Here is a 57,002-nt window from a genome sequence, read left to right as displayed (position 1 = left end):
GTAGGCGGCGGTGCCGGGCGAGGGGCGGGTGCCGCTGACACTGCCGATCATGATGACCGAACCGCCGGCCGGCCGGTCGCACAGCACCTCGTACGCGGCGAGCGAGGCGGTCATCGGCGCGAGGAGGTTGAGTTCGACGACCCGGGCGTGCCGTTCGGCGGCGGTCTGTCCGAGGAGCCGGTACGGGGTGCCTCCGGCGTTGTTGACCAGGCAGTCCAGCCGGCCGTGCGCCGCCGCGACCCGGGGGAAGAAGGCCCGGACGGCGGCCGGGTCGCGCAGGTCGAGGGGGCGGAAGTGCGCCGTGCGGCCGGCCGCGGTGACGGGGGTGTCCGGCGGCCGGCGGGCGCAGACCACGACCTCCGCACCGGCCTGCAGGAACGCGCGGGCGATGCCGGCGCCGACGCCCCGGGTGCCGCCGGTGATGACGGCCACCCGTCCGGTCAGATCGAGGGTCAGGCTCATTCGGCACCCCTCCCGCAGCGCGCGATCCGCTGCTAGCTTCGCAACCTAACAAACGCTTGGTGGAAAGGTAGCTGATCGCCTCATGGGTGTCTCCACCTCCACGCCGGACAAGGGCATCGCCGTCATCACCGTCGACTTCCCTCCGGTCAACGCCCTTCCCGTACAGGGCTGGTACGACCTCGCCGACGCGGTGCGCGCGGCCGGCCACGACCCCGGCATCCGCTGTGTCGTCCTCACCGCCGCGGGCCGCGGCTTCAACGCGGGCGTCGACATCAAGGAGATGCAGCGGGACACCGCGGCAGGCGGCCATGGCGTCCTGATCGGCGCCAACCACGCCTGCGCCGAGGCCTTTTCGGCGGTCTATGCCTGCGAGGTGCCCGTGGTCGCGGCGGTGCACGGCTTCTGCCTGGGCGGCGGCATCGGTCTCGCCGGCAACGCGGATGCCATCGTGGCGAGCGACGACGCCACCTTCGGGCTGCCGGAGCTGGACCGCGGCGCGCTCGGCGCGGCCACCCACCTGGCCCGGCTGGTCCCCCAGCATCTGATGCGCGCGCTCTACTACACCTCGCGCACCGCCACCGCCGCCGAACTGCATGCGCACGGCTCGGTCTGGAAGGTCGTCCCGCGCACGGAACTGCCCGGCGCCGCCCGGGAATTGGCGCGGGAGATCGCGCAGAAGGACGGCAGTCTCCTCCGTCTCGCCAAGGCCGCCCTCAACGGCATCGACCCCGTCGACGTCCGGCGCAGTTACCGCTTCGAGCAGGGCTTCACCTTCGAGGCGAACCTCAGCGGGGTCGCCGACCGCGTCCGCGACACCTTCGGCACACCCCACGGCGCACCGGCCAAGGAGGGCTGAGCCATGACCGACAAGACCATGACGCCCGAGGAAGTCGTCTCCCGGCTGCACAGCGGGATGACCCTCGGCATCGGCGGCTGGGGGTCACGCCGTAAGCCGATGGCGCTGGTGCGCGCGCTGCTCCGCTCCGACGTCACCGATCTCACCGTGGTCTCGTACGGCGGGCCCGATGTCGGCCTGCTCGCCGCAGCGGGCCGGATCCGCAAGCTGGTCGCGGCGTTCGCGACCCTGGACTCGATCCCCCTCGAACCGCACTTCCGCGCGGCCCGTCAGCGCGGTGCCTTCGCACTTATGGAGATCGACGAGGCGATGTTCATGTGGGGCCTGCACGCCGCCGCCAACCGGCTGCCGTTCCTCCCCGTACGGGCCGGTCTCGGCTCCGACGTCCTGCGTGTCAACCCCGGTCTGCGGACGGTCACCTCACCGTACGAGGACGGCGAGACCCTCGTCGCCGTGCCGGCGCTGCGCATGGACGCCGCCCTGGTCCATCTGAACCGTGCCGACCGCCTCGGCAACGGCCAGTACCTGGGCCCCGACCCGTACTTCGACGATCTGTTCTGCGAGGCGGCGGACGAGGCGTACCTGTCCTGTGAGCGGCTCGTGGACGACTTCGCCACCGCCGTCCCGCAGACCCTGCTGGTGAACCGGCATTCGGTCACCGGGGTCGTGGAGGCACCCCAGGGCGCGCACTTCACCTCCTGTGTCCCGGACTACGGCCGTGACGAGGCCTTCCAGAAGCTGTATGCGACCACGCCCTGGCCGGAGTTCGCCGAGCGGTTCCTGGCCGGGGACGAGAAGACCTACCAGTCCGCGGTCCAGACCTGGCACGAGGAGCAGACGTGAGCCGGACCACCACCACGACCCGCGCCGAGTACTGCGTGATCGCCTGCGCCGACGCCTGGCGTGACAACGGCGAGGTGCTCGCCAGCCCGATGGGCCTGATCCCGTCGATCGGCGCCCGGCTCGCCAAGCGCACCTTCTCGCCCGATCTGCTGCTCACCGACGGCGAGGCGATGCTCGTGGGTCTCGACGGGGCGGCCGAGGGCTGGCTTCCGTACCGCCGGCACCTCACCATGGTCACCGGCGGCAGACGCCATGTGATGATGGGCGCGAGCCAGCTCGACCGCTTCGGCAACCAGAACATCTCCTGCATCGGCGACTGGCAGCAGCCCGCCCGCCAGCTCCTCGGGGTACGCGGCGCACCCGTCAACACCCTCAACAATCCGGTGAGTTACTGGGTGCCGAAGCATTCGCGGCGGGTCTTCGTCGAGAAGGTCGACATGATCAGCGGGGTCGGATACGACAGCGCGGCCGCCGCCGGCCCGTCCGCGACCCGCTACCACCGCATTCCGCGTGTGGTCTCGAACCTCGGCGTCCTCGACTTCGCGACCCCGGACCGGGCCATGCGGCTCGCCTCCGTCCATCCCGGTGTGACGGCCGGGGAGGTCCAGGCGGCCACCGGCTTCCCGCTCGCCCTGCCCGACGAGGTGCCGTACACCCGGGAGCCGACCGCCACGGAACTGCGGTTGATCCGTGCGGTCATCGACCCGGACGGGCTGCGCGACCGCGAGGTGCCGCCGGTATGACGGCCACGACCGGGATCGAGACCCCGCTGACCAGGCTCGTCGGGGTGCGCCATCCCCTGGTGCAGACCGGTATGGGATGGGTGGCCGGGCCCCGGCTGGTCTCGGCCGCGGCCAACGCGGGCGCCCTGGGCATCCTCGCCTCGGCGACCATGACCGTCGAGCAGCTGCGGGCGGCGGTCCACGAGGTCAAGTCCCGTACGGACGCGCCCTTCGGAGTCAATCTGCGGGCCGACGCGGGGGATGCGGCGGAGCGGGTGCGCCTCATCGTGGCGGAGGGCGTACGGGTCGCCTCGTTCGCCCTGGCCCCGTCCCGTGAGCTGATCGCCCGGCTCAAGGATGCGGGGGTCGTCGTCATCCCGTCCGTGGGGGCCCGCCGCCATGCCGAGAAGGTGGCGGCCTGGGGCGCGGACGCGGTCCTCGTGCAGGGCGGGGAGGGCGGCGGGCACACCGGGAACGTCGCCACGACCGTGCTGCTCCCGCAGGTCGTGGACGCGGTCGACATCCCGGTGATCGCCGCGGGCGGCTTCTTCGACGGCCGCGGTCTGGTCGCGGCGCTGGCCTACGGTGCGGCGGGGATCGCGATGGGCACCCGGTTTCTGCTGACGTCCGACAGCACCGTGCCGCCCGCCGTCCAGGCCCGCTATCTGGCGGCGGCCGTCAAGGACATCACCGTCACCACGAAGGTGGACGGTCTGCCGCACCGGATGCTGCGCAGCGAGCTGGTCGAGACGCTGGAGCGGTCCGGGCGCGGCACCACGCTGCTCCGGGCGGTGCGCCATGCCGCGTCGTTCAGGAAGCTGTCCGGTCTGAGCTGGGCCCAGATGGTGCGTGACGGCCTGGCGATGAGACACGGCAAGGACCTCTCCTGGAGCCAGGTCCTGCTCGCGGCCAACACACCGATGCTGCTGAAGGCGTCGATGGTCGAGGGGCGCACCGATCTCGGGGTGATGGCCTCCGGCCAGGTCGCCGGGGTGATCGAGGATCTGCCGTCGTGTGCGGAGCTCGTCGACCGGATCATGGCCGAGGCGCGCCGGACGCTGGCCGCGCTGCCGCGGGACCCACCGCTGAGCGGCCCGCTTCTGCCGGACCCACGGCGCTGAGCGGCCCGCTGCCGCCGGGTCCGGCCGGAGCTTCCGGCCGGGCCGCGGCAGGGCGGGTGAGGCCCTCGTGCCGTGCGACCGTCAGAGACGCTCGATGATCGTGACATTGGCCTGGCCGCCGCCCTCGCACATGGTCTGCAGCCCGAACCGGCCGCCGGTGCGCTCCAGTTCGTGCAGCAGTGTCGTCATCAGCCGGACGCCGGTCGCGCCGAGCGGGTGGCCGAGGGCGATGGCGCCGCCGTTGACATTGACCCGCTCCGGATCGGCACCGGTCTCCTTCAGCCAGGCCAGCACCACGGGGGCGAACGCCTCATTGATCTCGACCAGGTCGATGTCGCCGATCGACATACCCGCCTTCTTCAACGCGTACGCCGTCGCCGGAATCGGTGCGGACAGCATCCGGATGGGGTCCTCGCCGCGCACCGACAGATGGTGGATGCGGGCGCGCGGGGTGAGACCGTGCTCGGCCACCGCCCGCTCCGAGGCGAGGAGCATGGCGGCCGCGCCGTCGGAGACCTGCGAGGAGACCGCCGCGGTCAGCCGGCCGCCCTCGACGACCGGCGGCAGGGCGGCCATCTTCTCCGGCGAGGTGGTGCGCCGTGGCCCCTCGTCGGTGGTGACCTCCCCGTAGGGAACGATTTCGCGGTCGAAGCGGCCCTCGTCGATGGCGCGGACGGCCCGCCGGTGCGAACGGAGCGCGAACTCCTCCATGTCCTCGCGGGAGAGGTGCCACTTGGCGGCGATGAGTTCGGCACCGTGGAACTGGTTGACGGGCGCCGCGCCGTAGCGGGCCCGCCAGCCCTCGGAACCGGCGAACGGGCCGTCGGTCAGGCCCAGCGGGGCGGCGGCCTGGCGGCTGGCGAAGGCGATCGGGATCTGCGACATGTTCTGTACGCCGCCCGCGACCACCAGGTCCTGGGTGCCGGAGAGCACGCCCTGGGCCGCGAAGTGGACGGCCTGCTGGGAGGAGCCGCACTGGCGGTCAATGGTGACACCGGGCACCTCCTCGGGCAGTCCGGCGGCCAGCCAGCACGTCCGGGCGATGTCCCCGGCCTGCGGCCCCACCGTGTCCAGACAGCCGAAGACGACGTCCTCGACGGCGGCCGGATCGGCTCCCGTGCGTGCCATCAGCGCCGTCAGTACATGGGCGCCCAGGTCGGCGGGGTGGACGGCGGACAGACCGCCGCCCTTCTTGCCGACCGGGGTGCGGACCGCGTCAACGATGTAGGCCTCGGACATGGTGGTCTCCCTGGTCAGATTCTGCGGAGGTGCCGGTCGGTTCCGCAAGGCGATGCCGTCGGCAGATGCGGGCGGCGGACTCCCCGGGGCGGTTCGGTGCGCGCGCCCCGGCCGGTGCCGGGCAGCTGCGGCTCACGCATGCTGGGAGCTGACGGACACCGTTTCGCCGGTCATGTACGAGGCGTAGTCGCCGGCCAGGAAGACGATGACATTGGCGACCTCCCAGGGTTCGGCGTAGCGGCCGAACGCCTCGCGCTCGGTGAGCTCCGCGAGCAGCTCGGGGGTGGTCACCTTCACCAGATGCGGATGCAGGGCGAGGCTGGGCGAGACCGCGTTGACGCGGACGCCGTACTCGGCGGCCTCCATGGCGGCGCAGCGGGTCAGTGCCATCACCCCGGCCTTCGCCGCGGCGTAGTGGGCCTGGCCGCGCTGGGCGCGCCAGCCGACGACGGAGGCATTGTTGACGATCACTCCTCCGCTGCCGGTGGCCTTCATCCGGCGCAGCGCGGCCCGGGTGCAGCGGAAGGTCCCGTTCAGCGTCACGTCCAAAACCTTGCCCCACTGTTCGTCCGTCATCGCGACGAGATCGGCGGTGCCGCCGAGCCCGGCGTTGTTGACCACGATGTCGAGCCGGCCATGGCGCTCTTCCGCCAGCTCCAGCAGGGCGTTGACCTGGTCTTCGTCGGTGACATCGCAGGGCAGGGAAGCCACCGTGCCGGCGCCGAACTCCGCGGTGAGCGCCTCGGTGCTCTCCTTCAGACGGCGCGCATGGGCGTCACCGATGACGATGCGGGCGCCTTCCTCCAGGAACCGCCGGGCGGTGGCACCGCCGATGCCGGCTCCGGCGGCCGCGGTGATGACGGCGGTCCGGCCGTCGAGCAGATGGTGGCCGGGCACGTAAGGGGGCGGTGTCATACGCGAGCCTCCAGCGGATGGTCTCCAGGCCGGTCCAGGTCCGGGCGATCCGGTCGCGGAACAGCGAAGGCGCTCGCCTGTGGTGGGGCCTCATCTGTGGTGGGGCCTCGACGCTGCTCCTGGCGACACGTTAACCTACCAAACACTTGTTAGAGAAGGAGGCGATGGCGATGCCCGCTGCCCATGACGAGACGCCCCCGCGCGACGGGCACCTCCCCTGCCCCCAGGGGGCGGGCGCCTGATGGACCTCGAATTCACCGCCGCGGACGAGGAGTTCCGGGCCGAGGCACGCGCCTGGCTCGCCGGCCATGTACCCGCCACCCCGCTGCCGTCGCTGGAGACCGCGGAAGGATTCGCCGCGCACCGGGAGTGGGAGCACCGGCTCGCCGCGGACCGCTGGTCGGTCGTCACCTGGCCCGAGGAGTACGGCGGCCGGGGCGCCTCGCTCCTGCGGTGGCTGGTCTTCGAGGAGGAGTACTACGCCGCGGGCGCCCCCGGGCGGGTCAGCCAGAACGGCATCAGTCTGCTCGCCCCGACCCTCTTCGAGCACGGCACCGAGGAGCAACGCGCCCGCGTGCTCGGCCCCATGGCGCGCGGTGAGGTCATCTGGGCGCAGGCCTGGTCGGAGCCGGAGTCCGGGTCGGATCTGGCGTCGCTGCGCTCGGTCGCCGTACGGACCGACGGCGGATGGCTGCTGAGCGGGCAGAAGACCTGGTCGTCCCGGGCCGCTTTCGCCGACCGCGCCTTCGGGCTGTTCCGCAGCGATCCGGACGCCGCCCGGCCGCACCAGGGGCTCACCTATCTGATGTTCCCGCTGGACGCACCGGGTGTGACGGTACGCCCCATCGGCCGCCTCGACGGCAAGCCCGCCTTCGCCGAACTCTTCCTCGACGAGGTCTTCGTGCCCGACGCGGAGGTCATCGGCGAGCCGGGGCAGGGCTGGCGGATCGCGATGAGCACCGCCGGCAAGGAACGCGGGCTGACGCTGCGCAGTCCGGGCCGCTTCACCGCGGCCGCCGAGCGACTGACCGCACTGTGGCGCGAGACCCCCGAGGGGGCCGCTCCGGCCCTCGGCGACCGGGTGGCCGACGCATGGGTCGGCGCCCGCGCCTATCAGCTCTTCACCTACGCCCACGCCTCCCGGCTCGTCGCCGGTGAGGCGGGGGGCCTCGGCGCCGAGTCGAGCCTCAACAAGGTCTTCTGGTCCGAGCTGGACATCGCCCTGCACGAGACCGCCCTGGACCTGCTCGGCCCGTACGGGATGCTCGCCGATGACGCCGACGAGGCGCCCGCGCACGGGAGTTGGGCCGAGGGCTACACCTTCTCGCTCGCCGGGCCGATCTACGCCGGCACCAACGAGATCCAGCGCGACATCATCGCCGAGCGGCTGCTCGGCCTGCCGAAGGGACGCCGGTGATGCGGTTCCTCCTGACCGATGAGCAGCGGGAGTTCGCGCGGACGCTGGACGGCATGCTGGGGGCGTCCGGCACACCGGCCGTGGTGCGTGCCTGGGCGGCCGGGGAGCACAAGCCGGGCCGGGCGCTGTGGGCGCGGCTCGCGGAGGCGGGGGTGTTCGGGCTCGCCGTTCCGGAGCGGCACGGCGGGACGGGTCTGCTGCCGGTCGAACTGGCGCTTTCCTTCACTGAGTTGGGACGGCATGCCGTTCCGGGTCCCCTGGTGGAGACGGTGGCGGCGGCCGTGTTCCTGGAGCGTCTGGGATCAGACTCCCTGGCCGGGGAGTGGCTGCCGCGGATCGCCGCGGGCGAGGCCGTCCTCAGCCTGTGCGCCGGGGCGGGGCCGTACGCCCTGGACGCGGATGCCGCCGACGCCGTCCTCGTCGTACAGGGCGACACGGTGTGCCGGACGGACACCCACGGGCCGGTGCAGACCACCCTCGATCCGGCCCGGCGGGCGGCCCGCCCGCTCGGCGGCACGGTGGTGGCCCGGGGCCCCGCGGTGACCGCGGCCGCCGCGCACGCCGTCGAGGTCGCACGGCTGGCCACCGCCGCGCAGTCCCTCGGCCTCGGCCGCGCCCTGCTGGCGGCGACGGTGTCCTACGTCAAGCAGCGCACCCAGTTCCGGGTGGCCATCGGCTCGTTCCAGGCGGTCAAGCACCGGCTGGCGGACACCCTCATCGCGCTGGAGTTCGCCCAGCCGCTGGTGCATGCGGCGGCCCTGGCGGTGGCCGCGGGAGCCCCCTCGGCGGGCCGGGAGGTGGCGGCGGCGAAGGTCGCGGCGGGCGAGGCCGGCCATACCGCGGCGCGCACGGCACTCCAACTGCACGGCGCCCTCGGATACACGGAGGAACTGGACCTCTCGCTGTGGATCCGCAAGGCCCGCCCGCTCCGGGACGCCTGGGGCACCCCGGCCGACTGCCGGGCCCGGGTCCTCACGGGCTGACACCGCCCAGGAAGCGTCTGCCCTAGAAGCTGAAGGTCATAAAGGCCCCGTATCCACCGTCGGCCGCCTTGACGAAGAAGGGGACAAGGTCCTCGTAGGCGCGCTCGAGCCACTCCAGCTCGCCCTCGGCGTCGAAACTCCACATGTTGGGGTACACGCCCTCCTTCGTCATCTGCTCCGGGGCGTAGTGGGCCGCCAACTGCTCCCACGGGGTCGCCTGCAGTTGCCGGGCCACGCTCTCGATCTGCTCCGCAGACCATCCGAACAGGGAGCCGTCCTCCAGGATCGGGAACCCGTCCATCAGGAAGTCGAGCCGCACATCCGTCTCGTCGAGCAGGAACTGGAGGCCGGCCCATGCCTTGTCCGGGTCACCACAGGGACGGTCCGGCCTCGGGAAGTCATCGTCGGCGTAGAGCTCGAAGACGTATTCATTGGCCCAACTCGGATCCTTCTCCGCCCTGTCCAGCTCCTCCGTTGTCGCACTGATGAAGCCGATGCTCACGGCCATAAAGACAATCCCCCCTGGTCCACCGCTAGTTCGATCCGTTTCTCGAACGGTGACGGCGAGTGTTCCACAGGGCTCTGACAACGGCGCCGTCACCTCACTCGCCCCGCGGCGGCCCGCTCGGCGCACGCCCTACAGGCGCCGGCGGTCCCGCTCGTCCAGGTCGGCCAGCATGGCATCGGCCAGGTCCCGTTCGGAGGCGTAGTAGCGCTCCGACCACTTCAGGACGAGTGCGGGATAGGCCCAGGCCTCCTCGCCGCAGGCGTCCTCGACGTCCACCTCGGCGCGCTGCCGCATGGTCTCCGCGTACTCCCGGTGCCGGCCCAGCACCTCCCGCATCCGGTCGGTCTCCAGCAGATGGCCCAGCCACATCCGCAGCATCACGCCGTGTTTGAGGACGGGGGGCTCCACGGGCGCCTCGCGCGCCCAGTGACGGACCGCCGCCATCCCCGCGTCGGTGATCACATAGACCCGCTTGTCGCGGTTGCCGGTCTCCTGGGCGACCATCCGCGAGGTGAGGTAACCGACCTTCTCCAGACGCTTCAGCTCGCCGTAGATCTGGCTGAAGGAGGGGCTCCAGTAGAAGAGGCGCAGCGACCAGTCGGACCATTTCTTGAGGTCGTAGCCGGACAGCTCCTCACCGAAGGAGAGCAGCCCGAGCACCGCCCAACTGGTCGCCGGCAGCGCCGGTCGCTCGGCATCGCCGGTGTCCGCGGCGCCCGCCCTCATCTCCGTCACGTCGCGCATCCTACGGTCCGCGCCGGTCCCCCGCCCGGCCGCTCATCGCCAACTCCCGTCCTGCTCCTTGGCATTCCTGCTAGAGGTATGTCTGTTGGAAACACCTCCGGGAGGTGGGCTGGGCGCGGAGCGGGGCGTCGCCGGGCAGGAGACGTGTGAGTGGCGGGTGTCACTCGGCTCGGCGCCCCGGCAGAGGGCCTTCGAGGCGCGGCCGTTCGCGGAGTCCGGGGCTGCCCGGCGGCGGGTGCGGACCGGGACCCGCTGCCCAATAGTGGAAAGGTGAGCCCTCAGCAGGGAGCTTCTCCGGGGTCCGGGCCGCGGCGTTCGGCCGGCGGGCCCGTCAAGGCCAGGCTGCGCAGGCTGCGCTACCTGCTGGAGCACGGCAAACACGGACTGCAGGGGCACCGCACGGTGGTCGGCAACGCGGTCCGGGTGACGACCGCCTCCTGTGCCGCCTTCTATCTCTGCCGCTACGGGCTCGGCCTGACCGTCATGTCCGTCTACGCCACCTTCACCGTGGTGTCGCTCGGTGCGCTCGCCCGGATTCCCGGATCCGGGCGGCAGCGCGCCACGACCGTGCTCACCGCGATCCCCGCCGGGCTCGTGCTGGTCACGCTGGGCACGCTGCTCGCCGTCCAGACCTGGGCGGCCGTCGTCGGCATGCTCGTCATCGGCTTCGTGGTGGCGTACGCGGGCACCACCGGCCCGCGGATCGCCGGGGCGGCACCCGGGATGCAGCTGCTCTACATCCTGCCGTGTTTCCCGCCCTACGCCCCGGACTTCCTGGGCCAGCGGTTGTCCGGCTTCCTGCTGGGAGCGGTCCTGCTGGCACTGGCCCAGCGCTTCCTGATGCCCGAACCGGACACCCCGTCCTTCCGCCGGCTGCTGGCCGACGCCGCCGACGCGGCCGCGCGCCTGGCCGACCACCACGGCGGGCCCCCGCCCGTACAGGCGCTCGCCCAGGCGCACACTGCAGGGGAGGCGCTCCGTCCCACCTGTGTGCCGCCCGCCGACCGGCCCGCCTCCCCCACCCTGACGCACAAGGCCATGGCGCACGCCGCCGAAGCCGTCCGCACCCTGCTGGCCCGGCTGGACGACCTGCACACCGGGGCCGGGCCGCACCGGAAGTACCAGCCGGAGACGGTGGCGCTGCTCAAGGGCATCAGCGCCGCCGCCCGCGGGGCGGCGGACGCGCTGCGGCAGGGGAAGCGGCTGCGGCCCGGCGCGGGGCCGTCCGCCACGGCCCTCCAGGAAGAGCTGGCCCCGGTCCGCGCCCACCGGGCCGTGGACACCCTGGAACGGCTCGGTACCGACGAGCGGCTGGTCTATCTGCGCCGCCGGTCCCAGGTGGTGCAGGCCGCCGACTGCGCCGTCGTCCTCGTCCTGGCCACCCGGCTGATGCTCGGCGACCGTACCGTCGAACGGAACCCCGCCGGGCACACCTTCGCCTACGCGCGGGCCCGCTGGCCGGAGCTGTGGTGGCAGCGGCTGACCATGCACCTCACACCCCGCTCGGTGATCTTCCAGAACGCCTGCCGGTTCGCGCTCGGGCTGGCCGCGGCCCGGGCCACCGCCGGACTCCTCGACCTGCAGCACGGCTTCTGGGTCCTGCTCGCCACGCTCACCCTGACCCGTACGACCAGTCTGGAGACCTGGTCCGCGGTCCGGCAGGCGCTCACCGGCACGCTGGTCGGTGCGGTGCTGGCGGGCGGGATGCTGGCGCTGGTCCACGACCGGGACACGGTGTACGCCGTCGTGCTGCCGGTGGTCATGCTGGTGGCGTTCACCGCGGGGCCGTTGCGCGGGCTGGCCTGGGCGCAGGGCGGCTTCACCCTGGTCGTGGCCACGCTGTTCGCCCAGGTCTCCCCCGTCACCTGGCAGCTGGCCCCGGTCCGGCTGGTGGATGTGCTGGTCGGCAGCGTCATCGGGCTGGCCTGCGGGCTGGTGGCCTGGCCGCGGGGCGCGGGCAGCGAGGTGCGCAGAAGCATGGCGGGGCTGTGCTCGGCCATCGCCGACGCCATCGGGTACACCACCGCACGGGTCGTCGAACGCTCCGGCAGCACCGATACCTTCGCCCTCAACCGCGCCCTCGGCCTCGCGCAGGAGAGCCTGGCCCAGTACCAGTCCGAGCCACGGGAGGACTCCCCGCAGCCGGACTGGCCCGTGCTGCTGGTGGCCGGGAAGGACGCGCGGCGCGGAGAGCGGCTGCTGCCCGACCGCCCCGGCCGGATCGCCTCGCAGGACGTCGGCACCTGGCTGCGCCACGCCGCCGACCGCACGGCGGCCGACTACCGGTCCCTCGCCCGGCACCTCTGCACGGACCACGGTCCGCCTCAGGACCATCCGCAACCACTCGATATCCGCGCCCTGTTGGCGGTCACCCCGGCCATCTCACGCGACAGCCCCGACACGGAGGCCCGCGCGGTCTCCGCCGCGCTGCTCCTCGACTCGGTGATCTGGCTCGACGCCCTCACCGCCGATCTGACCCGTATCCACAAGGAGATGTGACGCCTCCGCCGCCCGCCCCGGGGACCACTTACGCCGCGGCTCTCCCGCGTCCGGTGCCGCGTGGGGCGCGGCGGGCCGGACGTATGGCGCGGGACGGGGCGTGCCCGGCTCCGGCTGCCCGGGTGCGGATGGAGTTGCGGGCCCTGATCCTGAAGCAGTGGAGTCGCGTACGACGTGTCGCGTCGCGTCTTCCGGGCACCCGGCAGGGCAGGAGCATCAGGCAACAGCACAAGGCACCCGACAAGGCAGCATGTCGCGGTACCGCCGTGACAGCGGAACGGACACACATGAGCAATGGATTCATGGGTCCGGAGGGTTACGGCCCGGACCCGTTCGGTGACTTCCTCGCGCGCTTCTTCGGTTCCGCGCGGTCCACGGGCGGTGAGCAGGGGCAGCCCATGCCCCGGCAGGCGGACATCGCGCGCATGATGAGCGCCACCGCCCGGGATCTGGTGACCTCCGCAGCCGCCTACGCCGCCGAGCACGGCAGTCCCGAGCTCGGCACCGAGCACCTCCTGCGGGCCGCCCTGGCGGCCGAACCGACCCGCAGCATGCTCCAGCACGCGGGGGCGGACCCCGATGCGCTGGCGGCCGAGATCGACCGCGCCGCCGGTTCGGGCCCGAAACAGGCCAGCGTCGCCGTGACGCCCGCGGTCAAGCGGGCTTTGCTGAGCGCGCACGAGCTGGCGCGGGACAACGGTGCCTCGTACATCGGCCCGGAGCATGTGCTCGACGCCCTGGCGGCCAATCCGGACTCGGCGGCGGGGCGCATTCTGAACCTCGCCCACTTCGAGCCGCAGGCCGCCCCGCAGGGCGGTCCCGGCGCCGCGCACCCGGGCACCGAGCACGGCGCCGCACCGAAGCACGACACCCCGACGCTCGACAAATACAGCCGCGATCTGACCGACCTGGGCCGCGCGGGCCGGATCGACCCGGTCATCGGCCGTGACGAGGAGATCGAGCAGACCATCGAGGTGCTCTCCCGCCGGGGGAAGAACAATCCGGTGCTGGTCGGCGACGCGGGGGTCGGAAAGACCGCGATCGTCGAGGGCCTGGCCCAGCGCCTCGCCGACGGGGACGTCCCCGACACCCTGGCAGGGCGTCGCGTCGTCGCGCTGGACCTGACGGCCGTCGTCGCCGGCACCCGCTACCGCGGCGACTTCGAGGAGCGGATGAACGCCATCATCGAGGAGGTCCGCGCGCACACCGACTCGCTGATCATCTTCATCGATGAGCTCCACACGGTCGTCGGGGCCGGCGGCGGCAGCGGGGACGGCGGTTCCCTGGAGGCGAGCAACATGCTCAAGCCCGCCCTCGCGCGCGGGGAGCTGCATGTCATCGGCGCCACCACCCTGGAGGAGTACCGGCGGCACATCGAGAAGGACGCCGCGCTCGCCCGTCGCTTCCAGCCCATCCTCGTGCCCGAACCGAGCGTCTCCGACACCGTGGAGATCCTGCGCGGACTGCAGGACCGCTACGAAGCGCATCACCAGGTGCGCTACACGAAGGAGGCGCTGCTGGCGGCGGTCGAGCTCTCGGACCGCTACATCGCCCACCGTTTCCTCCCCGACAAGGCGATCGACCTGATCGACCAGGCGGGCGCCCGGGTCCGGCTCCGTTCGGGCGCCAAGGCCACCGATGTACGCGATCTGGAACGCGAGGTGGAGCAGCTGGTCAGGGACAAGGACCAGGCGGTCGCCGCGGAGCAGTACGAACGGGCCACCGAGCTGCGGGACCGGATCGCCGACCTCGCCGCACGGATCGAGGCCGGCCAGGCCGAGCCGCCGAGCGACTGCCACATCGTGCAGGTCACCGCGGAGGACCTCGCGGAGATCGTGTCGCGGCAGACGGGCGTGCCCGTGAGCAGTCTGACCCAGGAGGAGAAGGAGCGGCTGCTCGGGCTGGAGGAGCGGCTGCACACCCGGGTGATCGGACAGGACGACGCGGTCACGGCCGTCTCCGACGCGATCCTGCGTTCGCGGGCCGGACTCTCCGACCCCGACCGCCCGATCGGCAGCTTCCTTTTCCTCGGCCCGACCGGTGTGGGCAAGACCGAACTGGCCCGCGCGCTGGCCGAGGCGCTGTTCGGCAGCGAGGAGCGCATGGTGCGGCTGGACATGAGTGAGTATCAGGAGCGGCACACCGTCAGCCGGCTGGTGGGTGCACCGCCGGGGTACGTCGGCCACGAGGATGCGGGCCAGCTGACCGAGGCGGTGCGCCACCACCCCTATTCGCTGCTGCTGCTCGACGAGGTGGAGAAGGCGCACCCCGATGTCTTCAACATGCTGCTGCAGGTCCTCGACGACGGGCATCTGACCGACTCCCAGGGCCGCACGGTCGACTTCAAGAACACCGTCATCGTGATGACCAGCAACCTCGGCTCCGATGCGCTCAGCGGCGGCCGGGGAGTGCTCGGTTTCGGCCCGGACATCTCGGGGGCGGAGGCCGGCGACGGCGCGCGGGAACGGGCGCTGAGCTCCTTGCGCGAACACTTCCGCCCGGAGTTCCTGAACCGGCTCGACGAGATCATCGTCTTCCGCCGGCTCACCGACGACCAGCTGCGTCAGATCACCGGGCTGCTGCTCGACGGGACCCGCCGCAGGCTGCATGCCCAGGACATCGCCGTGGACTTCTCCCCCGGTGCCGTGGACTGGCTCACCCACCGCGGCCACCAGCCCGAATACGGGGCCCGGCCGCTGCGGCGCACCATCCAGCGCGAGATCGACAACATGCTCTCGCGGCTGCTGCTCGACGGTGCGCTGTCGTCCGGTGACGAGGTGCGCGTAGAGGTGGAGAACAACGAGCTGGCGTTCCGTACCGGCAAGAGGGAACGGGAGTCCAGGTGAATGCGCTGGGCCCCCGTGAGACGTCGCAGGGGCGTCATGAGTCGCCGGAAGAGCGTGCCGACCGGCGGTGGAACGACCTGCTGCAGGAGGTGCGGGTCATACAGACCGGTGTGCAGATCCTCTTCGGGTTTCTGCTCACCGTCGTCTTCACCCCGCGCTTCGCCACGCTCGGACAGACCGACCGGACCATCTACGTGGTGACGGTCCTGCTGGGGGCGGCCACGACCGGCGCGCTGATCGGGACGGTGACCTTCCACCGGCTGGTCACCGGTCACCGGTTGAAGCCGGAGACGGTGCTCTGGGCCGGGCGCCTGTCCATGGTCGGGATCGTGCTCCTCCTGGCGACGGTCGCCTCCGCCCTGCTGCTGATCCTGCGCATCGCGATGGACGACTCCGCCGTCCCCTGGATCGTCAGCGGGCTCGTCGCCTGGTTCATGCTCTGCTGGTTCGCGCTGCCCACCTGGGTGCTGCACCGGTACTCGGCCAGGGAATGAGCGCCCGGTGCGGCCCCGATGGGGGCACGGTGGTCCAGGGGCGGAACCCGCCCGGCGGGAGGCCGAGAACGCCAATGCCGGGCCGGCGGGTAGTTCCTGACCACATGGCACCGTACGGAGGGCAGCCCGCCGGGTAATACGGCGGCCCGCGCCCCTGACGCACCCGCCAAGGGCGCGGGCCGGGACCCTGACCTGGGTTCCCGGCCCGCGCCCTTGGCGGCCGCTGTGCCGTCGGCGGTTACGCGGCGGCCGTACGCATACGGCGCGGGCGGTAGAGCAGCGCCGCCCCCGCGAACCCGGCGCTGACGATCGCCAGCCCCACCGCGAGCAGTTCGGGCCACATGCCGGTGTCGCCCAAGCCGCTGCCCAGCGGGGCGAAGACCCCGGCCCGGGACAGGGCGTGCAGCGCGATGATGATCATCGCCGCGGCGGCGCTCACCGTCCAGACCAGGGCGGTGTCGTGCATCGCCAGCCAGCCGGCCAGCAGCAGGTAGACGATGGCGATGGCCATCGAGAGCCCGGCGGCCGCCTGGGCGCCCTGCAGGTGCGAGGTGTTCACCGGCAGATGGCTCAGCCCGCACAGTGCGAGTGCCAGGGCCGCGGGCCAGCGCAGTACGGACCGCAGCACGCCGGGGACCGCGTAGCCCGGCTGGCGGGGCGCCTCGTCCGCGGGCGCCCAGCGCGGACCGCCCTGCGGCATGGCGCCGGCGGGCCGCTGGGCCCAGGGGGGACGGCTGGGCTGCTGGTGCATCGCGGACTCGTTGTGCGCGGTGTACATCGGCTGCCCGTCGCGGCCCAGAGGGCGGACATCGGGGTCGAGGACGTGCATGGACGCGGTGCGCTCCGGTTCGACGGGGTCAACGGGACCGCCTTGGCCGCCGGGACCGCCGTATCCGCCGGGGCCGGGCGGGAAGTGATCCATGAGGCCGTGGGCCTCGGCACCGCCGCCGTTCGTCCGGTCGAACAGCTCGATCAGCTGCGCCACCTCCTCCACGGACCGGTCGACGGCCACCGCGCACAGTGCGTCATGGCTCGATTCCGCGGTGTGCGGGGTGGCGCTGAGCATGTCGAAGAGCGCAGCGACCTCGCTCACCGGACGGGCAACGACCGCCATGCGCAGGGCTTCGTCGCCGGGGTTGGGAACGTCGCCACTGCGCTTGAGCCGTTCTACAAGAGCAGCGACTTCCTCCAAGGGCCGATGGGTGACTGCCTCCCACAGAAGTGTGCGGGCCGAGTTTTTCTCAGGGGTCATGGGCGGAAAGTGCTCGCCGGGTTCTGTCGAGGACAGTTCGGCGTCGCCCCCACAAAGAGCTGGTTCGGATGACATGGAGGGACTCCACTGAACGAGGGGAGCGTCAAACACCAGAAGCGCTGACACTCGGCGGACTTTGAGCGTGCTGTGCTTCAGCCAACGTCCCTACGGGCCGCCCTCGCCATTCAGGAAGGCCATCCGGTGGAGACACGCCGGTATACCCGGGCGTGCCGCGGCCGGCGGTCACGCTCCGGCCGGACCGGTCCGGTTCCGCACCCCCGGATAAAAGGGCGCGCGCGATGCCTTTTCCGCTCCGGGAATTACGCCCGGACACCCACCCGTACGGAGCGTGACGCCCGAGTGCCAAGGGCCGTCGACCCTGATTAGCTGGTAAATGCAGCTCTCCCCACACCGTTCAAGGACAGATCATGAGCGCATCAGGAGAATCACGCGCACGCATCCAGCAGATGCGGGACAAGGCCCAGGAACTGCAGGCGGCCGCGGAGCGGACCAGCGACCCGGAGGAGCGGAAGCGGCTTCAGGAGAAGGCGCGCAGGCTCCGGTCCCAGAGCGAGCAGGAAAGCGGTATGGCCAGCGGAGACATCTACCCTGCCGACTGAGGCCCCGGCAAACGGGATCTGGCCCCGTGGCCCGCCGGCGTCCGAAGGCGGCGCCGCGCCCCACCGTCTGAACGGTCCCGCCGCAGACGGAGCGGCGCCGAGGCGCGCGGCTGTTCGAGTGGCTTCGAGGTGGGCACCGATCGGCGCTCCGCACCACCGGGAAGCGCTAATCCCATGATCCCATCAGACTCCCCGCGGGCCGCCGGCGCGACGGCCGGGACCGCTTCCCGGCCGCCCTTGGTGGACCGTGCGGGCTATGACGAGCACTTCCTCGGGGTTCGGGTACCGCTGCCGCTGCCCAGCCGTCCCGAGGTGGAGACGGTGGTGCTGCCCTACACCCACTTCACCGTGGTGCTGCGCCCGGACCGGCGGATGGCGGTGGCCACCGCGGTCTGCATCGACGGTCAGCGCCTGCTGGAGAACGTGCCACGGGAGAGCAGCTGGCAGTTCGATCCGCGGCTGGACAGGGCCCACCAGACGGGCAATGACGTGTACCGCGACAACTCCCTGGACAGGGGACATCTGGTGCGCCGGCTCGACCCCGTGTGGGGTACGGCCGCGGAGGCGAACCAGGCCAATGAGGACACCTTTCACTACACCAATGCCGCCCCGCAGGCTGATGTCTTCAACCAGGGCAAGCAGCTGTGGCAGGGGCTGGAGAACTATCTGCTCGACCACGCCGCCGACTTCGACCGCAAGCTTGCCGTCCTCACCGGACCCGTACTGCACGACTCCGACCCGCCGTACCGGGGCGTACAAGTGCCGCTGCGCTTCTGGAAGGTGGCGGCCTTCCTCCAGGACGGCGCGCTGGCGGCGACGGCGTACGTCCTCGACCAGAGCCCCGATCTGACCCGGGACGCCGAGCGGGCCCTGGCCGGTGCACAGGCGGGCGCGCCGCCGCCGCTGGGTGCGTTCCGGACGTACCAGGTGCCGGTCAAGGATGTCGCCGAGCTGACCTCGCTGGACCTGGGGCCGCTGCCCGCCGTCGATCTGATGCCCGTCGTCCTCGCCCCGGCCGAGCGCTGGCAGCGGCTCGCGTCGTACGACGACATCATGCTGCAGCGCGGCTGAGGCCGGGAGGCGCGAGCAATGCAACCCAGGGTCGTCTATGTCCACGGAAACGGGAACAAGGTCCGCTCGGAGCTGCTCAAGTCCCAGTGGGACACCGCGCTGTTCGGCCGGGACATGGCCGGGGCGTCGCGGATGGCGTACTGGGCCCCGGTGCGGTATCCGGCTCCGCTCCCCGATTTCCGGCCGGATCCGCTGGACGGCCGGACGGAGCTGATCGAGGAGATGCCGGCCGCCGCGGACCGGGCCGGGGCGGAGCCGCCGGAGGACTTCGTGGCGCGGACGCTGGGTGAAGCGCGGCTCGAAGCCGGTGAGATCGCGCTGGAGGGGCGGGCCGGGGCCGATGAGAGCGCGCTGGTCGACTGGCTGCGGGACATGACGTATCTCGCGGACACGCTGGCACAGGCCGGGGAGGACGAGGAGCCCGGTGCGGAGCTGCCGCTGGAGGCGCTGCCGATGCCCCGGTCCGGCCGTATGGCGGTGTTCCGGCTGCTGGTCAAGCACGCCTTCAAGGACGTGCACGCCTATTTCTTCGGCGGGGCGGGGCCGGCGATGCGCGAGGTGGTCAAGGAGACGCTGGCGGGCGTGGACGGCGGCCCGCTGGTGGTGGTCGGCCACAGCCTGGGCACGATCATCGCCTACGAGGTGCTGATGGAGCAGGGCCGGGAGGTGGAGCTGCTGGTCACCGTCGGATCGCCGCTGGCGATCTCCGAGGTGCAGGACCATCTGGCGCGGCCGCCGGCGGTCCCGGCCGGGGTGGCGGCCTGGCGCAACGCCTCGGACCTGCGGGACCTGGTGGCTCTCGACCACACTCTGCGGCCCGAGTACGCCCCGCAGGAACGGGTCACCGATCTGCTGGTCACGAATGACAGCAGCAATCACCACGGCATCAGCGAATATCTCTCGCAGCACGAGGTCAGGACACCGGTTCAGCGGATCTTCGACGGTGGCGGGTAGGTGCGGCATGCCGTTGACGGAAACGGAGTGGGACCTGGTCACCACGTGGGTGCGCAACTATCTGCTCGACACCACCGATCCGCATACACAGCTCGCCCAGTACGGATTCCCGCCGGAATTCATCGGCGCGCTGCGGCTGACGCATCTCAGCACGGACAATGCCCGCACGCTCGTGCACCAGTCACGCACCGATATCCAGCGGCAGCTGCGACTCGTCGAGGCCGTCACCACGATCGACCGGCTGGCCGTGCTTCCGGACATCGTGAAGGCCCAGGAATTCCTGGCCCGGCTGCGGGAGGACTTCCGCGCCCACGCCGCACGGGACAATTTCCGCACCTGTGTCCTGAAGAACGGCACCGAGGCCTTCATCGGCCGCCAGGATCTGCGGGAGACCCTGCGCCGGTTCGTCGCGGACCCCCATACGTTCATTCTGCTGGTCGACGGCGAGCCGGGCAGCGGCAGGTCGTACACCTACAACTTCCTTCGCCATATCGGGCAGCACAGCGGATTCCGTCCGGTGCGCGTCACCCTGTCGCACACCGCGACCGCCGCCAAGGTCGTCCGTCGGCTGGCCGACTTCGTCGCCGATCCGCAGGAGGGCGCCGCACCGCTGAACCCCACGGAACTCAACGACCTGCTGCCGTCGATCGACGAGGCTGCGCACTGGGTGGCCGGCCGGGCCACCGCCGTCGAGGAGCGCTTCTGGCTGGTCCTCGACGAATGCGACAAGCTCGATCCCAGCTCCGATGTGTGGGACTTCATCGGACAGCTCGGCATGGCCATCTACGAGCACGCCGCCGTCCGCGGAGACCAGGCGCCCCGCCTGGTGCTCCTCGGGTACGGGCGCTCGATGCGTCAACTCCCCTACGACCTGCGGGGAAACCTGGCCTGGGACACCGCGCGGATCGCCGAACCCGACGATCTGCGCACCTTCTTCGACCAGGCCTTCCACGAGTCGCCACCGGAGGCCCTCGGTACGGGGCAGCTCCGGGAATCCGTCATCACCACGCTCGTGGACGCGGCCGTGCACGAGGTGCTCCAGGCCACCGAGGCGAACGGTGGGGACCGCGAGAGCTATATGCGGAAACTCTGCACGGCAGCGGAGGGGGCCATCCGTGTCTACCAGTCCCTCTGACCGCCCCCCGATGGACCCCTCCGCGGCACGGGAGTTGTTCGTCGCCCGCTTACGCGCGGAGCTGCACACGGGTGAGGAGCGGCCCCAGGAGGTCTCCGACGCCCGCCGGGCCTACCGGGAGGCGGCCTGTCTGCTGAGCCGTTTCGATCCACAGCGGCTCCGGCTGCCCGGTGAGGAGGCCCCGACCGGCGGCGCGGTCCTGGAACTGGTCGACGACTGCACGACCATGGGGATGCAGGACCAGGGCGGGTGGTCCCTCAAGTCCGATGTGCGGGACCGGACGCTGCGCGGGCTGGCGGGGCCCGGGGCCGCCCGGCGCGTCCTGGAGTGCCATCTCGACCAGCTTCCGGCCGAACCGGGTCCGGAACGCTTCTGTCTGGCCTATCTCTCCGGCCTCCCCCCGGCGACGGACGGGCTGACCACCGACGAACTGGCCGACGCCCTCCAGGCGGTGCTGTGGCTCTCGCGGGTACCGGGCACGACCGGGCTGCCGGACACCGCGGAGCTGCAGCTCACCCTGGAGCGGGCCAGGCTGCTCGATCCCCTGGAGCGCCTCGTACGGTGGCCGTTCCAGGGGCGCAGGCGTGAACTCGAGGAGCTACGGGACTATGTCCTCCTGCCCGGCGGCTCCCCGGCGGCCGGAGCACAGCCGGACGGTCATCCGCAGCGCCCGGCGCTGGTCCCCCCGCTGGTCGTGCACGGTCCCGGCGGGATGGGCAAGACCACCCTCCTCGCCAAGTTCGTGCTCGACAGCATCCACCACCCGGCCGGCTGCTTCCCCTTCGCCTATATCGACTTCGAGCGGCCCACCCTCTCGATCCAGGAACCGGTCACGCTGATCGCCGAGGCGGCCCGGCAGCTCGGCATCCAGTTCCCAACGCACCGCGCCGAGCTCGACGCGCTGGCACACGAGTGCCAGCAGGCGGCCCGCAGCCAGCGGGAGGGGCAGGAGCGGGTGAGCCAGCTGCATGAACTCGCCACCACACGGGCCGTGCTGGGGCGCCGCTCCTCGCAGGAGTTCCAGTCGCTGGCCGCCGGACGGGAGACCGATCTGATCCGCCGGCTCGCCGATGTCCTGCGGCGGGCGGTGGCGGACCGGAAGGACGGGGAGCACCCGGAGGACCCGCCGTTCGCGCTGGTCGTCGACTCGTTCGAGGAGGCGCAGTACCGCGGATCGCCGGTGGTGGGGCGGATGGTGGCGATCTATCTCTCGTTCCAGAGCATCTACCCGCGGATGCGGCTCATCGTCTCCGGGCGGGCGCCGGTCGAGCATCCGGCGAAGCCCGTCAAATCACTCGACATCGAACTCGGTGAACTCGATCCGGAGGCGGCCGTCAGCCTGCTGACGTCCTGCGGGGTCAAGGACCCCGAGGTGGCACGGGCGCTGGCGGACCGGGTCGGCGGCCATCCGCTCAGTCTGAAACTGGCCGCACGGGCCGCCACGCTTGCGGGACTGGATGCCGAAGGGACCTGCGAGCTGATCCGCAGCCTGCCCGAACGCCGCCATCAGGTCTTCCGCCGGGTCGACCAGTTGCTGGTCCAGGGGATCCTCTACGAGCGCATCCTCAGCCATATCGGCAACGAGGAGGTACGCCGGCTCGCCCACCCCGGGCTGGTGCTCCGGGTCATCACCCCGGAGATCATCCAGGAGGTGCTCGCCGGGCCCTGCGGGCTGCACGTGGCGACGCCGGACCAGGCCGGTGCGCTCTTCGAGGAGCTCAGCCGTCTGGACATGGTCGAGCCGGTCCGCCCGGACGCCGTGCGCTACCGCAGCGATGTCCGCGCCATCATGCTGCGGCTGCCGGGCGGCGACCGCACCGCCGTGATGCGCGCCGTCGAGCGGCGCGCGGTCGAGCACTACGCCGCGCGCGACGGCCTGGAGGCCCGGGCCGAGGAGATCTACCACCGGCTGCGGCTCGACGAGAACCCGCGCTCGGTGGAGGAACGGTGGCTGCCGGGCGTCGAGCGGTTCCTGGTCGGGGCGCAGCAGGACATGACGCCGAGGGCCGCGGGCCTGCTGACGGCCCGGCTCGGCGGCGGGACTCCCGATCAGATCGCGGCGGGCGCCGACCAGGAGGACTGGGAGCGGATCGCGGCCCGCGAGGTGGAGGACCTGCTCTCCCAGGGCTACGCCCAGGCGGCCTTCGAACGGCTCGGCAGACGGCAGCCCTGGACACCCTGCAGCCCCCTGCACGCCCTGCACGCCGAGGCCCTCAACCGGCTCGGGCGGCGGGAGGAGGCCCGCCGGGCCACGGCGGACGCCATCGACGCGACGGAGCGCGCGGGCTGCGGGGAGCGCCGGCTGGAGCTGCTGCTGCTCTCCGCCCGGCTCTCGGAGGAGGCCGGCGACCTGGCGAGTGCGGACCGGGCGCTGCGGGTGGCGGAGGATGTCGCGGTCGGTCTGGGGCAGGACCTCGAAGCGATGGGCGCGCTGCTGGCCCGCGCCCGGCTGACGGCGGGCGCCGACGGCGCCGACCCGGAGGCGGACCAGCAACTCGCCGAGCGGCTGCGGATGTTGCCCGATGCCGTGCTCGCCGACCAGCCGGTGCTGGTCCGCGCGGTCGCCTCGCAGATCTACGACCGGGCCCCCGGCGCGCTCGACCATGCGCTGGAGGTGGTGGGGCTGCCGGCCGACGACGAGACGCTGGACACCCTGGGAGCGGCGATGCGCCGCGCGACCAGCCGGCAACCGGCGCTGCTGGGCCGGGTGATGGGGATCCTGAACGAGGCCGCGGGACCGTCCCGGCAGCCGGCCGGCGGCGCGCCGACCGGTATCGCCGGGATCCTGCGGCTGGCCCGGGACCGCGGCACCCTTGGCACCCTCGCCCGGCGGCTGCTGGCCGTACCCGACAAGAGCGGGGAGATCGTCGCCGGGGTGGCCGCGGCCATGGGCGTGGGCACCGGGGCCCGTTCGGCGGCCCACGCGGCCTCCGGGCCGGAACGCGAGAACCGTACGCCGGAGGAAGGGAGCGGCCCCGCGGGGCCCGATGACCGATGACCGCCTATCTCTCACCCGACGAGATCCGCCAGGTGCTGGACGCCTCGGTGGAGACCGGACTGGCCGACCCCACCGTCCGGCCGCTGCTGCTCGACGGCATCATGCCCCGGTACCGCAGCACGCTGCCGCTCCATCCGGCGCCCGGACGGCAGGCGCACTCCGACCTGAACGAGATGAACCGGGTGGAGCGGCTGGTGGACGGCTCGGTGCCGCTGGAGATCTGGCTGCGCAACGCCGTCGCCGAGACCACCGAGGCCGGGCCGCTCACCGTGTTCCAGAAGGCCCTGGACGAGGTGGCACGGAAGGCGGGCGGTGAGCCGGATGTGCTGGCCGGGCTGCCCTCCCCCGCCGCGGAGCTCAAGGAACAGATCGTCCACCGCGACGACACGGTGCCGATCGGCTTCCTGCGCGGGGGTGAGCTGGCGGGCGGCGCGGTGGCCCGGCTCAAGGTGCCGCCGTACCAAGGGGGCGCTCCGCTGCAGCCGAACGGTTTCCCGCACTCCGGTACGGGGTGGCTGATCGCTCCGGACCTGCTGGTCACCAACCACCATGTGGTCAACGCCAGGACCGGGACCGGGGAGGGGCGGCCGGTGGCCGACGCCGAGGACCTGGGCCTCCAGGCCCGGCACACCCTCGCCCGGTTCGACTTCGACACCGATGAGGTGGAGACGGCGGAGGCCACCGTCAGCGAACTCGTCGCCGCGGACGCGGCGCTCGACTATGCGGTGCTGCGGCTGGCCGCCGAGCCGGCGCGGCCGGTGCTGAGGCTGGCGGCGGAACCGCTGAAGGTCGCCGGCGGCGACTATGTGGCCGTCAACATCATCCAGCACCCAGGGGGCCAGCCGAAGCGGGTCGCGCTGCGCAACAACCTCGTCTACGAGGCGGACGAGAACGATGTCCGCTACTTCACCGACACCCGCGGCGGGTCGTCGGGGTCGCCGGTGTTCACGGACGACTGGAAGGTGGTGGCGCTCCACCGGGGGACGCGACGGGTGGAGAACGTGCTGTTCCAGGGCAAGACGACGGCCTTCGTCAATGTCGGCACCCAGATGCGCAGCATCATGCGCCATCTGCAGACCAGCAGCCCCGGTGTCCATGCCGAGATCGAGACGGCACAACAGGCCGCCCAGCGCGGCTGAGGAGGCGAGATGCACAGTCGGCGCAGATCACCGGTGGCGGCCGGTCCCGAGCAGGTCTTCTCGGATCTGCGGGAGGTCGCGGCGCGGGTGAAGGACGGGCTGTCCTGGGAGATCCCCGAATCCCTGGAGGAACTGCCCGCCGAGGAGCTGCCCGCCGGGCAGATCGCGCAGTTCGCCCGGCAGGAGCGGACCCGGGTGCTGTCGGCGGGCGTCAGCGGTCTGGAGAAGCTCGCCGAGGGGCGCGCGGACGAGATCGACGACGACGAGTCCTTCGGCATGGAAGCCATCGTGCTGCTCGAAGGCCGCCCCGCCATCCTCGTCCAGAACCATGACTTCGCGCCGCAGCAGGGCGACTGGGCGGTGCTGGACGGCCACCGGGCGGCGATCCGTGCGTCGCTCTCCCGGGTGGGGCGGGTCGAGCTGTCCGGGCATCTGAGCCTGGACTGGCTGGGCACGGCGTTCCTGGTCGGCCCGGACGTGGTGATGACGAACCGTCATGTGGCGGCGGAGTTCGCCCGTGGTGACAGCACCGGCTGGACCTTTCAGCAGGGCATCGGCGCCCGGCTCGACATGGGCGAGGAGTACGGCGGCGAGGCGGTCGGCGGCCCCGCCTATGACGTCGTCGAGGTGCTGGGCATCCACGAGGACGTGGACCTGGCCCTGCTGCGGGTCGCGCCGCCGGCCGGTGGCGGGGCGCTGCCCGCTCCGCTGGCCGTGGCCGCGGACGCGCCCGCCGACCTGCCCGGACGCCCGGTGTACTGCGTCGGCTATCCCGCGTACGACGGCCGGCGCAACGAGCCGGAGTCGATGCGCCGGATCTTCATGGACATCTACAACGTCAAGCGGCTGCAGCCCGGCACCGCCACGGAGCTGGTGCCGGACCAAAACGTCATCAAGCACGACTGTTCCACGCTCGGCGGCAACAGCGGCTCACCCGTCATCGACCTCACCGACCACCGGGTCCTGGGCCTGCATTTCGGCGGCCGCTACGGCTTCGGCAACTTCGCCGTGCCGCTGTGGCAGCTGGTGGACGATCCGCTGCTGGGCCGGGCGGAGATCAACTTCGTCTGAGCCGCCGCGCGCCGTCCGCGGATCAGCCCGACTTCTTGACGAACTCGGTGGTGTAGGTCTTCTTCAGGTCCACCGTGGCGTTCTTGAGGTTGGGGTTGAAGGCCTTCAGGACGCGCTCGACGGTCGCGGGCCCGTCGGCCGGCATCACCCCGTCCTCGGTGAACATCGGCAGGGTGTCCTTGATCGCCTGGGCGTACAGCTCCTTGCCGCCCTGGGCGTAGTCGGCCGGCATCTTCGCGGCGATCTGCTCGGGGGTGTGCGTGGACATCCACTTGAGGGTCCTCACAAAGGCGTTGGCCAGCTTGCGCACGGTCCCCTTGTGGCTGTTCACCCAGTCGGTGTTCATGTAGAGGCTGGACGAGGGGTAGGGGCCGCCGAGCGCCTTCTGCGAGCCCTCGGGGGTGCGCATGTCGATGAGGACCTTGCCGAGGTTCTTGTCCACGATCTGCGCGACCGTCGGGTCCGTCGTCATCCCGCCCTGGATCGCGCCCTGTTGGAGGGCCGAGATGAAGGTCTGGCCGGCGCCGACCGCGACCGGTGTGAACTCGTTCGTCTGCACACCGTTCTTCACCGCGAGGTATTTGGTCAGGAAGTCGGTGGAGGAGCCGAGACCGGTGACGCCCAGCTTCTTGCCCTTGAAGTCCTTGGGTGAGGTGAGCTCACCCGCCGCCTTGGTCGAGACGACCTCGACCTCGCCGGGGGCGTGCGCGAGCTGTACCACCGATTCGACCTGCTTGCCCTTGACCTGCAGATCGAGGGTGTGGTCGTAGAAGCCGACGACGCCCTCGACATCGCCGGAGACCAGCGAGGTGGTGGCCTGCACACCGGCCGGTTCGGTGAGCAGGGTGACATGGACGCCTTCGTCCTCGAAGTAGCCGAGCTGCTGGGTGAGTCTCGCGGGAAGATAGATGACCTTGTCGAGGCCTCCCACCATGATCTTGATCTTGCCGTTCTTGTCGTCCATGGCGGTGGCCCCGGACTTTCCGCCACAGGCGGTGAGGGTGGCCAGGGCCAGAGTGGCGGCGGCCAGGGCGGCGGAGAACTTCAGTGCGGTGCGCATGGTCACGTCCTTCTGAGGTGGGAAAGGGGCGGTGGGACGGGCTCAGGGCCTGTCCGGTGGGTCAGGGTCGGACAGGCCCTCGGGGAGACCTAGCGGTCGCCGGCGGAGTCGGCGGGCTTCCAGCGGAAGAGCCGCCTTTCGAGGAAGGCCAGCAGCCCTTCGGCGAGCAGCGCGACCACCGCGAGGATCACCATGGCGGCGTACACCCCGGCCGCGTTGAAGGTGCCCTGGGATGCCGAGACCAGCAGGCCGAGGCCCTTGGTCGCACCGATGTACTCGCCGACGATCGCGCCGATCAGCGCGAAGCCGAAGCTGACGTGCAGGCTGGTGAAGATCCACGAGGTGGCGGAGGGGATCACCACCTGCAGGGTGACCTGGCGGTTGCTCGCGCCGAGGATCCGGGAGTTGGCGACCAGGTTGCGGTCGACCTCCCGTGCGCCCTGGAAGGCGTTGAAGAAGACCGGGAAGAAGACGAGGACGACCGCGGAGGCGACCTTGGAGGCCGGTCCGAGGCCGAACCAGATGAGGAAAATGGGGGCGAGGACGATCCGCGGCAGCGCGTTGAGCACCTTGATGTACGGGCCGAGCACATCGGCGAGAAAGCGGACACGGCCGAGCGCGATCCCCAGCACCACACCACCGAGGACGCCGATCACCCAGCCGAGCAGCGCCTCGTAGAGCGTGTACCAGATCTGCTCCCACAGCGAGCCCTGCGGGGTGCCGTGCAGCGCCCACTGGCTCATCTGGTCCCAGATCTTCGAGGGCATCGAGAAGTTGAACGGATCGATGACGGCGGCCCGCGCCAGCCACTCCCACAGTCCGAGCAGCCCGACGAGCAGCAGCACCCGGGTGCCGTGGACCAGGAGCCTGTGGTTGCGCGCGGCCCGCGCCCTGGCCCGGGAACGGTCCGTACGGGGCGCGCCTGCCGGGGACTTGACCGGCACGACGGTCTCAGGCGACATCCGCGGCACCCCTCTCGCGGGTGATCCGGACCTCTTCGCCGAGCGAGGACCAGATCTCCCGGTAGATCTCGATGAACCTCGGCTCCAGCCGGACCGATTCGACCTTGCGGGGGCGGGGCAGATCGATCTCGAAGACCTCCTTGACGGTCGCCGGACCGGCGGTCATGACCACGACCTTGTCGGCGAGGGCGATGGATTCCTCCAGGTCGTGGGTGACGAAGACGACCGAGGCGCCGGTCCCCGACCACAGCTCCAGGAGTTCGTCCGACATCAGCGCCCGGGTCTGCACGTCGAGGGCGGAGAACGGCTCGTCCATGAGCAGGAGTTCGGGGTCGTTGACGAAGGTCGCGGCGAGTGCGACCCGTTTGCGCTGCCCGCCGGAGAGCTGGTGCGGATAGCGGTCCTCGAAGGCGGCCAGTCCGACCCGGGCCAGCCAGTCCCGCGCCCGCTGCCTGGCCTCGGCCTTCGGTACGCCGCGGAAGCGGGGGCCGGCCATCACGTTCGACAGCACGGTGCGCCAGGGGAAGACCGCGTCCTGCTGGAAGACGAACCCGATCTTGTCCCCGATGCCGCGGACCGGCTCACCGGCCACCAGCACTTCGCCCTCCGTCGGCTCCTCCAGGCCGCTGACCAGCGTCAGCGTGGTGGACTTACCGCACCCGGTGGGGCCGACGACCGCGACGAACTCACCGCGTTCGACGACCAGGTCCAGATCCCGGACGGCGGTGTGCAGCGCCCCCGAGGGTGTCCGGAACGCCTTGCTGGTACCCCGCAGTTCGATCGCGGGGCTCGTGTGGCTGCTCATGGACCGGGAGGCTAGGAGTGATACCGGCCACAGCGGCAGCCTTGTGGGCGCAAGCCGCCTTTCTGCGCGCAAACCCTGTTGTGCTCATTTTGCTCACGCTAGAACCACTAAGGGGCTACCAGGGGGTACACAGGTGCTCACGCACGGCTTACGGTGCCGGCACCCCGAGATGAAAAGGAAGATTCGGTTCCGCCAAGGTGCGGAGGGCCGAAGACAAGGGAGAGCCCATGCGGATCCGCTGGCCCCGACGGGTCTTTGCGCAGGTACTGACCGCGCAAGTGGCCCTGACCACCGGGGTCATGGTGCTCGCCACCAGTCTGTTCCTCGCCCCGCTCAGCACCGAGCTGGACGATCAGGCGATGCGCCGGGCGCTGTCCATCGCCCAGACCACCGCCGCCGACCCTGACCTCGCCCGGAAGCTGGTCGCCACCGAGCCGGACGCGCACGGGCCGGTGCAGGCCGGTGCGGAGCGGATCCGTACCGCGACCGGGGCGCTGTACGTCGTCGTGATGGACACCCGCGGAGTGCGCTGGTCGCACACCCACCCCGCCGAGATCGGCCGGCATGTCTCCACCGACCCGGGCCGGGCTCTCGCCGGGCGGCAGGTGCGGCAGATCGACACCGGCACGCTGGGGCGTTCGGCCCGCGCCAAGGTGCCGCTGCGCGACGAGCGCGGCCGGATCGTCGGCGCGGTGTCGGTCGGGATCGCCTACGACAGCGTCCGGGGGCGGCTGCTCGGCACCATCCCCGGGCTGCTGCGGTACGCGGGCGCCGCGCTGGCCGTCGGGGTGCTGGCCGCGATCGTGCTCTCCCGCCGGCTGCGCCGCCGTACGCACGGGGTGGCGTTCACCGATATCTCCGCACTGCTCGACGAGCGGGAGGCGATGCTGCACGGCATCCGTGAGGGCGTGGTCGCCTTCGACCGGCGCGGCCGGATCCGGCTGGTCAACGACGAGGCCGCACGGCTGCTGGGCCTGGACGCACAGGCCGCCGGCCGGCCGCTGGACGAGGTACTGCCGCCGGGCCGGACAACGGATGTGCTGGCCGGGCGGGTGGCCGGCACCGATCTGCTGGCCGTCAGCGGCGGCCGGGTGCTGGTCGCCAACCGTATGCCGACCCAGGACGGCGGGGCGGTGGTGACGCTGCGGGACCGTACCGAGCTGGAGTTGCTCGGCCGTGAACTGGACAGCACCCAGGGGTTGTTGGACGCGTTGCGGGCCCAGGACCACGAGCATGCCAATCAGTTGCACACCCTGCGCGGGCTGCTGGAGCTCGGCCGGTACGAGAAGGCGGTGGAGTTCGTCACCGAAGTGGCCAGTACGCAGCGAGCGTCCGCGGAGGAGATCGCGGAGCGGGTGCCCGATCCCCTGCTGTCCGCGCTGCTCGTCGGCAAGGCGGCGATCGCGGCCGAACGCGGAGTGTCCCTGCGGGTGTCGCCCTCGACACTGCTGCCCGACACGGTGGTCGACCCGCGCGACCTGGTGACGGTGCTGGGAAACCTCATCGACAACGCACTGGACGCCGCCGCGGAGCGCCGCCGCGCCGAGCCGTTCGTCGAGGTGGAGCTGCGGGCCGAGCACAGCACGGCCGTACTGCGGGTCTCCGACACGGGTCCGGGGGTGCCACCGGAGCTACGGGACCGGATCTTCGCCGAGGGCTGGTCCACCAAGGCCGCCCGGCCCCTCCCCGGGGAGGGCCCCACCGGCCCGGTGGCCTTCCACCGCGGCCGGGGCATCGGCCTGGCGCTGGTGCGCCGGCTCGCCGAGCGCTACGGCGGGATGGCCAGGGTGACCGCCCGCGCGGGCGGCGGCGCGGTGTTCACCGTCGTCCTGCCCGAGGCACTCGCCCCGGAGGACGGCTCTCCCGGGCGCCGCCGCACGGCCGCCGGGGGAACCGCGGTGACGGGCGCGCCACGGCGTCCGGAGCGCCCGGAACGAACGGAGTCACGGAAGCGAAGACCCATGGGGAGCGGAGCGTCACAATGATCGATGTCCTGGTCGTGGAGGATGACTTCCACGTCGCCGAGATCAATGCCGCGTATGTCTCCCAGATATCCGGCTTCCGGGTCACCGGCCGCGCACACACCGCCGCCCAGGCCCTTGCCACGCTGGAGCGCACCCCTGTCGATCTGGTGCTGCTCGATCATTATCTGCCCGACGAGAACGGTCTGGCCCTGGTCCGGCGGCTGCGGCAGCTCGGTCACCGCACCGACGTGATCATGGTGACGGCGGCCCGTGATGTCGGCACGATCCAGGACGCGATGCGGTCCGGGGCGCTGCAGTATCTGGTCAAGCCGTTCGGTTTCTCCGGTCTGCGCACCAAGCTCGACGGCTATGCGGCGCTCCGCCGGACCGTCGAGGGGCTGGGCGGCCGCGGCGAGGCCGGCCAGGAACAGGTGGACCGCATCTTCGGCGCCTTCCGGACGGCCGAATCCCCGCACACGGAGCTCCCCAAGGGCCACTCCGCCGCGACCGTCGACCTGATCCGCCGTGTCCTGGACACGGCCGGGCACCCGCTGTCCGCCCACGAGGTCGCCGCATGCGCCGGTGTCAGCCGCTCCACGGCCCAGCGCTATCTGAAGCACCTCGAACGCAGCGGCCACATCACCCTGACCCTGAAGTACGGGGACACCGGGCGCCCCGAACACCGCTACCGATGGGCGGGCACCCACTGACCGGACCGCGGCCCTCACCGGCCGGCTCACCCGGGGCGTCCAAACCCCACACCCGCAGGCGGCGTTGGCCGCCACCACGCCATGGCAGCGGATTCCGACCGCCCCTAGGCTGCCGATCATGAATGCAACCACAACCAGCGGGACGGACCGCGCGCCCGACATCCTGGACGCCCTGCAGCTGGCCGCCGATCCGGAGCGGGCGACGGACTTCGCCGAGGCGGCCCACCGGATCCTGGCGGACCTGGTCAGCGGTGGTGCGCCGCTCGGCTGGGCCGACCCGCCCGGCCGGGCCGAGGTGGCGGAGCTGGTCGACCGGGTACTGCGGGCCGCACATATCGGGGACGGGGCGCTGCGGGCGGCATACACCGGCCGTCGGCTGGTCGGGCTGGGGTACTGGCTGCGCTATGCCCGGCCAACCAATCGGCAGCATGCGGATCTGGAGAAGATCGCGGTGGCCTCCGAGGCCCATGGCCAGGGCCTCGGCCGGTCGCTGACCAGCGCCCTGGTCGAGGACGCCCGGGGTGCCGGAATCGAGGTCCTCACCCTGGACGCCCGCGCCGACAACACCAGGGCGCTGACCCTCTACCGGTCGCTCGGCTTCCGTGAATACGGCCGGCTGCCCGATTTCGTGGCGATGGGCGGACGCCGCTACGACAAGGTCTTCTACATGCTGGACTTCCGCGGAAACGGTCGGCTCGGCGAGGATTCGCCGCACCCGCAGTAGCGGCTCCGGCACGGTAAGGCACGAAAGAGGCGGGGGAGGGCGCGGGGACGCTCCAGGTCCGGGACCGGGCCCGGACATCATCTGCGCCGTACCCCTTGACAGCTCCCCCGGCCGGGCTCGACGATCCCCGGGTGAACCTGTCAGACAGCCAGACAGCTGGCGATGTGCCCCGTCGGATCAGCGCGATGGAAGCGGTCCTGAACCATCTGCGCGGCGCCATCGAGCGGGGCGAGTACGCGGTCGGGGACAAACTCCCCTCCGAGGCCGAGCTCTGCCGGCGGCTGGAAGTGAGCAGACCCGTGCTCCGGGAGGCGCTGCGGGCGCTCCAGACGATGGGGCTGACGGTCTCGCGCACCGGCAAGGGCACCTTCGTCATCTCGGACGGCGCCGTGGCGGACCCGACCTTCGGCGACTACGCGGCGAGCGACCTGCTCGAGGTCCGTCGCCATGTGGAGATCCCGGTGGCCGGTTACGCGGCGGTGCGCCACACGACGGAGGACCTCGATCAGCTGAACCATCTGCTGGAGCGGATGGAGCAGGAGACCGACACCACCGCATGGGTGGCGATGGACAGCCTCTTCCATCTCGCCATCGCCCAGGCGGCCGGCAACCCGGTCTTCCGCAGGGTCATCGAGGAGATCCGCGATGCGCTGGCCCGCCAGTCGGCCTTCCTCAACGAGCTCGGCGGACGGCGCGAGCAGTCGAACCGGGAACACCGGGCGATCGTCGAGGCACTCGTCGACCGCTCCGAACACGACGCGGTGGAAGCCATGGCGCACCACCTCGCCCGCGTCGAGACGACGCTGACCACCATCGTGCGGCCGCAACACCGCACGGCCCCCTCCACGGAAGACGAGGATCACGCGTGAGCGAGCAATCCCTCCGGCAGGCGGAACGGCAGCAACAACAGGGAGCACCGCAGGACGCCGCGCGGCGGCAGCCGGGCGGACATGTGGACGCCGGTGACGCCGGCTACCAGAAGTCCCTCACGTCCCGGCACATCAACATGATCGCGATCGGCGGGGCCATCGGCACCGGGCTGTTCCTCGGCGCGGGCGGCCGGCTCGCCGATGCCGGGCCGTCGCTGGCCGTGGCGTACGCGCTGTGCGGTCTGTTCGCCTTCCTCGTGGTGCGGGCGCTGGGTGAGCTGGTGCTGCACCGGCCGTCCTCGGGTGCGTTCGTGTCCTACGCCCGGGAGTTCCTCGGCGAGAAGGGCGCGTTCGTCGCGGGCTGGATGTACTTCCTGAACTGGGCGACCACCGGAATCGCCGACATCACGGCGGTGGCGACCTACACGCACTTCTGGGGCATGTTCTCCGAGATCCCGCAGTGGGTGATCGCGCTGATCGCGCTCGCGGTCGTGCTGGCCGTGAACCTGATCTCCGTGAAGATCTTCGGCGAGCTGGAGTTCTGGTTCGCGATCGTCAAGGTCGGTGCGCTGGTCGTCTTCATGCTGATCGGCATCTTCCTGCTCGTCACCCAGCACCCGGTCGCCGGCCACTCCCCCGGCCCCTCGCTGATCTCCGACAACGGCGGCCTCTTCCCGACCGGGACCCTGGCGATGCTGCTGGTCATCCAGGGTGTGGTGTTCGCCTATGCGTCGGTGGAGCTGGTCGGTGTCACGGCGGGCGAGACCGCGGAGCCGGCGAAGGTCATGCCGAAGGCGATCAACTCCATCATGTGGCGGGTGGCCGTCTTCTACGTCGGCTCGGTGGTCCTGCTGGCGATGCTGCTGCCCTGGAGCGCGTACTCGGCCGGCGAGAGCCCCTTCGTCACCGTGCTGTCCAATGTCGGGGTGCCGGCCGCGGGCGGTGTGATGAACCTCGTCGTGCTCACCGCCGCGATGTCCAGCCTCAACTCCGGCCTCTACTCCACCGGGCGCATTCTGCGCTCGATGGCGATGTCCGGCTCCGCGCCGCGGTTCACGGGCGTGATGAGCCGCAGCCAGGTCCCGTACGGCGGCATTCTGCTCACCTCGGGGGTCTGCGTACTGGGCGTGGGCCTCAACTATGTCGTGCCGAGCGAGGCGTTCGAGATCGTGCTGAACTTCGCGGCGATCGGCATCCTCAGCACCTGGGCGATGATCATGCTCTGCCATCTGCTCTTCTGGCGGAAGGCCCGCGCCGGGGAGCTCACCCGCCCCAGCTACCGGCTCCCCGGCTCGCCGTGGACCGAGATCGTGACGCTGGCCTTCCTGGCCTTCGTCCTGGTGCTGATGTGGGCCGACGGCGGAGCCGGCCGCACCACTGTGCTGTCGCTGCCGGTGATCGTGGCCGCGCTGGTCGGGGGCTGGTTCCTGGTACGGGGCCGGGTCGGCACCCTCCGGGACGCCGCGGCGGCGCAGGCGCGCGGCGAGCACCCGGACACCGCACTCCCCACCCAGCGCACCGACACCCACCACAGCACCGAAAGCACCGAGAACTGATCATGACCCAGAGCACCACCCTGCCGCCGCACCGCACCGTGGGCGAACCGCCCGCGGTCCGCGAACCGGCCCATGTCCCCGTCGCCCATGTGGTGCGCGGAGGACTCGTCGAGGGCGTCCACCACGGCTCGGTCGTGGTGCTGGCGGCCGACGGAAGCGTGGAATTCCAGGCCGGCGACACCGAGGCCGCGTTCTACCCGCGCTCGGCACTCAAGCCGCTCCAGGCGGTCGGCCTGCTGCGTACGGGGCTGCCGCCGCTGGACGATCCCGCGCTGGCCCTGGTCGCGGCCAGCCACTCCGGCGAGGAGCAGCATCTGACCACGGCCCGGGGCATCCTGGCCGCCGGCGGACTGACCGAGGACGAGCTGCGCAATGTCCCCGATCTGCCGTACGACCCCGCCGTACGGGACGAGTGGCTCCGGCGCGGTCTGGGGCCCACCCGCCTCGCGCAGAACTGCTCGGGCAAGCACGCCGCCATGCTGCTGACCGCCCGCGCCCGGGACTGGCGCCTGGACGACTACCTCGACCCCGGCCATCCGTTGCAGCGGGAACTCGCCGCGACGGTGGAGGACCTCACCGGCCAGGGCATCGCCCGGGTCACGGTCGACGGCTGCGGCGCCCCGCTGTTCTCCGTCTCCCTCCTCGGGCTCACCCGGGCCGCCGCCCGGCTGGCGACGGCCGCCCCCGGCACCGAGGAGGGCCGGGTCGCCCACGCCATGCGCGAGCACCCGGAGATGGTCTCCGGCAGCGGGCGGGACGTCGCCCGGCTGGTGCGGGCGGTGCCCGGTCTGCTCGCCAAGGACGGGTTCGAGGGCGTACAGATCGCGGCGCTGCCGGACGGACGGGCGGTCGGCGTGAAGATAGCCGACGGCGCCGACCGCGCCCGGATGCCGGTGACGGCGGCGGCCCTGGCGCACTGCGGCGTCGACGCCGATGTCCTCGCCCCGTTCGCCACCACACCCGTCATCGGGGGCGGCGCACCGGTCGGGGCCCTCCGGGCGGTGGACTCCCTGGCCCCGTAAGCAATCTGACGACACGTCACCTCCCTCCCTGGGCGCACCCCCGCCCGGCCCCCTCCTCCGCTCCACCTCACAAAGGACCCTCTGCACCATGACTGCCGCCGGCCACCGCCGCGAACACGATCTTCTCGGCGACCGGGAGATACCCGCCGAGGCGTACTGGGGCGTGCACACCCTGCGCGCCGTCGAGAACTTCCCCATCACCGGTACGCCGATCGCCACCTACCCGCACCTGATCAATGCGCTCGCCGCCGTCAAGGAGGCCGCGGCCCGGGCCAACGAGGACCTCGGGCTGCTCGACACGGAGCGGGCCGACGCGATCGCCGCCGCCTGCCGGGAGATCCGGTCCGGCGGGCAGCTGCACGACCAGTTCGTCGTCGATGTCATCCAGGGCGGTGCCGGGACCTCGACGAACATGAACGCCAACGAGGTGATCGCCAACCGGGCGCTGGAGATCCTGGGCCATGACAAGGGCGACTACCGTCATCTGCACCCCAACGAGCATGTCAACCTGAGCCAGTCGACGAACGACGTCTACCCGACGGCCGTCAACGTCGCCACGATCATCGCCGTACGGGAACTGCTCGACGCGATGACCGTCCTGCGCGAGGCCTTCGCGGCCAAGGCCGAGGAGTTCCGCGACATCCTCAAGATGGGGCGCACCCAGCTTCAGGACGCGGTGCCGATGACCCTGGGCCAGGAGTTCTCCGCGTACGCGGTGATGCTGGAGGAGGATCAGAGCCGGCTGGCGGAGGCGGTCCTGCTCATCCACGAGATCAACCTCGGAGCCACGGCCATCGGCACCGGCCTCAACGCCCCCAAGGGATACGCCGAGGCGGCCCGTACCCACCTGGCCGCCCTCACCGGTCTGCCCCTGGTCACCGCCGCCAACCTGGTCGAGGCCACCCAGGACTGCGGCGCGTTCGTCCACCTGTCGGGCGTTCTCAAGCGCATCGCCGTCAAGCTCTCCAAGAGCTGCAACGATCTGCGGCTGCTGTCCTCCGGGCCGCGTGCGGGCCTGGCGGAGATCAATCTGCCGCCGGTGCAGGCCGGTTCGAGCATCATGCCCGGCAAGGTCAACCCGGTCATCCCTGAGGTCGTCAACCAGGTCGCCTTCGAGGTCATCGGCAACGACGTCACCATCACCATGGCGGCCGAGGCGGGCCAGCTCCAGCTCAATGCCTTCGAGCCGGTCATCCTGCACTCCCTCTCGGAGAGCATCACCCACCTCGGGGCCGCCTGCCGCACCCTCGCCGAGCGCTGCGTGGCGGGCATCACCGCCAACACCGAGACGCTCCGGGCCAGTGTGCAGAACTCCATCGGCCTGGTCACCGCCCTCAACCCGCACATCGGCTACACCGCCGCCACCGCGATCGCCAAGGAGGCGCTCGCCACCGGGCGCGGCGTCGCCGAACTCGTCCTGGAACAGGGGCTACTCCCGGCCGACCGGCTCGCGGCGCTGCTGCGCCCGGAGGAAATCGCCGGTACGGGCGGTGACTTGACCACGGCCTGAGCCCTCGTCGGGCAAGCGGCACACCGGGACCGGGCAGGTCCCGCACGGGCCGGGCGGGCGTCCCCTTTGAGGGACGTTCGCCCGGCCCGTTGGCGTGCGGTGCCTCGGCACCGAGCTCGAATGAACCGCACCCGGTCACCGGCACGGCGACGGCTGGGCCCGCCCGCATCCACGCGGGCCGGGCCGCGTCTCTGAGTGCCCCGGACCGCGGTGGTCCCTCGTGGACGTGCCGCCGGGGCGGGGTCCGGCGCACGATGATGAGGAGGAGGAGGAGTACCCCCGCCTGACGACCGGCGCGGGGCAGCCGGCAGGCAGGATGGTCAGGGGCGCGTCCGGCGCCGGAGACGGGCCGGGGCGGCGCCCCGCACCAGGCCATGAAGAGACCGAACGGCACGAGAGAGAAGAGATCCGCATGCGTATCGCGCTGTGCCAGATGACGGCATCGACCGATCCGAAGGAGAACCTCGCGCACGTCCAGGACCAGGTCCGCCGGGCGGCGCGCGAGGAGGCCCGGCTGGTGGTCCTTCCGGAGGCGGCCATGGTGCGGTTCGGGGCCCCGCTCGGGCAGGTGGCCGAGCCGCTGGACGGGCCGTGGGCGGAGGGCGTGCGGGCGGTGGCCCGGGAGACGGGCGTGACGGTGGTGGCAGGCATGTTCACCCCGACGCCCGACGGGCGGGTGGCCAATACCCTGCTGGCCACCGGGCCCGGGGTCGAGGAGTCCTACGACAAGATCCATCTGTATGACGCCTTCGGGTTCCGGGAGTCCGACACGGTCGCCCCGGGCACGCGCGTGGTGACCATCGATGTCGACGGGGTCCGGGTGGGCCTGGCGACCTGCTACGACCTGCGGTTCCCCGAGCTGTTCCGGGCGCACGCCGATGCGGGGGCAACGGTGTCGGTGCTGCCCGCCGCCTGGGCCTCGGGGCCGGGCAAGCGCGCACAGTGGGACCTGCTGGTACGGGCACGCGCCCTGGACGCGACGGTCTGGCTGGCGGCCGTCGACCAGGCCGCCCCGGATCCGCAGGCCGATCCGGAGACCCCCACCAAGACGCCGACCGGCGTCGGGCACAGCGCGCTGATCGGCCCCGACGGGACCGTACGCGCGCAACTGGGCGCCGCGGCGGACCTGCTCATCGGGGATGTGGACACCGAGGAGACCGCCCGTGTACGGCGTGCGGTGGCGGTGCTGGACAACCGGACCCTGTAGGGCCCGGGGACCGGGCGGGGAGGTCGAGCGGCCAGGAGGAGGCGGCGGTCGCCCGGAGGTGGCCGTCGCCCGGAGGTGGCCGTCGGGGGCCGCACGGGCGGCCGCGGCCTCCCGGCCGTCAGCCGTGCACGACGTCCGCCGTCCCTGACGGGGTGTCACGGAGACCGAGTCGCAGATGCTCGACGTGGAAGAGGGCCTGGTCGAGGAGTTCGGCGACATGGTGGTCGTAGAGGGCGTAGACGATCGAGCGGCCGTTGCGTTCGCCGGTGACCAGGCCGAGGTTGCGCAGCAGCCGGAGCTGATGGGAGCAGGCGGACTGTTCCATGCCGACGGCGGCGGCGAGGTCGCCGACCGCGCAGGGGCCTTCCTGGAGGCGGGCCAGGATGTGCAGCCGGGAGGGCGTGGACAGGGCCTGGAGGGTGGCGGCGACATCGGCGGCTCCCACCGCGTCCAGGCGCTCGCGGGTCGTGGTGCGGTGGTCATCCATTCCGTGGCCCATAAGGGCCATCCTAACGACGATGAATGAAGACCTCTTCATTTGTTCCGGTACGGTGGTGACCCTGTCGTTCCCCCGCCCGCGAAGGGTTGTTCCGTCATGCCTTCTGCCGTGCTGCAGCGTCCGCCCCAGACCTCCACGGCCCGCCCGGGTGTTCCACGCCGCACCCGGGTCCTTGCGCAGCCCGAGGCCCGCTGGGCGGCCGCCGCCACCCTCGCGTTCCTCCTCGCGCTGCTGCTGCAGCTCACGGGCGTACCGGCCTGGGTGTGGGGACCGCTGTACGCCGTCGCCTATGTGACGGGCGGTTGGGAGCCGGGCTGGTCCGGGCTGCAGGCGCTGCGGGAGAAGACCCTGGATGTCGATCTGCTGATGATCGTCGCCGCGCTCGGGGCGGCCGCGATCGGCCAGGTGCGGGACGGTGCGCTGCTGATCGTCATCTTCGCCGTCTCCGGTGCCCTGGAGGCGCTGGCCACCGCCCGCACCCAGGATTCGGTGCGCGGTCTGCTCGATCTCGCCCCGGGCACCGCGACCCGGCTGGCCGACGACGGCAGTGAGGTGACCGTGGCCACCGCGGACCTCGTCGTGGGCGACACCGTCCTGGTACGTCCGGGCGAACGGGTCGGCGCGGACGGCCGGGTAGTGGACGGGATCAGCGAGATCGACCAGGCCACCATCACCGGTGAGCCCCTGCCGGTGGCCAAGGAACCCGGTGACGAGGTGTTCGCCGGCACCCTCAACGGCACCGGTGCGCTGCGGGTCAAGGTCGAGCGTGACGCCGACGCCTCCGTCCTCGCCCGGATCGTGGCCATGGTCGCCGAGGCCTCCGAAACCAAGGCGCCGACCCAGCTGTTCATCGAGAAGGTCGAACAGCGCTACTCGGTCGGCATGGTGGCCGTCACCCTCGCCGTCTTCGTGATCCCGCTGGTGTTCGGCGCGGATCCGGCCCGCTCCCTGCTGCGGGCGATGACCTTCATGATCGTCGCCTCACCGTGCGCGGTGGTGCTGGCGACCATGCCGCCGCTGCTGTCGGCCATCGCCAACGCCGGACGGCACGGGGTGCTGGTCAAGTCCGCCGTCGTCATGGAACGCCTCGGCCAGGTGGACACCGTCGCACTCGACAAGACCGGCACCCTGACCTCGGGCACCCCGCAACTCACCGCGGTCCGCCCGCTGTCCGGATCCGGGGCGACCGAGGAGACCCTGCTGACCCGGGCGGCCGCTGCGGAGCACGGCGGCGAACACCCCCTGGCCCGTGCGATCGTGGCCGCCGCCCGCGCCCGCGGCCTGGTCCTGCCCGCCGCCGGGGAGTTCACCGCCTCCCCCGGCACCGGCGTACGGGCCACCGTCGAGGGCACACGGGTCGCGGTCGGCGCCCCGGCCAGGCTGCTGCCTGCCGGCGATCCGGCCGCCGCGGAGGCCGGCGCCCTCGTCACCGAGCTGGAGGAGGCCGGGCACACCGCCGTGCTGGTCCTGTGCGACGGGGTGCCGGCCGGGGTGCTGGGCCTCGCCGACCAGCTGCGCCCCGACGCGGCGGCCACCGTCACCGGTCTCAGGTCGCTCACCGGACGGACGCCGATGCTGGTGACCGGCGACAATCCGCGCGCCGCCGCCCGGCTCGCCGCGGCGGTCGGCATCACGGACGTCCGGGCCGGGCTGCTGCCCCAGGACAAGGTCGGTGCCGTCCGTGAACAGGAGGCGGCCGGGCACCGGGTGCTGGTGGTGGGTGACGGGGTGAACGACGCTCCGGCGCTGGCCGCCGCGCACACCGGGCTCGCCATGGGCCGGGCCGGTTCCGACCTCGCCCTGGAGACCGCCGACGCGGTCATCGTCCGGGACGAACTCACCACCGTGCCCGCCGTGATCGCACTGTCCCGCACGGCCCGCCGGCTGGTCGTCCAGAACCTGGTGCTCGCGTCGGTGTTCCTCTCCGGTCTGGTCCTCTGGGACCTGATCGGCGATCTCCCGCTGCCCCTGGGCGTCCTCGGCCATGAGGGCTCCACCGTCGTCGTCGGCCTCAACGGCCTGCGGCTGCTGCGCGAATCGGCCTGGCGGCGGGCGGCGCGGCCGGCCCGGTGAGATCAGCCGCCCGGGGAATGCCACCGGCCGCTCATGCGTCGGTGCGGATCACCACCACCAGCGTGCGCGGGCCGTGTACCCCCTCCACCCGCTCCAGTTCGATGTCGGAGGTGGCCGAGGGGCCGCTGATCAGCGTGACCGGGTGCTCCGGCGTCAACCGCGCCACCGCCTCCGGTACACCGGTCCGCACCGACGACAGGTCGACGACGCAGACATGCAGATCGGGGACGAGGGTCAGTGCGCGCCGGCCCTGATCCGCCGCGGCGCCGTCCAGGAAGATCGTGCCGGTCTCGGCGCAACTGACGGCGGAGGCCGTCACCACCCCGTCCAGCGCGTCGAGTTGGGGCGCCGGAACGTCCGCGGAATCCGTCACCGTCTCCCCGTCGTACCCGGCCGGCCAGGCCGGATCGAGCCCGGGAGGGACCCCGATCACCCGTGCGCCCTGCGCCTGCAGCACCTCGGCGAGCACCGCCGCGGTGGTTTTGGCGGTGCAGGTGCGCACCTGCGCCCGGTAGTCGACGAGCCGGTCGACGAAGAGGGCGAGCCGCTCCTCGTCGGGGAGGGAGCGGCCGGTGCGATAGGCGCGGGGAACCGTCACCTCGGGCCCGCCGGAAAGGGTCAGGGCGTCCCGGACACGGCGGAGCACCGTCTCCCGTGCGGTCGCGGTCACGAGTCCTCCTGCGGAGCGTCGTCGGTGTGCCGGGCGCCTTCTGCCGCCGCGGCCCGCATCGCGGCCGCGCCCTCGGCGGAGGCGAACCAGGAGCGGAAGGACTGCCGGGGCGGGGCGGGTGTGTCACGGCTGTCGCTCCAGCCGTTGAGCGGCGGTGGCAGGCGGGAGAGGGTGCCGTCCCGCCCGGCCGGCACCCGTCCGAGCCCTGCCGCCTTCTGTGCGGTGGTGAACAGTCCGGGCCGCTTCATGACCGCGGCCGCGGCCTTCATCGCCAGCTTCTCCGCGGTCGTACCGGACTGCTCGGTGTGCTGATGCCGCAGCTCGACGAGGAGCGACGGAATGTCGATCTTCACCGGGCAGGCGTCGAAGCAGGCCCCGCACAGGCTGGAGGCGTACGGCAGCGAGCTGTTGGGATCGTCCTTGGCGCCATGCATACCGGCCAGCTGCGGGGTGAGCACCGCCCCGATCGGGCCGGGGTACGTCGATCCGTAGGCATGACCGCCCGTCCGCTCGTACACCGGGCAGACGTTGAGGCAGGCCGAGCAGCGGATGCAGTTGAGCGCCTCCCGCCCGATCCGGTCCGCGAGCGCCGCGGTCCGCCCGTTGTCGAGCAGTACGAGATGGAACTCCTGCGGGCCGTCGCCCGGCGTCACGCCCGTCCACAGCGAGGTGTACGGGTTCATCCGCTCACCGGTCGAGGAGCGCGGGAGCAGCTGGAGGAAGACCTCCAAGTCCTCGAAGCGCGGCAGGACCTTCTCGATACCCATGACGGTGATCAGCGTCTCGGGCAGCGTCAGACACATCCGGCCGTTGCCCTCGGACTCGACCACCGCCAGGGTGCCGGTCTCGGCGATCCCGAAGTTGGCGCCGGAGACGGCCACCTTGGTCGTCATGAACTTTTCGCGCAGGAAGGTGCGCGCCGCGGCCGCGAGCCGGGCGGGGTCGGCGTCGAGTGCGGGGTCGACGCCCGGGATGTGCCGGAGGAAGATCTCCCGGATCTCGTCGCGGTTGCGGTGGATCGCGGGCACCAGGATGTGCGACGGCCGGTCGTCGGCGAGCTGCACGATCAGTTCGGCCAGGTCGGTTTCGAGCGCCGCGATCCCCTGGCTCTCCAGATGCTCGTTGAGGCCGATCTCCTGTGTGGCCATCGACTTGACCTTGAGGATCTCGTCGCTGCCGGTCTCCCGCACCAGCCGGGTGACGATCTCGTTGGCCTCGACGCCGTCCCGGGCCCAGTGGACGGTGCCGCCCCGCTCGGTGACCTTCCGCTCCACCTGCTCCAGCAGCTCGGGCAGCCGGTTCATGGTGTCCGTCTTGATTGCCGACCCGGCGTCGCGCAGCTGCTCCCAGTCGGGCAGCTCACCGGTGACGGCCAGGCGCTTGGCGCGGATGGAGTGGGTGGCCTTCCCGAGGTTGCGGCGCAGTTGCGCGTTGTCCAGCTCGTCGTGGGCGGCCCGGGGGAAGGTGCGCTCACCGCGCAGATGGCCCGTCCCGTACGGGGAGCGCGGGGGGACGGCAGGCATACCGAGGAAGGTGCCGTTCGCCGAGGGGCCGGTCGGACTGCTCATCGGGCGGCCTCCGTCAGGACGTGGGGCACGGTGCGGGTGGAAGCGAGGATCTGCGCCAGGTGGAGGGTCCGGGTTCCGGCCCTGATGCGCGAGAAACCGCCGGCGATATGCATCAGACAGGACGAGTCGCCCGCCGTGCACACCTCGGCCCCGGTGCCGGTGACATGGCTCATCTTGTCCCGCAGCATCGCGGTGGACGTCTCGGCGTTCTTGACCGCGAAGGTGCCGCCGAAGCCGCAGCAGACATCGGCCTCGGGCAGTTCCACCAGGTCGATGCCCTCGACGGCGCGCAGCAGCCGCAGCGGTTTCTCACCGACCCGGAGCATCCGCAGCGAATGGCAGGTGGGGTGGTAGGTCACCCGGTGCGGGAAGTACGCGCCGACATCCGTCACGCCGAGGACGTCGACGAGGAACTCGGACAGCTCGTACGTCTTGGTCCGTACGGTGGCCACGCCGGCGCGAAGGGCCGCGTCACCGTAACGTTCGGCGACGCCCTGGTGCTGATGGCGGACCGAGCCCGCGCAGGAGCCCGACGGCACCACCACCGCCTCGATCGACGGGTCACCGAACTGTTCGGCGAAGTTCCGCACGAGCGGCACCGGTTCACGCTGATAGCCGGTGTTGACATGCATCTGGCCGCAGCAGGTCTGCTGCGGCGGGAAGACCACGTCATGGCCCAGACGGGCCAGCAGGACCGCGGTGGATTTCACCGCCTCCGGGAAGAGCGTGTCTCCCAGACAGGTGGCGAAGAGTGCGATGCGCATAGAGCCTCCCTGGGGCTTATGGTCCGACCATACTCGCCTCGAACCGAAGAAGAAAAGTAAGGACGCAGTTTGGTCCGACCTTATTGACATGCGACATCTTCGGTGGGCTACTGAGGACCGATTCGCCAGCCACACGGCGCCGCGATGGCCGGGGACGGGACGTTCACGACGGCCGGGCGGCGCGCAGACTCGATGAGGAGCACTCCGTGGCCACCACTCCGCCCGCTGCCCTGGCGGCCTACACCCCCGACGTGGCCGCCGTCGGGGACAGCCTCACCACCACCGCGCTACTGGGCCTGATCCCCCTGGCGGCCTTCTTCCTGCTGCTGATGGCGGCCAAGCGCTCCGCACTGCACTCCGCCCTCGGCGCCCTGCTGGCCGCCCTCCTGGTCGCGGTCCTCGGCTACGGAATGCCACTGCGGCTCGGCGCGCTGTCCGCCGCCCAGGGCCTGGCCTTCGGCCTGTTCCCGGTGATGCTGATCGTCGTGTCGGCCATCTGGTTCTACGAGCTCACCGTCGTCAGCAACCGCTTCGACGATCTGCGCCGCTGCTTCAACTCCGTCGGCCGCGGCGATCTGCGCATCCAGGCCATGCTCATCGCGTTCTGCTTCGGCGGGCTCCTCGAAGCCCTCGCCGGCTTCGGCGCGCCCGTCGCGATCACCGCCGCCATGCTGATGGCGCTCGGACTGCCCCGGCTCACCTCGGCCGTGACCGTCCTGGTCGCCAACACCGCGCCGGTCGCCTTCGGCGCCATGGCCATTCCCATCACCACCGCGGGCAACCTCACCGGCATCCCCGCGGAGTCCCTCGCCGCGGTCATCGGCCGGCAGAGCCCGCTGCTCGCCCTCTTCGTTCCGCAGTTGCTGCTCTTCATCGTCGACGGGTGGCGCGGACTGCGGCAGCTGTGGCCCATCGCCCTGGCCACCGGAGCCGTCTTCGCCCTGGCCCAGTTCTGGTGCTCGGCCCACTTCGCCTACGAGCTCACCGATGTCGTCGCCGCACTCGCCGGCTTCGGCGCCGCGGTGGTCATGCTGCGCTTCTGGAGCCCGACGACGCCGGACGACCAGCGCTCCCAGGTCGGGGCCGAACCGCTCACCCGCCGCCGCACCGTCCTCGCCGTGCTGCCCTACCTCCTGGTCATCGCGGTCTTCGCGCTCGCCAAGCTCGACCTCGGCGGACTCGACATGCCCGCACTGCTCGGCTCCCTCGCCGTCCAGATCGACTGGCCGGGCCTGTACGGCAGCCTCCTCGCCCCCGACGGCTCCCCCGCGGGCAGCGCGGTCTACAAGCTGGAGGTCCTGGGCAATCCCGGCACCCTGCTGATCCTTTCCGGGCTCCTCGTGATGCTGGTCTACAGCCGCGCAAAGGACGCCGACCGCTACCCCATGACCGCGCGCATGGGCCTGACCTGCGCCGGGCGCACCGTGAAGAACATGCGCACCGCCATCGCCACGGTCGCCACCGTGATGGCCCTGAGCTACGTCATGAACCAGTCGGGGCAGACCCTCGCCATCGGCACCTGGCTCGCCGCCGCCGGCGGACTCTTCGCCCTGCTCTCCCCCGTCCTCGGCTGGCTCGGCACCGCCGTCACCGGCTCGGACACCTCGTCGAACGCCTTGTTCGCCACCCTCCAGCAGACCGCCGGCAAAACCGCGGGCCTCGACCCCACCCTGCTGGTGGCCGCCAACACCACGGGCGGTGTGGTCGGCAAGCTCATCAGCCCGCAGAACCTGACCATCGCGGCAACCGCGGTGGAACTGCCCGGCAGCGAGCGGATCCTGCTGCGCAAGGTCGCCGGATACAGCGTCGCGATGCTGGCGGTCCTGTGCGTCCTGGTGTTCCTGCAGTCGCTTCCGGTGCTGTCCTGGATGCTGCCGTAGGCGTACGGGAGGGAGCGGCCGGGCCCGCGGGCGCGGTGGCCGGCGCGGCCGCTCCCTCCTGCCGCGCCTCGGGCGGGAAAGGGCTCGGGCGCCATGGCCTCCCCGGCCGCTTCCCGCCCGACAGCGCCGCCTAGCGGTCCGCGTCCGCCCGACTCTCGCCGCCCTGCTCCTGCGCCTCTTCCTGCGCCTGCTCCTGCTCCTGCTCCCGCGGTGCGTTCTCGTCGACCAGCCTGCCGTGGAAACCGCGGATATGTGCCTCGGCCAGATCGGCGGCCTGTGCGCCCTTGCCCGCCCGCACCAGCCGCAGCAGCTCGGTGTGCTCGGCGTTCAGCGCCTCCGCCGTGGCCGGCCAGTCCTCCGCCGTCTCCAGCGCCCGCAGGATCAGCGGACGCACCGACTCCCGCACCGCCGAGGTGAGGGTGGAGGTCAGCTGATTGCCCGAACTGCGCGCTATGGCGACATGGAACCGGGTGTCCAGGTCGTTGAAGTCGGCGACCCCCACTCCCGGCTCCCGCATGCGTCCCAGGAGCGTTTCCGCCTCGTCGAGGTCCGCCGCCGAAGCGTGCTCCGCGGCCGCCTCGAAGCTGGAGCGCTCCAGGACCACGCGGGCCTCCAGCACATCGTGCAGGCGGTAGCTGCCCAGGGCGAAGTGCAGGCGCAGCAGCCGGCCCAGCGCATCGTCCGGGTTCCGTACGATGCGCGCCCCGGCGTCCGGCCCGCGCCCGGCCTGGGCGACCAGCACCCCGATCGTCTCCAGCACCCGCAGCGCCTCGCGCAGCGCGGACCGGCTGACACCGAGGACCGGCGCCAGCTCGCGCTCGGGCGGCAGCCGGTCCCCGGCCTTGAGTTCTCCGGCGAGCACCCGCTCCTCGATGCGCTCCAGCACGAGCTCATGTGTGCGCGACTGCCGCACAGGTCGCCATTCGGCGGTCATCCCCAACTCCCCGGCTCGGCCTCATGCCCCGTGCAAAAACTATGTCACACAGGACGTGTGGTCGGACCACACTGCCGGGCGGCCGGGGGCCCGGCCGCCCGGCAGGCCGAGGGCGCCGCATGGGGCCGCTGCCGGTCAGACCTCAAGGTCCAGTCGCGGTCCCTCGCGCCGGGACGGCTCGCGGCGGAGCAGATGCTCCTGGGCGGTGGTCGCGATCCGTTCGAGGACCCGCTGTCGCAGCGCATCGGGCGGGGTCACCGCTTCCGCATCGGCCAGACACGCGACGGTGGCCTCCAGGTCGGCGACCTCCCGGGTGCAGGCGTCACAGCCGGCCAGGTGGTGCGAGAAGGCTGCCGCCTCCTCGGGCGGAAGGGCGTGCAGGACATACGCCCCGACCGCCTGGTGCGGATCCTCGATGGCAGACATCAGCCGCCTCCCAGACAGACACGAAGTCTCCGCAGGCCGGTACGCATCCTCGTTTTCACCGTGCCCGCGGGGGTGGACAGGGCCTCGGCGACCTCCGCGTAGGTCAGCCCCTGGTAGTAGGCGAGGACCAGCGGCAGGCGCTGGGTGTTCCCGAGGCCGGCCAGACAGCGGTACACCTGAGCCCTCTCCTCCCGCTCCTCGACGGCCTCCATCACTTCGTCGAACGGGGTCTGGTGGGACAACTGCGCGGCCTTCCGCTCGCGTTCCACACCGGCCCGCACCGACCGCACCCGCTCCACCGCCCGCCGGTGGGCCAGTGTCAGGACCCACGACTTCGCGGCACCGCGGTCAGGACGGAACCGGTCGGCCTTCCGCCACACTTCGAGCATCACGTCCTGAGTCACCTCTTCAGCCTGCGCCTCGTCACGCAGGATCCGGTAGGCCAGGCCCATCACGGGCACCACGAGGGCGTCGTACACGCCGACGAACGCACGCTCGTCACCCTGGGCAACCCGCACGAGCAGACCGTCCACGCGACGGTCCGCGGGAGACCGCTCCGGCGGCCGGGGCCCCTCGGATGCGGTGTGCGAAATGCGCCTCACGACGTGTCGAACCGTCCCCTCGTCCGTCTGGTGTGGACCGTGTTTTCGGGAAGGAGTGCGCCGGGACGCGGGGTCACGCGTCGGCCGCGCTCTCCCAGGCTGATGCCCCCTCACGGAGAGCGCAGCCGGTCGGCGCCCGTTCGGCTGACGGGCCCCTGCCGGGCCCGCGCACCTTGACTCCTCGCCCGCCGGGTGCCCTCGCGCGCGGGATTCGGGCGGCCCTCGGACAAGGGCCGGTAAGGGGCGCGAAGTCGCAGGTCATCCCTGCTTTGGAGCTCTTGCGCAAGGGAACGGGGCAACCCCCTGGAGGAGAAAAGTCTCCCTTTGTGAATCCAAGACGGTCCGGGCCTCGAATACACGTTAGGAACTGCCCGTGCGACGCGGACCGAGCGCCTACGGGACCGAAGTGCCGGACGACAGTGGCCGGCGCTTCTTCAGGGAGGCGGCCATGGTCGGAAAGCCGGTCGAAGAACTGACCCCGTATCCGGAGGAGTCCTCAGCCGGCCGGTGCGGTGTGGGCCTCCCCGGTCCCGATGTCGAGGACGCCCTCGCCGCAACACTGGCCGAGGTCATGGGTACGGGGCAGACGCCGGTGGACCAGCACTTCTTCGACGATCTGGGCGCCGACTCCTTGGTGATGGCGCATTTCTGTGCGCGGGTCAGGAAGCGCGCCGACCTGCCGCCGGTCTCGATGAAGGACATCTACCGGTATCCGACGATCAGGGCGCTGGCGACGGCTCTGGCGGACTCCGCACCGTCCTTCCCGGTCGAGGCCCCGCCCCCGGACCCGGCTGCGGTCCCGGCTCCCCCTCCGGCCCCGGCCTTCGCGGGCACTCCCCGGTACGTCCTGTGCGGAGCGCTGCAGCTTCTGACGTTCCTCGGGTACTCCTGTCTCGTCGCGGTCCTCACGGTCTGGGGCTATGAGTGGATCGCCGCCGGGACGGGCCTGTTCGACAGCTATCTGCGGTCCGTCCTGTGGGGCGCGGCCGGCCTGCTGTTCCTGTGTGCTCTTCCGGTCCTGGTGAAGTGGGTCCTCATCGGCCGGTGGAAGCCCCAGCAGTTCCCCGTCTGGAGCCTGGCATACGTCCGCTTCTGGGTCGTCAAAACACTGATCCGCGCGAACCCGCTGGTCCTGTTCGTCGGTTCGCCGCTCTACCCGCTCTACCTCAGGGCACTGGGTGCGAGGATCGGGCGAGGCGTCGCGGTCTTCTCGCGCAGTGTGCCGGTGTGCACCGATCTGCTGGCCATCGGCGACGGCACCGTCATCCGCAAGGACTCGTTCCTCAGCTGCTACCGGGCACAGGACGGCCTGATCCAGACGGGCGCGGTGGTCCTCGGGGAGAACGTGGTCATCAGCGAGGCCACCGTGCTCGACATCGACACCGCGCTGGGCGACGGGGCCCAGCTCGGCCATGCCTCGTCCCTGCACAGCGGGCAGATGGTGCCCGACGGCGAGCGCTGGCACGGCTCACCCGCACAGCGGACTGGAACCGATGTGGACTTCCGCGCCGTGGACCCGGCGGTGTGCGGTGCCTTGCGCAGGACGGTGCACAGCTTCCTGCAGCTGGCGACCCTGCTGCTCCTGTACGTGCCGCTGGCGGTCGGCGGTGTGGGCATCCTGCTGGCCGAGGCACCGCAGCTCACCGCGGTCCTGGAACCCGGCCCCACGGCGCTGACCCACTGGACGTTCTACGTGGACGCCCTGCTGGTGTCCTTGCTGTTCTTCGCTGCCGTCCCCCTTGGTCTCCTCTTCCAGGCCACGGTCCCCCGGCTCCTCAGCCGGACCATCACGCCGGGCAAGGTCTATCCGCTGTACGGCTTCCACTACGGGGTGCACCGGCTGATCGCCCTCACGACCAACCGGAAGTTCCTGATGCGCCTGTTCGGCGACAGCTCCGCCATCGTGCACTACCTGCGCTGCCTCGGTTACGACCTCTCCCGGATCGAACAGACCGGGTCGAACTTCGGCACCGAGGTCAAGCACGAGACGCCGTTCCTGAGTTCCGTCGGGAGCGGGACGATGGTCGCCGACGGCCTGTCGGTCATGAACGCCGACTTCTCGGACACGTCCTTCCGTGTCTCCCGGACCTCGATCGGACCACGCAACTTCCTCGGGAACCGCATCGCCTACCCCTCGCGGGGAAAGACGGGCGACAACTGCCTGCTCGCGACGAAGGTCATGGTCCCGGTCGACGGCGAGGTCCGGGAGGGCGTCGGACTCCTCGGCTCACCCAGCTTCGAGATTCCCCGCTCGGTCCAGCGGGACAGCACCTTCGACCAGCTGAAGAACGGCGCGCAGCTGAGCCGCCACCTCGCCGCCAAGAACCGGCACAACGCCGCCACCATGGGGCTCTATCTCCTGGTGCGGTGGCTCTACTTCTACTGGGTCACCCTCCTCGTGGCGGTCGCCGCCGAGCTCTACGACTCCGTCGGCGCCCTGGCGATCGCGCTGGGCAATGTGCTGGTCCTGCTGTCCGGTGTCGTCTACTTCGTGCTCGTCGAACGGGCCGTGACGGTGTTCCGTCCCCTGGTCCCGCTGTTCTGCTCGATCTACGATCCGCGCTTCTGGCGGCGGGAGCGCTTCTGGAAGGTGCCCGCGGAGACGTATCTGCTGCTCTTCAACGGCACCCCGTTCAAGAACCTGATCTGGCGGCTGCTGGGGGTCCGCATCGGCAGCAAGGTCTTCGACGACGGCTGCTACCTGACCGAGCGGACCCTGGTCGCCATCGGAGACGGCTGCACCCTCAACGCGGGGAGTGTCGTCCAGTGCCACTCACAGGAGGACGGCACCTTCAAGTCCGACCGCAGCACGATCGCAGCAGGCTGCACGCTCGGCGTCGGTGCCTTCGTCCATTACGGCGTGGCCATGGGCGACGGCGCGGCGCTCGCGCCCGACTCCTTCCTCATGAAGGGCGAGGCCGTCCCGCGGGACGCGCAGTGGGGTGGGAATCCTGCCCGGCAGGCCTGCGGCCGGGACGCCGGCGAGGGATGGAGGTAGAGGCCGATGACCACATCCATGACAGCCCGCACCGCCTACGGACGCGGTGTGCTGACCGACGGTGCGTTCACCAAGGTCCCGCGATGGACCCGCGTCCCGGTACCGGGCACCGCGGAGCACCGGTCGGTCCTTCCCGAGCATCTGCCGGCCGTGCTGCGCCGGCTGGCCGACACGCTGCGGGTGCCGCTGAGTTCGGTGCTGCTGGCCGCGCACGCCAAGGTGCTCGCCGTGCTCTCCGGTGACCACGAGGTCGCGACCGGCTATCTCGCCGAGCGGGGCGGCACACCGCTGCCGTGCCGGCTGACGACGGCGGCCGCCTCCTGGCGGGGCCTCCTGCTGGACACCCACCGGGCAGAGGTGGAGCTGCTGGGGCGGGGTCGGGCCGCCGCCGACGTGAGCGAGCCGGAAGCGGGGCCGGACGGGGAGTCCCCCGAGACCGTGTTCGACCTGCCCGGTGAGGACGGCAGTCCGGTCGGCGACACCGTGCTGTGGGTGACCCTCGCCCGCCACGACGGCCGGGAGGTGCTGCGACTGCGATACCGGACCGATGTGCTCGACGAGGACTGCGCCGCCAGAATCGGCGGCTACTACGTCACGGCGCTCACTCTGCTCGCCGCCGATCCGGAGGCCGAGCACCGGCGGCAGTCCCTGCTGTCCGCCGAGGAATTCCGGCTGCAGCTCGAAGGACTGGCCGGTCCGGTCCGGCAGCTGCCGGACCGCCGGTTCCACGAGGTGTTCGAGCAGCGGGTGCGGGCGCACCCGGAGGCCATTGCCGCCGTGCACGGGAGCCGGCGGTGGACGTACCGCGAACTCAACGCCCGCGCCAACCGGTTGGCGCACACCCTGCTGGCCCGCGGGCTGGGCCGCGAGGACGTCGTCGCGGTGGTCACCGAGCGCAACCTGGAGTGGATGGCCGCGGTGATCGCGATCTTCAAGGCCGGCGGGGTGTACCTGCCCGTGGAGCCGCACTTCCCGCCCGGCCGCATCGCGCTGATGCTCTCCCGCGCCGGATGCCGGCAGGTGCTGACCGAACCCGGCAGCAGCGCCGGCCTCGACCGGGCCCTCGCCTCGGTTCCCGGGGTCCAGGCCCTCTTCATCGACGCGGTCTGCGAAGCGAGCCACGCCGACAGCGACCCCGGGGTCCGGGTCGACCCGGATCAGCTGGCCTACATCTACTTCACCTCGGGCTCCACCGGTGAGCCCAAGGGCGCGATGTGCGAGCACCTGGGCATGCTCAACCACCTCTACGCCAAGATCGACGACCTGGCGATCGGCGAGGGGCAGGTGGTCGCCCAGACCGCGCCCCAGTGCTTCGACATCTCCTTGTGGCAGCTGCTCTCGGCGCTGCTGGTCGGCGGCCGGACCCTGCTGGTGGAGCAGGCGGCCGTGCTGGACGTGGGGCGCTTCATCGACACGGTGGCCGACGGACGGGCCACGGTGCTCCAGGTGGTCCCGTCATACCTCGATGTCGTCCTGTCCTCGCTTGCGCAGCGGCCTCGCGAACTGCCGGACCTGCGGTGCGTGTCGGTGACCGGCGAGGCGCTGAAGAAGGAGCTGGTCCAACGCTGGTTCGCGGCCCGGCCCGGGATCAGGCTGGTCAATGCCTACGGTCTGACCGAGACCTCGGACGACACCAACCACGAGGTCATGGACGGCGTGCCGGACAGCGAGCGGATCCCGCTCGGACGCCCCGTCAGCAATGTGCAGGTGTACGTCGTGGACGAGCACCTGGCGCCGGTGCCGCTCGGCGCTCCCGGAGAGATCGTCTTCTCCGGGGTCTGCGTCGGCCGCGGGTACGTCAACGATCCCGAGCGCACCCGCCAGTCCTTCCTGCCGGACCCGCACCATCCCGGGCGGCGGCTCTTCCGGGCGGGCGACCACGGCCGCTGGCTTCCGGAGGGAAAGCTGGAGTTCCTCGGCCGCAGGGACTGCCAGGTCAAGATCCGTGGGTTCCGTATCGAGATGGGTGAGATCGAGAACGCCCTGCTCCGGGTGCCCGGGGTCGGTGACGGCACGGTGGTGGTCACCGAGCGGGCGGGTCAGGGCAAACGCTTGGTCGCGTTCTACTCCGGCCGGCAGTCGCTGGAGGCCGATGTCCTGCGGGGCCGGCTGGGCGAGTTGCTGCCGGAGTACATGGTCCCGTCGGTCTTCCTCTGGCGGGAGAGTCTTCCGCTGACCGCCAACGGCAAGATCGACAAGAAGGCGCTGGAGGCACTCGCCGGCGGACTCGACGCGGTCGAGGACACCTATCACGCACCGCGTACCCCGACGGAGCGGCGGCTGGCCGCGGCATGGTCCGAGGTGCTCGGCATCCCGCAGGACCGGATCGGCCGGCAGGACAACTTCTTCGACTGCGGCGGCACTTCGCTGGCGGCCGTGGAACTCGCGGTCTCCCTGGACCGGGTGATCTCGGTCAAGGACGTCACCCGCCACCCGGTCCTCGCCGCGCTCGCCCGGCAGGTCGACGGCGGGTCCGGGCGGCGCCCCGGAATGCTGCGTCCCCTGTCGGAACCGGGTGCCGCCCAGGCAGGTGCCCTGGTGTGTTTCCCCTGTGTCCGGGGGGACACCGGCGAGTTCCAGGCGCTGGCCGAGGCACTGCGGCGCAGCGGCCCCGCGCTCTACGCCGTCGCCCTGCCCGCGTCCGGCACGGCCGCGGCGGAGGAGCCGTGCGTGCCGGTCGCCCAGGTGGCCGAGCAGATCGCCGAGCAGGTGGCCGACGAGATCATCGGCCTCGGTCTGACCGGGCTGCGGCTGTGGGGCCAGTCGTCGGGAACGGCCTTCGCCGTGGCGACGGCCAAGCGGCTGGAGGAGCGCGGGGTGGAGGTCCGGCGCGTCTTCCTCGGCGCGCAGCTGCTCGGTGACGCGGTGGACACCACACCGGCGGTGCAGCTGTCCGCGCCGCTCACCGTGGTCGTCGCCGCCGACGATCCGCACACGGCGGAGTTTCCGCGGCGCTATCTCGACTGGCGGCAACTGGCCGAGTGCGTGGACCTCCACGAGCTGCCGGACGGCGGCCACTTCTTCCTGCAGACCCGCGCGAACGACGCCGCACAGGCCGTGCTGTGCGACATCGCCCGGCCGGCTTCGTCCCGTGCCGCTCCTGAGAGGAGAACCGCCATGGTGTCGTCACTCCCGATCTCCCTGCCCGAACTGGAACGGGAACCCGGCAAACCTCCGCTGCTGCGGGCCGGGGCCACCGACAGCGCGGCGCACTGGGCGGCCGAGCGGCGGGACGCGCTGCGCGCCGTCGTCGCCGAGCACGGTGCGGTCCTGGTCCGCGGCCTGGGGATGAGCGACCCGGCACAGGTCGGCGCCGTCCTTCAGGGCCTGGACGTCGCTCCGCTGTCCGAACGGGAGGCCTTTGCCGCCCGGCAGACCTACTCCGAGGGCGTCTACTCCTCGTCGAAGTGGCCACCGAGCCAGCCCATGTGCATGCATCACGAGCTGAGTTACACCCTGGAGTTCCCCGGGCTGATGCTGTTCGCCTGCCTGAGCGCCCCCACCTCCGGCGGGACCACCGCGGTGGCCGACTCGGCGGCCGTGCTGGACGCGTTGCCCCCGGCCCTGACCGAGCGGTTCGAGCGGGAGGGCTGGCTGCTGACCCGCAGCTACCACCCCGAGATCGGAGCCACGCTGGACCAGGCGTTCGGCACCGAGGACCGGGACGCCGTCGAACGCTACTGCCGCGCGCACGCCATCGAGTTCACCTGGCAGTCCGACGGTGGTCTGCGTACCCGACAACGCCGCAGTGCCGTGGTGCGCCATCCGGTCAGCGGCCGCCGCTGCTGGTTCAACCAGATCGCGTTCCTCAACGCCTGGACGATGGCTCCCGAAGTGCGGGACTACCTGACCGACGAGTACGGCCCCGACGGGCTGCCGTTCAACACCCACTACGGAAACGGCGCCCCCCTCACCGAGGACGTCGTACAGCTGCTCAACGAGGTCTACGAGGCCCACACCGCCCGCCGGCCGTGGGAGGCCGGAGACCTGCTGCTCGTCGACAACGTCCGTACCGCGCACAGCAGGGAGCCCTTCGAAGGGCCGAGGGACGTGGTCGTGGCCCTGGCCGACCCGGTGCGCCTGGCCGACTGCTCGCCGACCGTGGAGGTGACTCTCCCATGACCACCGTCCGCCCCACCCCGTCCCGGCCCGTGCCCGCCGAGCCGCCCCCCACTCCGTCCTTCGCGGTGATCTCCGGCGCCCAGGTGCACCGGGCACTGCAGGGACGCGAAAAGGAGCTCGTGGACGTCATCGAGGCCACCTACCGGCTGCACGGTGCAGGCGAGTCGGTGAACCCGCCCTCGTCCTTCCTGCGCTTCCCCGACCGCCCCTCCTCCCGGATCATCGCGCTGCCCGCCTCCGTCGGCGGAGAGACGCGGGTGGACGGCATGAAGTGGATCTCCAGCTTCCCGCCGAACGTGGCCGCCGGAGTCCCCCGGGCCTCGGCCGTGCTGATCCTCAACGACTATGACACCGGCTACCCGTTCGCCTGCCTGGAGAGCTCCATCATCAGCGCGACCAGGACCGCCGCGTCGGCGGCGTCGGCAGCCGACCGGCTCAGCCGCGGGCGCCCCCGCCCCACCCGCGTCGGCTTCTTCGGAGCGGGCCTGATCGCCCGGTACATCCACACCTTCCTGGAAGGGACCGGCTGGTCGTTCGACGAGATCGGCGTGCACGACCTGTCCGCCGAGAGCGCGGCCGGCTTCCGCCTGTACCTGGAGCAGTGCCGTACCACCGGGCGGGTCACCGTGCACCACAGCGCGGAGGAGCTGATCCGCTCCAGCGACCTGGTGGTCTTCGCCACCGTCGCGCCCGCGCCGCATGTCCACGAGGTCTCCTGGTTCGGTCACCATCCGGTGGTGGTGCATGTGTCGCTGCGCGACCTCGCCCCGCAGATCCTGCTGGCGTCGACCAACATCGTCGATGACATCGAGCACTGCCTGAGAGCCGCCACCTCCCCGCATCTGACCGAACAGCTCACCGGCAACAGGGAGTTCCTGCACGGCACGCTGGACGAGGTGATGGCCGGCCGGGTCGCGGTCCCGGCGGACCGGACCGCCGTCTTCTCCCCGTTCGGCCTCGGGGTGCTCGATCTCGCGGTCGGCAAGTACGTCTACGACGAGGTGGTCCGCTCCGGCGAACTTCAGGTCGTCGACGGCTTCTTCCATGAACTGCGCCGGTACGGATGAGCAGCCGGGACCTCGGCCGTCCAGGGCAAGGAGGCTTATGCACCACCCACGCCCGGAGAGATCAGCAGCCGGACCGCCGCAGTGCGGCGCACCCTGCCGCGGACCTGTTACGGCGCCCCGTCCGGCTCGGTCGGACACCCGGCCGCGCCCACAGGAACGAAGCCCGCCGCCATGGTCGGACGGACCTTCCGACGGTGCTCTGCCGCAGATGAGGAGACCATCGTGCCTGTCATATCCGCGCCCTACGCGTTCAACGAGGAGGAGCTCTATGTCGACCTCCGGTCGATCTTCGGGCACTCCCTCTTCCTCAAGTGTGAGGGCTTCAACTTCGCCGGCTCGATCAAGCTGAAGGCCGCGACCGAGATGGTGGAGTCCGCCGAACGGGCCGGAGACCTGCGCCCGGAAACGATCCTGGTCGAGTCCTCGTCCGGGAACCTCGGCGTGGCGCTCAGCATGATCGCGGCGAGCAAGGGCTACCGCTTTCTGTGCGTGACGGACTCCCGCTGCAACTTGGCGACCAGACTGATGATGGAGGCTCTGGGCAGCCAGGTGCACGTGGTCGCCGACCAGGAGTCCAACGGCGGCTTCCTCGGCGCCCGGCTCGCCTATATCCGCAGCCTGTGTGCCTCCGACGAACGGTGTCTGTGGCTCAGTCAGTACACCAACCCGAGCAACTGGCAGGCGCACTACCGCAGGACGGCACCGGCCATCGCCCGCGCCTTCCCGCGGCTGGACCTGCTGTTCGTCGGAGCCGGCACCACCGGCACCCTCATGGGCTGTGCCCGCTATTTCCGGGAGTGGAACCGACCGGTTCGGATCATCGCCGTGGACAGTGTCGGCTCGGTGACCTTCGGCGGTACTCCCGGGCACCGGATGATTCCCGGCCTGGGCATGAGCGTCCAGCCGCCGCTGCTCGACGAGTCCTATGTGGACGACGTCGTACAGGTCGAGGAGGCCGACACCATCCGCGCCTGCCACCGGCTGGCCAAACGCGGCTTCGTGTTCGGCGGCTCGACCGGCACCGTGGTCAGCGGCGCGACCGACTGGCTGACCCGCCACGAGGCGCTGGGCCGCACGGCGGTGGCCATCGCCCCGGACCTCGGCGAGCGCTACCTCGACAC

At 71.5% G+C, this 57,002-nt stretch carries 46 protein-coding genes (2 of these 46 running past the window's edge); 30 read left to right on the top strand and 16 right to left on the bottom strand.

Annotation, left to right across the window (positions count from 1 at the left end; all coding sequences use genetic code 11):
* Positions 1-462, bottom strand: partial view of an SDR family oxidoreductase gene (locus tag SLV14N_RS36365; RefSeq protein ID WP_208686998.1) — the 5' portion only. Its footprint begins 372 nt before the window's first position; the window shows 462 of its 834 coding nt (coding positions 1-462); the start codon lies at positions 460-462; the stop codon falls past the left edge of the window.
* 82 nt (positions 463-544) lie between these two features.
* Here SLV14N_RS36365 and SLV14N_RS36360 point away from each other — a divergent pair, with 82 nt between their 5' ends.
* From SLV14N_RS36360 to SLV14N_RS36345, 4 genes are read left to right on the top strand one after another with little or no spacing between them, the layout of a single operon-like run.
* The gene (locus SLV14N_RS36360) at positions 545-1,318 is read left to right on the top strand and encodes an enoyl-CoA hydratase family protein (protein ID WP_263272648.1); all 774 of its coding nucleotides are present in this window, start codon (positions 545-547) and stop codon (positions 1,316-1,318) included.
* Between the two features lie 3 nt (positions 1,319-1,321).
* On the top strand, positions 1,322-2,161 hold the full coding sequence (locus SLV14N_RS36355; protein WP_208686994.1) for a CoA transferase subunit A: 840 nt from the start codon (positions 1,322-1,324) through the stop codon (positions 2,159-2,161).
* Positions 2,158-2,904: a CoA-transferase subunit beta gene (locus SLV14N_RS36350; RefSeq protein ID WP_208686991.1), complete on the top strand. Its 747-nt coding sequence runs from the start codon at positions 2,158-2,160 to the stop codon at positions 2,902-2,904. Before SLV14N_RS36355 ends, SLV14N_RS36350 begins: the two co-directional genes overlap by 4 nt.
* Entirely contained in the window at positions 2,901-4,004 is a 1,104-nt protein-coding gene (locus SLV14N_RS36345; RefSeq protein ID WP_208686989.1) for a nitronate monooxygenase family protein, read from the top strand. Before SLV14N_RS36350 ends, SLV14N_RS36345 begins: the two co-directional genes overlap by 4 nt.
* An 81-nt stretch (positions 4,005-4,085) precedes the next feature.
* Here the strand turns inward: SLV14N_RS36345 and SLV14N_RS36340 are convergent, their stop codons facing one another.
* Both SLV14N_RS36340 and SLV14N_RS36335 read right to left on the bottom strand, forming a co-directional pair.
* A complete protein-coding gene (locus tag SLV14N_RS36340; RefSeq protein ID WP_208686987.1) occupies positions 4,086-5,243 on the bottom strand; it encodes an acetyl-CoA C-acetyltransferase in 1,158 nt (385 codons plus the stop codon).
* A 132-nt stretch (positions 5,244-5,375) separates the two neighbouring features.
* Positions 5,376-6,158, bottom strand: a complete 783-nt coding sequence (locus SLV14N_RS36335) for an SDR family oxidoreductase (RefSeq protein WP_208686985.1) — start codon at positions 6,156-6,158, stop codon at positions 5,376-5,378.
* A 241-nt stretch (positions 6,159-6,399) separates the two neighbouring features.
* On the opposite strand from SLV14N_RS36335, the gene SLV14N_RS36330 reads away from it, so the two are divergent.
* Both SLV14N_RS36330 and SLV14N_RS36325 read left to right on the top strand, forming a co-directional pair.
* Complete coding sequence (locus tag SLV14N_RS36330; RefSeq protein WP_208686983.1) at positions 6,400-7,575, top strand: acyl-CoA dehydrogenase family protein; 1,176 nt, start codon at positions 6,400-6,402, stop codon at positions 7,573-7,575.
* Positions 7,575-8,558, top strand: coding sequence for an acyl-CoA dehydrogenase family protein (locus SLV14N_RS36325; protein WP_208686981.1), 984 nt, complete (start codon positions 7,575-7,577; stop codon positions 8,556-8,558). Before SLV14N_RS36330 ends, SLV14N_RS36325 begins: the two co-directional genes overlap by 1 nt.
* Positions 8,559-8,580: 22 nt before the next feature.
* Here the strand turns inward: SLV14N_RS36325 and SLV14N_RS36320 are convergent, their stop codons facing one another.
* Together SLV14N_RS36320 and SLV14N_RS36315 are read right to left on the bottom strand one after the other, a co-directional pair.
* Complete coding sequence (locus tag SLV14N_RS36320) at positions 8,581-9,066, bottom strand: YfbM family protein (protein ID WP_208686979.1); 486 nt, start codon at positions 9,064-9,066, stop codon at positions 8,581-8,583.
* A gap of 129 nt (positions 9,067-9,195) precedes the next feature.
* Complete coding sequence (locus SLV14N_RS36315) at positions 9,196-9,792, bottom strand: PadR family transcriptional regulator (protein ID WP_208688274.1); 597 nt, start codon at positions 9,790-9,792, stop codon at positions 9,196-9,198.
* 288 nt (positions 9,793-10,080) lie between these two features.
* Here SLV14N_RS36315 and SLV14N_RS36310 point away from each other — a divergent pair, with 288 nt between their 5' ends.
* The 3 genes from SLV14N_RS36310 (at position 10,081) to SLV14N_RS36300 (ending at position 15,649) form a co-directional block, all read left to right on the top strand.
* On the top strand, positions 10,081-12,309 hold the full coding sequence (locus SLV14N_RS36310) for an FUSC family protein (protein WP_208686977.1): 2,229 nt from the start codon (positions 10,081-10,083) through the stop codon (positions 12,307-12,309).
* Between the two features lie 287 nt (positions 12,310-12,596).
* Positions 12,597-15,155, top strand: a complete 2,559-nt coding sequence (locus SLV14N_RS36305) for an ATP-dependent Clp protease ATP-binding subunit (RefSeq protein ID WP_208686975.1) — start codon at positions 12,597-12,599, stop codon at positions 15,153-15,155.
* A complete protein-coding gene (locus SLV14N_RS36300) occupies positions 15,152-15,649 on the top strand; it encodes a DUF6328 family protein (RefSeq protein WP_208686973.1) in 498 nt (165 codons plus the stop codon). Before SLV14N_RS36305 ends, SLV14N_RS36300 begins: the two co-directional genes overlap by 4 nt.
* Positions 15,650-15,887: 238 nt before the next feature.
* On the opposite strand, the gene SLV14N_RS36295 is transcribed toward SLV14N_RS36300, so the two are convergent.
* Complete coding sequence (locus tag SLV14N_RS36295) at positions 15,888-16,901, bottom strand: hypothetical protein (protein WP_263272647.1); 1,014 nt, start codon at positions 16,899-16,901, stop codon at positions 15,888-15,890.
* 428 nt (positions 16,902-17,329) lie between these two features.
* On the opposite strand from SLV14N_RS36295, the gene SLV14N_RS36290 reads away from it, so the two are divergent.
* The 7 genes from SLV14N_RS36290 to SLV14N_RS36260 all read left to right on the top strand — a co-directional run bounded on the left by SLV14N_RS36290 (position 17,330) and on the right by SLV14N_RS36260 (position 25,889).
* Positions 17,330-17,521 (top strand): DUF6381 family protein, encoded by a 192-nt coding sequence (locus SLV14N_RS36290; protein ID WP_263272646.1) that lies wholly within the window; start codon positions 17,330-17,332, stop codon positions 17,519-17,521.
* A 174-nt stretch (positions 17,522-17,695) separates the two neighbouring features.
* Positions 17,696-18,592, top strand: coding sequence for a DNA/RNA non-specific endonuclease (locus tag SLV14N_RS36285; protein ID WP_263272645.1), 897 nt, complete (start codon positions 17,696-17,698; stop codon positions 18,590-18,592).
* Positions 18,593-18,610: 18 nt separating this feature from the next.
* Positions 18,611-19,546, top strand: coding sequence for an alpha/beta fold hydrolase (locus SLV14N_RS36280; protein ID WP_263272644.1), 936 nt, complete (start codon positions 18,611-18,613; stop codon positions 19,544-19,546).
* 7 nt (positions 19,547-19,553) lie between these two features.
* Positions 19,554-20,681: a hypothetical protein gene (locus SLV14N_RS36275; RefSeq protein WP_208686963.1), complete on the top strand. Its 1,128-nt coding sequence runs from the start codon at positions 19,554-19,556 to the stop codon at positions 20,679-20,681.
* Between the two features lie 10 nt (positions 20,682-20,691).
* A complete protein-coding gene (locus tag SLV14N_RS36270) occupies positions 20,692-23,679 on the top strand; it encodes an AAA family ATPase (protein WP_208686961.1) in 2,988 nt (995 codons plus the stop codon).
* The gene (locus tag SLV14N_RS36265; protein WP_263272643.1) at positions 23,676-24,818 is read left to right on the top strand and encodes a serine protease; all 1,143 of its coding nucleotides are present in this window, start codon (positions 23,676-23,678) and stop codon (positions 24,816-24,818) included. Before SLV14N_RS36270 ends, SLV14N_RS36265 begins: the two co-directional genes overlap by 4 nt.
* A gap of 9 nt (positions 24,819-24,827) precedes the next feature.
* Entirely contained in the window at positions 24,828-25,889 is a 1,062-nt protein-coding gene (locus SLV14N_RS36260) for a serine protease (protein WP_263272642.1), read from the top strand.
* A gap of 22 nt (positions 25,890-25,911) precedes the next feature.
* On the opposite strand, the gene SLV14N_RS36255 is transcribed toward SLV14N_RS36260, so the two are convergent.
* The 3 genes from SLV14N_RS36255 to SLV14N_RS36245 form a co-directional block, all read right to left on the bottom strand.
* Entirely contained in the window at positions 25,912-26,949 is a 1,038-nt protein-coding gene (locus SLV14N_RS36255; RefSeq protein WP_263272641.1) for an ABC transporter substrate-binding protein, read from the bottom strand.
* Between the two features lie 89 nt (positions 26,950-27,038).
* The gene (locus SLV14N_RS36250) at positions 27,039-27,911 is read right to left on the bottom strand and encodes an ABC transporter permease (RefSeq protein WP_263272640.1); all 873 of its coding nucleotides are present in this window, start codon (positions 27,909-27,911) and stop codon (positions 27,039-27,041) included.
* Entirely contained in the window at positions 27,901-28,716 is an 816-nt protein-coding gene (locus SLV14N_RS36245) for an ABC transporter ATP-binding protein (protein WP_093638317.1), read from the bottom strand. The genes SLV14N_RS36250 and SLV14N_RS36245 overlap by 11 nt, the downstream gene beginning before the upstream one ends.
* 227 nt (positions 28,717-28,943) lie before the next feature.
* On the opposite strand from SLV14N_RS36245, the gene SLV14N_RS36240 reads away from it, so the two are divergent.
* From SLV14N_RS36240 to SLV14N_RS36205, 8 genes are all read left to right on the top strand, one after another.
* Positions 28,944-30,701 (top strand): sensor histidine kinase, encoded by a 1,758-nt coding sequence (locus tag SLV14N_RS36240; protein ID WP_263272639.1) that lies wholly within the window; start codon positions 28,944-28,946, stop codon positions 30,699-30,701.
* Positions 30,698-31,390 (top strand): response regulator, encoded by a 693-nt coding sequence (locus SLV14N_RS36235; protein WP_208686949.1) that lies wholly within the window; start codon positions 30,698-30,700, stop codon positions 31,388-31,390. The genes SLV14N_RS36240 and SLV14N_RS36235 overlap by 4 nt, the downstream gene beginning before the upstream one ends.
* A 118-nt stretch (positions 31,391-31,508) precedes the next feature.
* Complete coding sequence (locus SLV14N_RS36230; RefSeq protein ID WP_208686947.1) at positions 31,509-32,114, top strand: GNAT family N-acetyltransferase; 606 nt, start codon at positions 31,509-31,511, stop codon at positions 32,112-32,114.
* Between the two features lie 131 nt (positions 32,115-32,245).
* Positions 32,246-32,983 carry a FadR/GntR family transcriptional regulator gene (locus tag SLV14N_RS36225; protein WP_127149416.1) on the top strand — a complete coding sequence of 246 codons (738 nt, stop codon included), beginning with the start codon at positions 32,246-32,248 and terminating at the stop codon, positions 32,981-32,983.
* A gap of 83 nt (positions 32,984-33,066) precedes the next feature.
* Positions 33,067-34,539, top strand: coding sequence for an amino acid permease (locus tag SLV14N_RS36220; protein WP_259670817.1), 1,473 nt, complete (start codon positions 33,067-33,069; stop codon positions 34,537-34,539).
* Between the two features lie 2 nt (positions 34,540-34,541).
* Entirely contained in the window at positions 34,542-35,561 is a 1,020-nt protein-coding gene (locus SLV14N_RS36215; protein WP_263272638.1) for an asparaginase, read from the top strand.
* A gap of 88 nt (positions 35,562-35,649) precedes the next feature.
* Positions 35,650-37,071, top strand: coding sequence for an aspartate ammonia-lyase (gene aspA / locus SLV14N_RS36210; protein ID WP_263272637.1), 1,422 nt, complete (start codon positions 35,650-35,652; stop codon positions 37,069-37,071).
* A 412-nt stretch (positions 37,072-37,483) separates the two neighbouring features.
* On the top strand, positions 37,484-38,278 hold the full coding sequence (locus SLV14N_RS36205; RefSeq protein ID WP_263272636.1) for a carbon-nitrogen hydrolase family protein: 795 nt from the start codon (positions 37,484-37,486) through the stop codon (positions 38,276-38,278).
* A gap of 118 nt (positions 38,279-38,396) precedes the next feature.
* On the opposite strand, the gene SLV14N_RS36200 is transcribed toward SLV14N_RS36205, so the two are convergent.
* A complete protein-coding gene (locus tag SLV14N_RS36200; protein WP_208686939.1) occupies positions 38,397-38,777 on the bottom strand; it encodes a metalloregulator ArsR/SmtB family transcription factor in 381 nt (126 codons plus the stop codon).
* A 96-nt stretch (positions 38,778-38,873) separates the two neighbouring features.
* Here SLV14N_RS36200 and SLV14N_RS36195 point away from each other — a divergent pair, with 96 nt between their 5' ends.
* Positions 38,874-40,850 carry a heavy metal translocating P-type ATPase gene (locus SLV14N_RS36195; RefSeq protein ID WP_263272635.1) on the top strand — a complete coding sequence of 659 codons (1,977 nt, stop codon included), beginning with the start codon at positions 38,874-38,876 and terminating at the stop codon, positions 40,848-40,850.
* A gap of 31 nt (positions 40,851-40,881) precedes the next feature.
* On the opposite strand, the gene SLV14N_RS36190 is transcribed toward SLV14N_RS36195, so the two are convergent.
* The 3 genes from SLV14N_RS36190 to SLV14N_RS36180 are packed head-to-tail and all read right to left on the bottom strand — an operon-like array spanning position 40,882 to position 43,852.
* Complete coding sequence (locus tag SLV14N_RS36190; protein ID WP_263272634.1) at positions 40,882-41,520, bottom strand: LUD domain-containing protein; 639 nt, start codon at positions 41,518-41,520, stop codon at positions 40,882-40,884.
* On the bottom strand, positions 41,517-43,088 hold the full coding sequence (locus tag SLV14N_RS36185; RefSeq protein ID WP_263272633.1) for a LutB/LldF family L-lactate oxidation iron-sulfur protein: 1,572 nt from the start codon (positions 43,086-43,088) through the stop codon (positions 41,517-41,519). Before SLV14N_RS36185 ends, SLV14N_RS36190 begins: the two co-directional genes overlap by 4 nt.
* Positions 43,085-43,852 (bottom strand): (Fe-S)-binding protein, encoded by a 768-nt coding sequence (locus SLV14N_RS36180; RefSeq protein ID WP_263272632.1) that lies wholly within the window; start codon positions 43,850-43,852, stop codon positions 43,085-43,087. The genes SLV14N_RS36185 and SLV14N_RS36180 overlap by 4 nt, the downstream gene beginning before the upstream one ends.
* A 206-nt stretch (positions 43,853-44,058) precedes the next feature.
* On the opposite strand from SLV14N_RS36180, the gene SLV14N_RS36175 reads away from it, so the two are divergent.
* Positions 44,059-45,732 (top strand): L-lactate permease, encoded by a 1,674-nt coding sequence (locus SLV14N_RS36175; RefSeq protein WP_263272631.1) that lies wholly within the window; start codon positions 44,059-44,061, stop codon positions 45,730-45,732.
* Positions 45,733-45,862: 130 nt separating this feature from the next.
* Here the strand turns inward: SLV14N_RS36175 and SLV14N_RS36170 are convergent, their stop codons facing one another.
* From SLV14N_RS36170 to sigK, 3 genes are all read right to left on the bottom strand, one after another.
* Positions 45,863-46,666 carry a FadR/GntR family transcriptional regulator gene (locus tag SLV14N_RS36170; protein ID WP_263272630.1) on the bottom strand — a complete coding sequence of 268 codons (804 nt, stop codon included), beginning with the start codon at positions 46,664-46,666 and terminating at the stop codon, positions 45,863-45,865.
* Between the two features lie 135 nt (positions 46,667-46,801).
* Positions 46,802-47,092: a zf-HC2 domain-containing protein gene (locus tag SLV14N_RS36165; protein ID WP_208686926.1), complete on the bottom strand. Its 291-nt coding sequence runs from the start codon at positions 47,090-47,092 to the stop codon at positions 46,802-46,804.
* Positions 47,092-47,625: an ECF RNA polymerase sigma factor SigK gene (sigK, locus tag SLV14N_RS36160; RefSeq protein WP_263272629.1), complete on the bottom strand. Its 534-nt coding sequence runs from the start codon at positions 47,623-47,625 to the stop codon at positions 47,092-47,094. Before sigK ends, SLV14N_RS36165 begins: the two co-directional genes overlap by 1 nt.
* A gap of 517 nt (positions 47,626-48,142) precedes the next feature.
* Between sigK and SLV14N_RS36155 the strand changes: the two genes are divergently transcribed.
* The 4 genes from SLV14N_RS36155 to sbnA form a co-directional block, all read left to right on the top strand.
* Entirely contained in the window at positions 48,143-50,692 is a 2,550-nt protein-coding gene (locus SLV14N_RS36155) for a Pls/PosA family non-ribosomal peptide synthetase (protein ID WP_263273397.1), read from the top strand.
* Positions 50,693-50,698: 6 nt separating this feature from the next.
* The gene (locus SLV14N_RS36150) at positions 50,699-54,814 is read left to right on the top strand and encodes an amino acid adenylation domain-containing protein (RefSeq protein ID WP_263272628.1); all 4,116 of its coding nucleotides are present in this window, start codon (positions 50,699-50,701) and stop codon (positions 54,812-54,814) included.
* Complete coding sequence (gene sbnB, locus SLV14N_RS36145) at positions 54,811-55,881, top strand: 2,3-diaminopropionate biosynthesis protein SbnB (RefSeq protein WP_208686924.1); 1,071 nt, start codon at positions 54,811-54,813, stop codon at positions 55,879-55,881. Before SLV14N_RS36150 ends, sbnB begins: the two co-directional genes overlap by 4 nt.
* A 222-nt stretch (positions 55,882-56,103) precedes the next feature.
* Positions 56,104-57,002 carry the 5' portion of a 2,3-diaminopropionate biosynthesis protein SbnA gene (gene sbnA / locus SLV14N_RS36140; protein WP_263272627.1) on the top strand. It continues 145 nt past the right edge of the window, so only the first 899 of its 1,044 coding nucleotides appear in the window; its start codon is at positions 56,104-56,106; its stop codon lies beyond the right edge, outside the window.

The organism is Streptomyces sp. Je 1-4 4N24, from assembly GCF_026239515.1.
GTDB lineage: Bacteria > Actinomycetota > Actinomycetes > Streptomycetales > Streptomycetaceae > Streptomyces > Streptomyces nigrescens.
Note: the sequence above shows the minus strand (reverse complement) of the source record. Positions and strands in the feature narration are given on the sequence as shown.

Excerpts from the sequence above, each read along its gene's own strand:
- SLV14N_RS36360 (WP_263272648.1), top strand. The coding sequence starts at position 545 with ATGGGTGTCTCCACCTCCACGCCGGACAAGGGCATCGCCGTCATCACC.
- SLV14N_RS36355 (WP_208686994.1), top strand. The coding sequence starts at position 1,322 with ATGACCGACAAGACCATGACGCCCGAGGAAGTCGTCTCCCGGCTGCAC.
- SLV14N_RS36345 (WP_208686989.1), top strand. The coding sequence starts at position 2,901 with ATGACGGCCACGACCGGGATCGAGACCCCGCTGACCAGGCTCGTCGGG.
- SLV14N_RS36340 (WP_208686987.1), bottom strand. The coding sequence starts at position 5,243 with ATGTCCGAGGCCTACATCGTTGACGCGGTCCGCACCCCGGTCGGCAAG.
- SLV14N_RS36335 (WP_208686985.1), bottom strand. The coding sequence starts at position 6,158 with ATGACACCGCCCCCTTACGTGCCCGGCCACCATCTGCTCGACGGCCGG.
- SLV14N_RS36330 (WP_208686983.1), top strand. The coding sequence starts at position 6,400 with ATGGACCTCGAATTCACCGCCGCGGACGAGGAGTTCCGGGCCGAGGCA.
- SLV14N_RS36325 (WP_208686981.1), top strand. The coding sequence starts at position 7,575 with ATGCGGTTCCTCCTGACCGATGAGCAGCGGGAGTTCGCGCGGACGCTG.
- SLV14N_RS36320 (WP_208686979.1), bottom strand. The coding sequence starts at position 9,066 with ATGGCCGTGAGCATCGGCTTCATCAGTGCGACAACGGAGGAGCTGGAC.
- SLV14N_RS36315 (WP_208688274.1), bottom strand. The coding sequence starts at position 9,792 with ATGAGGGCGGGCGCCGCGGACACCGGCGATGCCGAGCGACCGGCGCTG.
- SLV14N_RS36305 (WP_208686975.1), top strand. The coding sequence starts at position 12,597 with ATGAGCAATGGATTCATGGGTCCGGAGGGTTACGGCCCGGACCCGTTC.
- SLV14N_RS36295 (WP_263272647.1), bottom strand. The coding sequence starts at position 16,901 with ATGACCCCTGAGAAAAACTCGGCCCGCACACTTCTGTGGGAGGCAGTC.
- SLV14N_RS36290 (WP_263272646.1), top strand. The coding sequence starts at position 17,330 with ATGAGCGCATCAGGAGAATCACGCGCACGCATCCAGCAGATGCGGGAC.
- SLV14N_RS36285 (WP_263272645.1), top strand. The coding sequence starts at position 17,696 with ATGATCCCATCAGACTCCCCGCGGGCCGCCGGCGCGACGGCCGGGACC.
- SLV14N_RS36280 (WP_263272644.1), top strand. The coding sequence starts at position 18,611 with ATGCAACCCAGGGTCGTCTATGTCCACGGAAACGGGAACAAGGTCCGC.
- SLV14N_RS36275 (WP_208686963.1), top strand. The coding sequence starts at position 19,554 with ATGCCGTTGACGGAAACGGAGTGGGACCTGGTCACCACGTGGGTGCGC.
- SLV14N_RS36270 (WP_208686961.1), top strand. The coding sequence starts at position 20,692 with ATGGACCCCTCCGCGGCACGGGAGTTGTTCGTCGCCCGCTTACGCGCG.
- SLV14N_RS36265 (WP_263272643.1), top strand. The coding sequence starts at position 23,676 with ATGACCGCCTATCTCTCACCCGACGAGATCCGCCAGGTGCTGGACGCC.
- SLV14N_RS36260 (WP_263272642.1), top strand. The coding sequence starts at position 24,828 with ATGCACAGTCGGCGCAGATCACCGGTGGCGGCCGGTCCCGAGCAGGTC.
- SLV14N_RS36255 (WP_263272641.1), bottom strand. The coding sequence starts at position 26,949 with ATGCGCACCGCACTGAAGTTCTCCGCCGCCCTGGCCGCCGCCACTCTG.
- SLV14N_RS36250 (WP_263272640.1), bottom strand. The coding sequence starts at position 27,911 with ATGTCGCCTGAGACCGTCGTGCCGGTCAAGTCCCCGGCAGGCGCGCCC.
- SLV14N_RS36245 (WP_093638317.1), bottom strand. The coding sequence starts at position 28,716 with ATGAGCAGCCACACGAGCCCCGCGATCGAACTGCGGGGTACCAGCAAG.
- SLV14N_RS36240 (WP_263272639.1), top strand. The coding sequence starts at position 28,944 with ATGCGGATCCGCTGGCCCCGACGGGTCTTTGCGCAGGTACTGACCGCG.
- SLV14N_RS36235 (WP_208686949.1), top strand. The coding sequence starts at position 30,698 with ATGATCGATGTCCTGGTCGTGGAGGATGACTTCCACGTCGCCGAGATC.
- SLV14N_RS36230 (WP_208686947.1), top strand. The coding sequence starts at position 31,509 with ATGAATGCAACCACAACCAGCGGGACGGACCGCGCGCCCGACATCCTG.
- SLV14N_RS36215 (WP_263272638.1), top strand. The coding sequence starts at position 34,542 with ATGACCCAGAGCACCACCCTGCCGCCGCACCGCACCGTGGGCGAACCG.
- aspA (WP_263272637.1), top strand. The coding sequence starts at position 35,650 with ATGACTGCCGCCGGCCACCGCCGCGAACACGATCTTCTCGGCGACCGG.
- SLV14N_RS36205 (WP_263272636.1), top strand. The coding sequence starts at position 37,484 with ATGCGTATCGCGCTGTGCCAGATGACGGCATCGACCGATCCGAAGGAG.
- SLV14N_RS36200 (WP_208686939.1), bottom strand. The coding sequence starts at position 38,777 with ATGGGCCACGGAATGGATGACCACCGCACCACGACCCGCGAGCGCCTG.
- SLV14N_RS36195 (WP_263272635.1), top strand. The coding sequence starts at position 38,874 with ATGCCTTCTGCCGTGCTGCAGCGTCCGCCCCAGACCTCCACGGCCCGC.
- SLV14N_RS36185 (WP_263272633.1), bottom strand. The coding sequence starts at position 43,088 with ATGAGCAGTCCGACCGGCCCCTCGGCGAACGGCACCTTCCTCGGTATG.
- SLV14N_RS36180 (WP_263272632.1), bottom strand. The coding sequence starts at position 43,852 with ATGCGCATCGCACTCTTCGCCACCTGTCTGGGAGACACGCTCTTCCCG.
- SLV14N_RS36170 (WP_263272630.1), bottom strand. The coding sequence starts at position 46,666 with ATGACCGCCGAATGGCGACCTGTGCGGCAGTCGCGCACACATGAGCTC.
- SLV14N_RS36165 (WP_208686926.1), bottom strand. The coding sequence starts at position 47,092 with ATGTCTGCCATCGAGGATCCGCACCAGGCGGTCGGGGCGTATGTCCTG.
- SLV14N_RS36155 (WP_263273397.1), top strand. The coding sequence starts at position 48,143 with ATGGTCGGAAAGCCGGTCGAAGAACTGACCCCGTATCCGGAGGAGTCC.
- SLV14N_RS36150 (WP_263272628.1), top strand. The coding sequence starts at position 50,699 with ATGACCACATCCATGACAGCCCGCACCGCCTACGGACGCGGTGTGCTG.
- sbnB (WP_208686924.1), top strand. The coding sequence starts at position 54,811 with ATGACCACCGTCCGCCCCACCCCGTCCCGGCCCGTGCCCGCCGAGCCG.